Origin of the sequence: Myroides sp. C4067 (assembly GCF_038039665.1) — a bacterium.
Classification (GTDB): Bacteria; Bacteroidota; Bacteroidia; order Flavobacteriales; family Flavobacteriaceae; genus Flavobacterium; species Flavobacterium odoratimimum.
In genome coordinates, this window is record NZ_JBBPHJ010000021.1 from 1 (window position 1) to 57,671 (window position 57,671).

The following is a 57,671-nucleotide window of genomic DNA, read 5'->3' on the forward strand; positions in this document are numbered from 1 at the left end:
CTTGTGTGTCACCCAAACTATGTCACCCCATACAGATTATGGACAGTGGAGATAACACAAGTATAGAGGTTGTTATATGTGTTTTCATACAGTGGGAAGAGACACAATATCTTGTGTGTCACCCAAACTATGTCACCCCATACAGATTATGGACAGTGGAGATAATACAAGTATAGAGCTTGTTGTATGTGTTTTCATACAGAGGGAAGAGATGTAATACCTTGTGTGTTTCCTCTAATCAATGTCACGGATTACGGCATCCGCGACAACATGAATTGAGGCTGTAGGTGAACTGTACAGATGTATTTGTTTTGGTTTAGAAAACAGCTTATTTTTTAAGCTTTTTGTATTCTCTAATTAAACCTTTAAGTTCTCGATTAGATGTTACATCAACGTCTTTATCAGATAAGAAATGTCTGAATGTGAAATGGCTTCTATAGTTCTTTGATACTATTTCTTGATCAATAATAAATAAGTCATTTCTCAATTGTTGTTTTTCAGTTTCGATATTTTCTAAGTCAATAAACTTTTCTTTATAATCTCTTCTAAAAGTAGATGTACTAAAAGGAATAGAATTAAGAATCTGCATTTGTTTTTTAGACTTTAAGTCTAAAGTAGAGATAATCTTGATTGCAAGTGCATCTATTTCTATTTTAGTTAAAGAGTCTATTTTCTCAGGCAAGTAAGATTTTGTTTTTTTAATCGGCTTTACTTTGCTTGACTGTTTAGTTACAGTTTTTTTTGAAGTTGATAAAGGAGCATGACCCGTTCCGAAGCATTTATCACAAAAAGGGTCTAAGCCTTCACAAGAGCAAATTTCTGTTCTCATATTTTTGAATTACATTTTAATTTAAGGAGGCTTGATAGTAGCCTTGTTATTTTACAGTACTGATTTATTATAAAGAAGTAAGTCATGTAGGTCGTAAAATAACTGCGCAAAGATAATTGAATTTTTATAGCCTTAGTGAGGTTAAAATTAGAATGGGCAACAATGGGCTATAACTAAAACAAAAAAAGACTGCTTATTAGGCAGTCTTCTTATAGTATAATGATATTCTTATTTCTTCGTATTGATGGTGTTTTTATAGATTTTACCACCTTTCATGATTAAGATAAAGTTCTTCTCAGGATTAGCTATAAGAGATAAATCTTTTAGAGGATCTCCATCTACAAGTAGTAAGTCTGCATAAGCATTTTCTTCTACTACACCTAATTTGCCAGGGTATGGACTGCGCAATCCTGATAACTGAAGTAACTCTCCGTTATCTTGAGTAACCATTTTTAGGATTTCAGCATTAGTGAACCATTTTTGTAAACGCAGGATATAGTCATTTTGCTCTTTGTTTAATTCTGGTTCGAATAAGAAGTCAGTACCCCAAGCTAGTTTTACTCCTAGTTGTTTGGCTAATGGCCATACTTTGTCTTGTCCTTCTAGTACAGGTTTGCGTTTTTCTTTGCGTTGCGCATCCATATTATCGTTGTTGTCCATTAGGTTCTGTAGACTTAACCAAATGTTCTTCTCAGCCATTATCTTTAGAGTCTCTTCATCTAGCATTTGTCCATGTTCGATAGACTTCACACCAGCTTCTATAGCGCGTTGTACGGCTCTAGGAGTATAAGCGTGTACCATCACATAAGTACCCCAGTCTTCCGCTGCATCTACAGCTGCCTTGATTTCGTCAAAAGTATATTGTGTAACATCGATAGGATCATAAGCAGAAGAGGTTCCTCCACCTGCCATTACTTTGATTTGACTAGCACCGAAGCGTAGGTTCTCTCTAGTAGCAGTAAGTACTTCGTCACGGCCATCTGCTATAAATGTAGCCCCCATTTCTTCTGCACGAGAAGGCTTCCCAAAGAAGCGTCTAGAGCGCTCATTAGGAGTTCTAAAGTCTCCGTGTCCTGCAGTCTGACTAATAGTAGCACCTGAAGGCCAAATACGTGGGCCTGCAGTCTTATCTGCATCAATAGCTGCTTTTAAAGGAAATATAGGGCCACCTGCATCTCTAACGCTAGTGAAACCGCGCATAAGCATGCTGTGCGCTCCTACAGCTACATTTTGCATTAAGCTTTCAGGAGTTGCATTAGGAGACATCATTTGTTCCATAGTCAAAGCTCCGAATACCATGTGTACGTGTACATCGATTAATCCTGGCATAAGTGTTTTTCCATTGCCATTGATTTTAGTTACATCTTTGCCTTTAACAGAAATAGAAGAAGGGCTTATCTTCTCTATTTTTTGATCAGAGACTAAGACATTCATTGGCGCAGTAAGGGCTGCAGTCTTGTGGTCTAGGATTCTTACATTCTCAATAAGGACTTGTTTGGTCTGAGCAAATGTGATAGAAGTACTAACAACAAAAAGTGCTATTATGGATTTTAATTTCATAAAATAAGGAAAATTAGAAGATTGTTCTGTGTACAAATTATATAGCCTCTAAGTTATTATAAAAGTAGCTTTCTGCCTAATAATATTTTATGAAGTAGTTGATTCTACTTTATTGTTAGAAATTAATCTAATGAAATGAAGGTAGAACTTTAGAAAGTTTTTAAGTTTGTAAGTAATAGAATAAAAAAGAACAAAGAGATGAAAGTAGTAATCCAGCGTGTGACAAAGGCTTCTGTGACTGTAGAAGGTAGTGTAGTTGGTAATATAGGACAAGGACTTTTAGTTTTAGTAGGGGTAGAGGATATTGATACAAAACTAGATATAGAATGGTTATCAGGTAAGATTGTGAATTTGCGTATTTTCGAAGATGAGAATGGAGTGATGAATAAGTCTGTAAAAGAAGTAGATGGTGAGGTATTATTAGTAAGTCAATTCACTTTACATGCTTCTACGAAAAAAGGAAATAGACCTTCTTATATTAAGGCGTCTAAGCCAGACTTTGCTATACCTATGTATGAGAAGTTTATAGATAAGTTAGAAAATGATTTAGGTAAACGTATACAAACAGGTAAATTCGGAGCGGATATGAAAGTAGAATTGCTAAATGATGGACCTGTAACAATCGTAATAGATAGTCAAAATAAAGAATAATGAATAGTTTAGTAAAGTTTAGTTTATTCACGGTTATCTATGTGATGATGACGTGGTTCTTAACAGATGAGGTCGGTTGTGCTTTTTCAGGTGATGAGCAGTGTTTAATTAGTTTTGTGGTAAAGTATATTATCTTTATCGCACTGATGTTCGTTTATGACAAATGGGTAAAAGGAAGAATTTTTAAAACAAAAAATAAGTAATTATGAATATTCAAGATGCACAGTTAGCAGTTGATAATTGGATTAAGGAACACGGTGTTCGTTATTTTAACGAATTGACGAATATGGCTCAGCTTACAGAAGAAGTAGGAGAGGTAGCTCGTATCATCGCTAGAAGATATGGAGAGCAATCTGAAAAAGAAAGTGATAAGAACAAAGATTTAGGTGAGGAGCTAGCAGATGTAGTATTCGTAGTGATGTGTCTAGCGAATCAGACTGGTGTGAATCTACAAGAGGCATTTGATAAAAAGATGGACTTGAAAACAAAGAGAGATCACGACCGTCACCACAATAATGAAAAATTAAAATAGAGAATACGTGAATATTAAGCTGTTAAAAAGTAAAGTAGAGCATGACAAGACGCTTGTTATCTCTGGTAGTAAATCCGAAAGCAATAGATTATTAATATTGCAAGAGTTGTTTCCATCTTTAACGATAGGGAATGTATCTGATTCTGATGATGTATGTGCCATGCAAGGTGCATTAGCATCTACGGGTGATGTAGTAGATATACATCACGCGGGGACTACTATGCGATTTTTGACAGCTTATTATTCGTTGTGTAGTACTCGTGAGCTTACTCTGACAGGGAGTAGTCGTATGCAAGAAAGACCTATCGGTGTACTAGTGGAAGCACTAAGACAGTTAGGGGCTGATATCACATATAGTAAGAAAGAGGGATATCCTCCACTTCATATAAAAGGCCAAATCGCAATAGGAGGTAAGGTAGAATTACCTGCGGATGTGAGTAGTCAGTATATCACAGCACTATTATTAGTAGGGACTAGGTTAAAGAATGGAATAGAATTACACTTGGTAGGTAATATTACTTCTCGTCCTTATATAGAGATGACTCTACAGCTATTAAGCCAATTAGGAGTGGAGAGCTCTTTTAATGGGAACATCATTAGTGTAAAACCTTTAGTCAAGGCTAGTACAGAACAGTTTACAGTAGAATCAGATTGGTCATCTGCCTCTTACTTCTATTCTTTTGTAGCACTGTCACCTATAGGAACGACTATGCAACTGAAGAGTTATAAAGAGGATAGCTTACAAGGAGATAGTCAAGTAAGTCAACTGTATACTATACTAGGTGTAGAGACTACATACTTAGAAGACTATACCATAAAATTAGAAAAAGTAAGAGAGACAGACTTTGAGTTTAAAGCAGATTTGATAGAGACTCCTGATTTGGCACAGACTATAGCTGTGACTTGTTTTGGTTTAGGCATTCGTTGTGAAATGACTGGGCTACATACTTTAAAAATAAAAGAGACAGATCGCTTAGTGGCTTTACAGAATGAGCTAACTAAATTAGGTGGTGTGGTTGATATCACAGAAGAATCTATTGTTGTTCACCCTTCTAAAGGGATGAGAGAAGGAATAGAGATTGAAACTTATCAAGACCATAGAATGGCTATGGCTTTTGCTCCATTATCTCTGAAAGGAGAGGTTACTATTTTAGAAGCAGAGGTTGTAACTAAGTCATTTATAAATTACTGGGATTGTTTGGCTGAAATCGGTGTAAATATTGTTAAAAAATAGAGCTGTAAAATTAAATATGGCTAAATACTTGACAACCCCTACTCTGAGGTTGTATATTTGTACTCAATTTGGACATCTATACTCTTAGATTTCCAAATTAGTTTAGTATTATTTTCTAACAAAACACATATTCAATGAAGTTATCAAACTTTAATTTTGATTTGCCTGAAGAATTATTGGCAGAGTTTCCAGCAGAGAACAGAGATGAGGCACGCCTAATGGTAGTAGATCGTAAAACTGGGACGATAGAGCACAAATTATTCAAGGATTTAATTGACTATTTTGACGAGGGAGATGTGATGGTGTTAAATAACACGAAAGTATTTCCTGCACGTTTATACGGTAATAAAGAAAAAACAGGTGCGAGAATTGAAGTATTCTTGTTACGTGAGTTAAATGCTGAACAACGTTTATGGGATGTATTAGTAGACCCAGCTCGTAAAATACGTATCGGTAATAAATTATACTTCGGAGATGATGATTCATTAGTAGCTGAAGTAATTGATAATACAACTTCTAGAGGAAGAACTTTACGTTTCTTATACGATGGTTCTTACGAAGAGTTTAGATTTAAATTACAAGAATTAGGAGAAACTCCGATTCCTAAGTACATTAATCGTGAAGTAGTGCCAGAAGATGCTGAGCGTTACCAAACTATCTATGCTACTGAAGAAGGAGCTGTAGCTGCACCAACAGCAGGATTACACTTCTCTAAACACTTATTAAAACGTTTAGAGATAAAAGGTGTTGAATTTGCTAATGTAACATTACATATCGGTTTAGGTACTTTCAACCCAGTAGAGGTAGAAGATTTATCTAAACACAAGATGGATTCAGAAGAGATGTTTGTGAATCAAGAAGCTTGTGATATTGTAAACGCAGCTAAAGAGAGAAAGAATAGAGTATGTGCTATCGGTACAACAAGTATGCGTGCATTAGAAAGTTCTGTTTCTTCTAGTCAAACGTTAAACCCATTCGTGGGATGGACGAATAAATTTATCTTCCCTCCTTATGATTTCAGTATCGCTGATTGTATGGTGACTAACTTCCACATGCCTAAGTCAACATTATTAATGATGATTTCTGCATTCTGTGGACATGACTTAATGATGAAAGCTTATAAAGAAGCTGTAGAAGAGAAGTATAAATTCTACTCTTACGGAGATGCAATGTTGATTCTGTAATAGATCAATCAAAATAAATTAGAAAGCCTTTGAGATTCTCAAAGGCTTTTTTTATGAATAGCACGAGTGGACTTTTATCTTATGTTTAGGAGTGTATTTGTATAAAAAGAACTAAATTTACAGTTAATACTTAATCAGAAATACTCCTATATAATGAGTTTTGAAAATACACTTGCTTATGCAAAGAGCTTAGATGAAAAAGATCCTTTAGCTAAGTACAGAGATGAGTTTAACTTTCCAGAGGTGAATGGAAAACAGGTTATATATTTTACAGGTAATTCGCTGGGACTACAACCCAAAAGAGCTGTAGAGTATGTCAATGAGGTTATGAATGATTGGGGGGCTTTAGCAGTAGAGGGGCATTTCTACGCAGAGAAACCTTGGTGGGATTACCACGAACGTTTAAGTGAACCATTGAGTAGAATAGTAGGAGCGAAGTCGTCAGAAATTACGGTGATGAATACCTTGACTGTTAATCTTCACTTATTGATGACTACTTTTTATCGTCCTACTGCTAGTAAGTATAAGATTATATGTGAGGAAAAAGCATTTCCGAGTGATCAATATCTGATACAGTCTCAGGTAAGATTACATGGGCTAGATCCTAAAGAGGCTATTATAGAGTTAAAGAAAAGACCAGGAGAACATAACTTTAGACTAGAGGATATATTAGAAAAGATAGATGAAGTAGGAGAAGAGGTTGCTTTAGTGTTAATAGGAGGACTTAACTATTATACAGGTCAAGTGTTCGATATTCAAACTATCACAGCCCATGCGCATCAATATGGAGCTAAGGTAGGTTGGGATTTAGCTCATGCTGCTGGTAATATAGAGTTGAAGTTGCACGAGTGGAATGTAGATTTCGCTGCATGGTGTAGTTATAAATATATGAATGCTGGACCAGGTAGTGCATCAGGCTGTTTCATTCATGAACGTTACCATACAGATAAAGATTTAGTAAGATTAGCTGGATGGTGGGGACATAATAAAGAACGTCGTTTCTTAATGGAGAAAAAATTTGATGCAGTAGAGAGTGCACATGGATGGCAAATTAGTAATCCTTCTATTCTTAGTTTAGCTCCCTATTTAGCATCTATAGAGATGTTCGATGAAGTGGGTATGGAGGCTTTGATAACAAAACAAAGAAAGATTACTGCTTATCTTGAATTTGTAATGGAAGATGTAGCTAAAGCTGTTAATGCTAATTATGAGTTAATTACGCCTAAGGAAGAAAGTGAGAGAGGAAGCCAACTTTCTGTATTTCTTCATGGAAAAGGTAAAGATTTGTTTTCGTATTTAATGAATGAAGGAGTAATCGTAGACTGGAGAGAACCTAATGTAGTTAGGTTAGCACCAGTGCCATTTTATACTTCTTATGAAGGTATATATCGTTTCGGAGAGATTCTAAAAAAGGCAGATAGTCTTTTTTAGATTATTAGTATGATAGATTACTGTATTCGTGTAGTAGAGAAAAATAAGGAATGAATAGTTATTTAATAGAATTTAATTTGCCTGATTTGTCTATCATTTAAATTAAATTACATTTGCAAAAAATAAAATACGATGTCAACTAAACAAAATAAGATAGATAATTTCGATCCATCTCAGCCAGGATTAGCAGATGCGACGATATATGGATTACCTTTTACAGCTGAGGAGAGTGAGATTATAGTGGTACCAGCACCATGGGAAGTAACAGTAAGTTACGGAGCAGGAGCATCAGAAGGACCAGAAGCTATATTAGAAGCCTCTTATCAAGTAGACTTATTACACCAACAATATCCTGATTTATGGAAGCTAGGTATCTATATAGATGAGGCTCCAGAACATTGGGCTGTAGAAAGTGCAAAATATAAAGAAATGGCTCAGCCAATCATTGAAGCACTTGAGAATGGTGAGAATATTGCAGACTTACCAGAATTACAAAAAGATTTAGATACAATTAATGCAGTATGTGATAAGTTTCACAAAGAAGTAGAAGAGAAAGTATCTTACTGGATGGCAAAAGGAAAACGCGTAGTATTATTAGGAGGAGATCACAGTACTCCATTTGGATATTACAATGCTTTAGCAAAACATCACGATGCTTTTGGTATTTTACACTTTGATGCACATATGGATTTAAGAGATGCTTATGAAGGGTTTACTTACTCTCACGCATCTATTATGTTCAATACATTAAAATTACCTCAAGTAAAGACAATTGTGCAAGTAGGTATTCGTGATTTCTGTGAACAAGAAGTTGCAACAGTAGTAGAAGCAGATGGAAGAGTGTTGGTGCATACTGATGCAGATTTGAAGAAAGACGAATTTGAAGGGATGAGTTGGAAAGATAAATGTGATCAAATCATCGCTTCATTACCTGAGAAAGTAGCGATTAGTTTTGATATTGATGCTTTATTAGCTTGGTATTGTCCAAATACAGGAACACCAGTACCAGGAGGATTAACTTATGAGCAAGCAACTTATATGATTACTCGTTTATCAGAATCTAATAAGTTAATTATAGGAATGGATTTAGTAGAGGTAGCGCCAGGAGAAGATGATTGGGATGGAAATGTAGGGGCTAGATTATTGTTCCATATGTGTGGAGCATTTGCAAAATCACAAGGCTTAGCAGTAGGACAAAAAATAGAGTTTAAGAAATAAACAAAAATAAAGAGTCTCACGAGACTCTTTATTTTTTTATAGGTTTGTCACAAAAGAATATATTATACAAAGAAAGTATAGTAGCAGCAAATAGTAATATAGAGACTAAGATATGTTCTATATTAAATACGATGTAAAAGAGATACCACCCTGTTAAAAGAAGTATCACTAGGATCCAAATTAAATCTTTCATAGGGAATCTGTTAGTTGTGTTGTTGCTTAAATGTACAGAGAATATTAGAGTTAAAATATAAGTAATCAAAGGATCTGTATTTTAATTTGTTAAAAATAAATTAGTTAGCGTAATGGTAAAAGATATCTCCATAGTTGGTAGTGGATTGGTTGGTGTAGTGTTGGCAATCAGCTTAAAAAAGAAAGGCTATACGGTTACAGTATACGATAAGAGTGAGGATATTCGAAATATAGACTTTAGAGGAAGATCTATTAATCTAGCTTTATCAGATAGAGGATGGAGGATATTAAAAGAATTGGGTATAGAAGATGAAGTAAGAGAACTTGGTATCCCCATGTCCGAAAGAGCAATTCATACAGAAGAGGGGGATATTAAATACCAGCCTTATAGTATAAAAGGAAACTCTATATGGGCAATATCCAGAGGAGGACTAAATAAGGAGTTGATTTCTATTGCAGAGAAAGAAGGTGTATTATTTAAGTTTGATACTCCGATATGGGATGTTAATTTGAAAAAAGGAATTCTATATACAGCAGAAAAAGAAAGTGATCAGTGGAATGAAATTAAAACGGACTTGATCTTTGGTGCTGATGGAGCGTATTCTAGGGTTAGAGCTAAAATGCAAAAACAAAGTAGATTTGAGTACCAACAATCATATCTACATTTAGGATATAAGGAACTTCGTATAGAGGCAATGCCTAATGGAGAACATCAGTTATCTAAGAACGCATTTCATATTTGGCCAAGAAAAGACTTTATGTTTATTGCTTTGGCGAATGTTGATGGTTCTTTTACTTGCACATTATTTATGCCTTATGATGGAGATGTGTCTTTTGAGACAATCAATTCAGATGCTGAAATAAATCAGTTTTTTACTACTTACTTTAAGGATGTAGATGCTTTGATACCAAATTATTTAGAACAATTTAAAGAGAACCCAGTGAATTCATTGGTAACAATGAAGTGTTATCCTTGGGTATCTGAAGATAAGGTCGCTCTTATTGGTGATGCCGCGCATGCAGTAGTGCCTTTTTATGGGCAAGGATTAAATGCTGGATTAGAAGATGTGTATGTTCTTAACCAAATAATAAGCCAAGGAGAAAATGATAGTTGGCTGGGTATCTTGAAAAAATATCAAGAAGAAAGAAAACCTAATGGAGATGCTATAGCAGAACTGTCTTATCGAAATTTTAAGGAGATGAGTGAAGATACAGCAGATGATATGTTCTTGTTACGTAAGAAAATTGAAGGCAAGTTTGCTGAGGTATACCCTGAGTTATGGTTGCCTTTATATGATAGAGTAACTTTTAGTACAGAAAGCTATGTTTCTGCTTTAGCAGAAGGAGATAGGCAAACTCATATAATGGATCAAGTGATGTTGATGGACAATATCGAAGATAAATGGGATAGTGATGAAGTAATGAATAAGATAAAGTCTCTTCTATAATATAAAGAAGAAGGGTATATACAATTGCATATACCCTTTTTTATTTATTTGCGTTTACCCTTAGAGTTTCCTCCAGATAATATTTTATTTAAGATACCAAAAGCGCCTCTTATAAAAGTAGCACTAGTTACAACTTTAATAATTCCTTTTGTAACATCACTATTTCCTTGTTGTGTTTTAGTAGTACTTGTTTTTGTTTCTTTTACTTTTTGCTCTTCTTGTTTTAGAGCCTCTAGTTTAGCAGTTAGTATCTCATAAGCACTTTCTCTATCAAAATACTCATTGTACTTTTTAGCAAGAGAAGATTTGGTTATGAGGTCATTTATTTCTTGATCAGATAAGATATCCATTCTACTCATAGGTGCACGCATAGTACATACTGCAAGTGGGGTGGGGATACCTTTTTCGTTTAGAGCAGTTACTAAAGCTTCTCCTGTTCCCATAGAAGTAATAATCTCATCCGTCTTATAATATTCTGTAGAAGGGAAGTTTTCTGCAGCAGTTTTTATTGCTTTGCGATCTTTTTCTGTGAATGCGCGTAGTGCATGTTGTATTTTTAGACCTAGTTGTGCTAGTACACCATTCGGAATATCAGTAGGATTCTGTGTGATAAAGTAAATTCCTATTCCTTTAGAACGAATTAACTTAACGATGGTTTCAATCTGATTTAATAGTGTTTTACTTGCTTCGTTAAATATTAAGTGCGCTTCATCTATGAAGATTACTAGTTCTGGTTGTCCACTATCCCCTTGTTCTGGCATCTGAGAATAGACTTGCGCCAGTAGGTTTAGCATAAAAGTAGAGAAAAGTTTAGGCTTATCTTGTATGTCTGTTAGACGAAGAATGTTTACATATCCATACCCATTCTCGTCAATACGCATTAAATCCTGTATATCAAAAGAAGGTTCTGCAAAGAATATATCTGCTCCTTGCTGTTCTAATTCTATTATCTTTCGAATAATAGCCCCAGTTGAAGCTGCAGAAATACGACCATATTCTGCTTCTATTTCTTCTTTTCCTTCGTTAGTTAAGTATTGAAGTGTCTTTTTAAAGTCTTTTAAATCAAGTAAAGGAAGTTGTTTGTCATCACAGTATTTAAACACAAGAGAGACGATACCAGACTGAGTTTCATTTAAATCTAGTATTCTACTGAATAAGATTGGACCAAATTCAGTTATGGTAGCTCTAAGTCTTACGCCATTTTGTTGCGAAATTGATAATAGCTCCACAGGGAATCCAGAAGGTGTAAAAGGCAAGTTCATCTTAGAATGTCTGTCTTTTATAAAGTCATTTTCTACACCGCTCATTGCTATACCACTAAAGTCTCCTTTAATGTCCATCATTAAAACGGGGATACCTTTAGCAGAAAGTTGTTCAGATAATACTTGTATTGTTTTTGTTTTACCAGTACCCGTTGCCCCCGCTATAAGTCCATGTCTATTAATGGTTTTGAGCGGAATATTGATAAAGTGATCGGCTAGAATCTCACCTTCTAATTTTGCTGCACCTATCGTTATATAATCTCCTTTAAAAGAATAGCCTTGTTGGAGATTAGTGCTGAAGTTATCTTTATTCATAGTTGTCATTTTGTAAAAAACATCTTTAAACTTTAACAAAGATAATGTATTCGCAAAATAAATTATATATAAATTTGAAATGTTAAATTTGAAGGTAATGTAAAAAATGCTTTAGTTTATTTCATTTAGAGTTGTTATCTTTACCTTAGCTTAACATTTCCTTTTAATACGGGGTGTTAAATTTCCTCTGTGTTAAATCAAGAAAGAAAGAGTTGAAAAAAATCATTATAAATTTTTTTATTTGATCTAAAAACATAAATTTGCGACTCTCATTAGTTTTAAAAGAGAAAATAAGTAATAAGTAATAATTGAAAAAAAAAGAATTAAATTTTTAAAAAGATGACAAAAGTATCAAACGAATCAGTTGAGAAAAAAGGATCTAGTTCAGGAGCAAGCAGAGTAATTGCATCACTAGCAGTAGTATTTTGTATTGTATTTGGTTACATTATCTGGAAATTTGTAATGGGTAACCCAGCTAACTTTGAAAACGGTGATCCAGAAAACGGACATCCACTACCAGGAAACTTCATGGGAATGGTTTATAAAGGAGGAATTGTAGTAGCGGCGTTAATTGGATTATTAACAATGACTGTAGTTTTCTCAATCGAGAGATTCTTTGTAATTTCTAAAGCATCAGGAAAAGGTAATGTAGGTAAATTCGTACAAGACTTACAAGGAAACATCAATGCTGGAAGAATCAGCGAGGCTATGGATGCATGTGACGCTCAACAAGGGTCAGTAGCTAACGTAGTAAAAGCTGGATTAATCAAGTATGAAGAAATGAAAAAAGAAGGATTCAATAGCGAAGAAGCTACTGAAGCAATTCAAAAAGAAATCGAAGAGGCTACTACATTAGAGATGCCAATGTTAGAAAGAAACATGATCGTATTAGCTACATTAGTATCTATTGGTACGTTAGTAGGATTATTAGGTACAGTAACAGGGATGATTAAAGCGTTCTCAGCTTTAGCAACTTCTGGTACTCCTGACTCAGCAGCATTAGCAACAGGTATTTCTGAGGCGTTAGTATGTACTGCAACAGGTATTGGTACTTCTACATTAGCTATTGTTATGTATAACTCATTTACAACTAAAATTGATAGATTAACTTATTCAATTGACGAAGCAGGATTTGCTATTACTCAATCTTACAGAAGATTCAAAGGTTTAGTAAAGTAATTAGAATAAGTAAATAATAATAATACTAAGCCTGTGTAGACTTAGAATCAATACAGGTTTAGTTTATAAAAAACACTATCAATGGCAAAAGGTAAAATGAAAAAGAAAAGTATGAGAGTGGATATGACCGCAATGTGTGACGTGTCATTCTTACTTTTGACTTTCTTCGTATTGACTTCTACTGCTAAAATGCCAGAACCATTACCTGTGGATACTCCATCTTCAACAGTACAAACTAAATTACCAGAGGTGAATTTAGCTACAGTTACTATCGGAGGTGAAGAAGGATCAGAAAAGGTTTTCTTTGGGGTTTTAGGTAGAGAGGATCGTATCGCAACTCTTGAAAAAATGGGAGAGCGCTACAATATAGAATTTAATGATGAAGAGAAAAAGACTTTTTCATTCTTAGAAGGTGTTGGTACACCAATGCAAGATTTGAAAAGTTTCTTAAATCTTCCGCCAGATGTTAGAAATAAAGTTACTTCAAACCAACCTGGGATTCCTACAGATTCTGTAAATAACCAATTAAAGGATTGGGTTCAGACAGCTCGTGTTGTAGCTAAAGACTTGAACAATAAAGTTCTTGAAGTAGCGATTAAAGCAGATGCAACTGTAAACTATCCAAAAGTGAAAAGTGTTATGGATGTTATGCAGGAGCAACGTCTAAACAAATTCTACTTGGTGACAGGTCTAAGAAATGAGGATTTTTAATCATTAAACAAACTGTAAATGGCTGAATTAAATACAGGTGGAGGCGACAAGGATAAAAAAGTAAGAAGTAAAAAGCAGAATGCTGGAGTGGATTTAACTGCGATGGTGGATCTTGCTTTCTTATTGATTACTTTCTTTATGTTGACTACATCAATGAATAAACCGCAGTCGATGAACTTAGCTATGCCAGACAAGTCTGAAGAAGCAAAGAAAGAAGATAAAACGAAAGTAGATGAGAATCGTACGATGACTGTCTTAATCGGTGCGGATAATAAAATAAAATGGTATATGGGAATGCCTCATGAACCATTAGTGGGACCTACAGATAGTTCATACGGTCAAAACGGGATAAGAAAAGTAATTATGGAGAATACCAAAAAAGCTTTGGCTTATTCTCAAAATCCTGAAGATGGCTTAATTGTAATTATCAAAGCTAGTGAGAAATCAAATTATCGTAATCTAGTAGATATCTTAGACGAAATGGCAATTACAGGTACAAAAACTTATGCTATCGTTGATATCTCTGATAAGGATTTAGAGTTCTTAGGTGAGAAATAGTTAACGTCTAAATAATAAAAGAAATGTCAAAATTAAATATCTTTAAAAAAGATTGGATTGATATTGTTTTCGAAGGACGTAACAAATCTTACGGAGCTTATCAATTAAGATCAGAAAACCCAAAGGTTACTACAGTAGCTTTGTTTGCTGGTATGGCTCTTTTTGGAATAGCAATAGCTTCTCCAATGTTGATAGACATGGCAAAAGGTACTTTTGGAGTTAAAAATGTGGAGAAATACGATGTGCCTTTAGAAATTAAAGAGATCGATCTTCCACCGCCGGTAGAGGAATTACCTCCACCACCAGAAGATGTTCCACCACCACCTCCACCACCAGTAGAGGAAGTGAAGAACGTGAATGATACTAAAAAATTCGTTGAACCAGAAGTAGCGAAGAAAGAGGAAGTAACAGAAAAGTTAACTACTCAAGAAGATCTTAAGGATGCAGATCCTGGAGTGAAAGACGCTAAAGGGGATAAGGAAAAAGGAGAAATCAAAACGGGAGAAGGTACAGGTGAAGCTGATAAAGATAAAAAGCAAGAAGTATCTGGAGATGGAGACCCTAATAAGGTATTCGTAGCAGTACAAGTTAGAGCAGAATATCCTGGTGGTATGGCAGCTTTCAACAAGCAATTTATCAGTAGATTCAGAACACCAGATATCGACTCAGGAGTGAAGAGAATCCAGGTTATCGTTCAGTTTATTGTTGAGATAGATGGTTCATTAACAGATATTAAAGTTGCTCGTGACCCAGGTTACGGTGCTGGTAAAGAAGCAGTACGTGTACTTAAATCTATGCCAAAATGGAAACCTGCTATTCAAAACAATAGAAGTGTTAGATCACAATTTACATTACCAATTACTATCCAAGTACAATAGGTATGTTTAAAAATAAATTTCAACAGAAATCGCTAGTACAGCGATTTCTGTTTGTTTTCGGACTATGCTTCTTTTTACTTTATTTAGGATTAGGTTGCATGTTTTTGTTTTGGGATAATATGCCTATAGCCCTTGAATACACACATAGAATGCTTTTCGGAGGACTATTAATTGTGTATGGAGTATTTAGATTTATAAGACTTTGGAATCAGGATTGATTCTTAAAATATGAAGCCGCTTTTAGCGGCTTTCTTTTTTTGTTCAAATCTTAACAATTGAAGTTATTTGTTTTTTCTATCTTTATAAAATAAGATTTTTAGATACTACTTATTAAATGATAAAAAGAGGTTTTAGAGTTTTAAGCTATGTTTTGGCTTTTACTGCATTTTCAGTTGTTTTCATACAATGTAAAAAGAAAGAAGTACAATCTACTCAGAGTAATGTGGAGATAGATTATAAAGCATTAGATGAAACGCCAGTTTCTGGTTATACACGAATTCTTGTTGATGAATCAGTTTATCCAATAGTGAATGAGGTGAATGAAGTATTTATGTATGAGTATAACAGAGTAAAGGTTGATTTGGTTAAGAAATCTGAAGGAGAAGTGTTGAATATGCTAATGAATGATTCGATTCGTGTAGCAGTGTTACCTCGTAAACTTACAGATCTAGAAGTAGAACATTTTAAAGGTAGGGTAAAGCCTAAGATGACTCACTTTGCAACTGATGCAATTGTCTTTGTAACAAGTAAGGTTTTTAATGATAGTGTTGTTGATTATCAAGGGATTATGAATAATTTAAAAAGTAGTTCTGCAGATAAAGCAAATAAGAAGATCTTAGTTTTTGATAATATTAACTCTAGTATAGTGTCTTCTTTCAAAGAAAAAGCTGGTGTTAGTGAATTCACAAAGGATTATGCCTATTTTGCTGGTGATACTGAAAGTGTGATTAATTATGTTAGTAAGAATTCTGATGCGATAGGTGTTATTGGTTTGAATTGGCTTACTCAACCAACTGTAGAATTAGAAGAGAAAGTAGCTCAATTAAAAGTACTATCAGTTAAGAATGCTAAGGATGGTAAGTATTATAAGCCATCACAAAATAATATCGCGGAAGGTACCTATCCATTAATTAGGGATCTTTATGTGGTAGATATTCAAGGGAAGTCTGGTTTGGGTGTTGGATATGCTTCTTATATCGCTGGGTATAAAGGACAGAGAATTGTTTTAAAATCAAATCTAGTACCATTTAAAGTTCCTCCTAGAGAATTAAACGTGAGAAAAGAAATATAAGAAAAATCGTTAAATCAAATTATATATCTAGATTATGAATAAAAGAAATCTAAAATCATTACTTGCAATAGCTCTAATTAGTGCGACTAGCTTTGCTCAAGATTTAGAAACGGCAAAGAAGGCTATTCAGGATGAACAATATGATAAAGCAAAGGCTATTTTAAAGTCTTTAGTTGAAAGTAAACCTAATGATGGTAAGAACTACTATTATCTAGGGGATGTGTTCTTACTAGAAGATGAAGTAGAATCTGCTCGCTCTTATTTTGAGAAGGGTATAGCAATTAAGAGTAAAGGTTTTCTTAATTACATTGGATTAGGACAGTTAGCCTTGGAAGAAAATAATGTATCCTTAGCTAAGGAGAATTTTGATAAAGCTTTAAGTAGTATTCGAAAAAAGGATTATGATGAAAAATTATTAGTTGCTTCAGCTTATATTTCTTCAGAGAATAAATTACCAAAGGAAGCGATAGCAATAGCTCAAGATGTTATTAATGCTGATTATACTAATGCAAATGCTTACAATATCTTAGGTAAGGCTTATTTGGCTGAAAATAATTTTAATGAGGCTTTTTCTGCATTTAGAAACGCAATATCTTATGATGAGTCACTGCTAGATGCTAAATTACAATTGGCTATCATAACTAAGAGAGGACGTGGTTTTGCTGAGGCTATTAAAGCTTGCGAAGAGATTCTAGCTGTTAATCCAAAGTATGCTCCTGCATTAAGAGAAATTGCTGATAGTTACTATTTATGGTCTGTTCAGGATAGCTCTAAAAAAGAGGAAAATATGGTCAAAGCTGAAGAGTATTTTCAAAAGTATATCAGTGCATCAGATAACTCTCTTGAGGCAAGAATGAAGTATGCTGATTTTCTTTTGGTAACTGGAGAGTATACAAAATTAGAAAGCTTAGCTAATTCTCTTAAAAATGAAGAAGGAGTAAATAACCGTATTTTTAGATACTTAGGTTATGCTGGATACCATAATACTAATTATGCTTTAGCTGTAGAAGGTTTAGAAAAGTATATTTCAAAAGCGAAAAAAACTATTGGTAGAGATCATCTATATTTAGGTGTTAGTTACTTGAATATCGCTAAGGAGAACAATGGATATTATGCTAAAGGTATAGAAAGTTTAAAACAAGCTATCAAAGTAGATCCAGAAGTAGCAGAAGAATTCCATGCATTAAGCCTAGAATTATTCAGAAAGAATAACCTAAAAGAAGCTATTGATGTATTTGTGATTTCAGGAGGTATTAAAGGACAAAGTAACTATGTGTACGATAATTATTACGCAGGATATTGTTATTATGTATTAGGAAGAGATGATGAGAGTGGGAATAATGAACAATCTTTGAAAGAAGCTGATAAATATTTTGCAATAGCTATTGAAGGTGATGCAAAGCTAGCGGAGGCTTATTTCTTTAAAGCTAGAACTAACCGTCTTATTAAAGGCGATGAGGCTTATAAAAAAGTATATGAAGCGTATTCTGGTTTTATAAAACAGCTTACAGAAGCAGGTGATTTAGATAAAGCTGATAATAAAGACAGAGTAATTGAAGCTTATACTTCTTTAGCTACTTATCATGCAAATCAAGAAGAAAATGCTGAGTCTATTAAGTTCTTTAATAAAGTATTAGAGTTGGATCCTCAAAATGAGTTTGCAAAGAATACTATTAAAGCATTACAATAAATAGAATATTAAATATCAAGAAAACTCAATTGTGATTTTACAGTTGAGTTTTTTTTGTTATTGCTTATTAGAATGTTATTATCGTTTATCTTTGTTGTCTTAATGTAAAAAGTAAAATGACGAAAGATTACGATAAAGAAGCATTAGATGAAGGGAGAATATTACCTCTAATGGAAGAGTTTTATACTATTCAGGGTGAAGGATTTTATTCTGGTCATGCAGCGTATTTTATTAGATTAGGTGGATGTGATGTTGGATGTCATTGGTGTGATGTAAAAGAGAGTTGGGACGCTGAATTACATCCTTTAACTGATGTTCAACAGATAGTGTCACGTGCAGGTAAAGAAGCTAATTTAGCTGTTATAACAGGAGGAGAGCCTTTGATGTATAACTTAGATGTAATTACAGCTGAACTTAAGAAAGCAGGGCTACAAACGAATATTGAAACGTCTGGTGCTTATGAATTAACAGGTGATTTCGATTGGATATGTTTATCTCCTAAAAAGAATAAATTACCAACTCAAAGTGTGTATGACGCAGCAAATGAATTAAAAGTAGTGATATACAATAAGCATGACTTCATTTTTGCAGAAGAGCAAGCAGCAAGAGTTAATAAAGATGCACTGTTGTTATTACAAGTGGAGTGGAGTAAACGCGCTGAGATGAATCCTCTTATTGTTGATTATGTAAAGAAAAACCCTAAGTGGAAAATTTCTGTACAGACACATAAATATTTGGATATTCCTTAAATAGCTTTAAATTTACAAGAAGGTTTAAAAATAAAAACTATGAGAAAAATAATACTTGCTTTTGCAATGGTATTAGTAGCTCAGTTTTCTTTTGCACAAGATGCATTTAAAGCTGATACTAAAAAGTATATGGATTTGAGCGGACAATTAAAGACGTTTGAATTGTTAACTAAAGAATTGTCATTAAATGTAGAGGAAACTAAACGTGCAGATTTTGAAAAAGAATTAAAAGCAAGCATGGTTGTTTTAGTTGATAAGATGGCAGAGATGTATATGACAGAATTTAGTCATGAAGATGTTAAGCAACTTATACAGTTTTATGAATCTCCTGTAGGTAAAAAACTTAGTGATAAGAGTGAAGTGCTTTTTGAAAAAGGTCAAAAAGTTGGTGAGGAGTGGGCAGTAGGACTACAAGGTATTATGATGAAGTATATGCAAGAATAATAAAAAAAGCTCTGTGTGAAAACATAGAGCTTTTTTTATTGTTCGATTTATTGAATACTTAGTCTTGCTAGATAATCATAGTTATCACCTTCTGTAATAAGTTCGCATTCTAGTCCATTGCTATGAGCAGCGTTTTGGAGTGTGTTGTAATCAAGATACAGCCATTCAAGGGGATCATCAACTTCTCCTTTGTATTCAACAGTAAAGGTTAATTCACCATAATAATCTTTGTTCTCCATTGGTATCCATTTACCTCCATCTTCGTCTTCATCAAACATATAGATTAAATCAGAACTATCAATTAGTATTTGCCCACCAGGGTTTAATAAAGATTTTAAGTGCTGTAGATACTTAGTTGTATTTATTAATTTTCCGAAGATACCTGTACCGTTCATTAATAGCAGAATAGTATCAAACTTTTCGTGTGATAAATGTAGTAGGTTTTGAACAGATACATTTTTGATTCCTCTTAGTTTACAAGCTTCTATAGAGTTAGGAGAAATATCTATAGCTTTTACATCAGCTCCTTTTTCTTGTAGATAAAAAGAGTGAGTACCAGCCCCACATCCTACGTCAAGTATTCTTCCTTTAGCTAGATTAAGAGCCTTCTGTTCGATCTTTGGCATCTCTTTATAACTTCTAAATAGATAAGCAATATCCATTTCTTCTGCTTCAGAGATATCTGTTTCGGTGATTACATTCTGTGGATGATTATTTGTCTGAAAATCTAAAATAGCTTTTCCTAAAAGGTCTTTCATTATTTAATCTTTCTTTTAAAATTAAAGTAGAGTTGTTGTAATTTTGTATCCAAAAGAATACAAATGGATAAAACACTTTCACAACTTCCCAAGTTGGCCAAAGATAAGCATAATGAAAATAAAAAGTATTTTGATAAACTAAAAAAGAAAGCACCTAAAGATCTAGATTATCAAATGCAAGAAATACATGACAATGTGTTTAAGAAAACAGATTGTTTGAGTTGTGCTAATTGTTGTAAAACAACTGGACCTCTTTTTACGAATGCGGATATAGAACGTATCGCTAAGCATTTAAAAATGAAACCTCAGCAATTTATAGATAAATACCTATATATCGATGAGGATCGTGATTATGTCTTACAGAGTCTCCCTTGTACATTTTTAGATAATGAAAATTACTGTATGATATATGAAGTTCGACCTAAAGCATGTCGTGAATATCCTCACACAGATAGAAAGAAGTTTAATCAGATATCTAATCTTACACTTAAAAATGTAGCGATATGTCCTGCTGCTTATGAAGTAGTAGAGGAGATGAAGAGACGAATTATATTAAAATAAGTATTAGATGAAGAAGTGCTCTTCTTCTAATGCTTTCAAGTTTTCTTCTGTGATGTCTTCTACTTGTTCAGTAAAATACTCTAGAAGTTCTAAGATTTTGTTTTTTAGTTTTTCAAAAAAAGCTACAGCATTTTCTAAATAACCTTTTATAGCGTTAAACATATCTAATATCGTATCAACAAAGTTGATTAAGCGCTCACCTAAATCCATATTTTTTTAGTTTATGTTATTGTGTTATCTCAAATATAACAATTATAAGTACTGAGTTATCTTAAAAGTATTAGAAAATTTAGCCTTTATAATAATGAGTGTATGAATAATTAACTCAACCAAGTTTTAAGATCTAGTATTTGGTTTTTACTTACTAAAATAGGAGACTCATCTTCAGGGTTTGGAGTAATCTTAAGTTCTATTTTTTGACTATTATGTTTAATAATATCAGCTACTGATTTTATATTAATGATATACTTTCTATTTATTTTAAAGAAGGTTTTACTATCTAGTTTGCTAATGATATCTTTTATGGTATCGTCATAGATGTATGAATTGTTGTCAAAAGTATATAGGAATAAATGTTTACCAGAAGCAACAAAGTACGCTATTTGATCCTTTTCTATGGACTTTAGTTTATGTCCATTATTTACTAAAAAACGTTCTTTGATTGAAGAATCATTCCCATTTTCTATTTTAGCTAAACTGTCTAAGGTAGGAGCAATCTCAAATTGTTTGCTAATCTCTTTAAACTTAATCAGAGCATCATCTAATTCTTCACTAGTAAACGGTTTCAGTATGTAGTCAATCGTGAACTGCTTAAACACTTGTATAGCATAAGAATCATAAGCAGTAATAAAGATAATAGGTGTTTTTATCTCTATATGTTCAAATATTTCTAAACTCTTTCCATCACCTAAATGGATATCCATGAAAATCAAATCAACTTTATTTGCTAAAAAGAAGGCAGTAGCTTCCTTTACAGATGATAAGATAACTATATCATCTATAGAAAGGTGCTCTTGTTTTAAAAGCAAAGAATGTAAGTAATTTGAAGCTAAGCTTTCGTCTTCTACTATAGCAATTTTCATGTGGTGATAAATTTGTACAAAAGTATAAAATATAATTTATACTTAGCAAGTAGAGCTTTAGGCTATAAGAACGGATGGAGGATATTAAAAAAGCCACTCATATCGAGTGGCTTTTTTGGTTATGAGTCTGGCGAAGACTATAGATTTGGGTTGTTTTCTCTTGCTTCTAATGGGAAAGGCAACGTATATCTCAAATCATTTTCAGTTAAAATAAACGTGTCTTCTCCAAATTTATGAATGATTTGCTTTTGATGTAAACGTCTTAAGTCAAACCATCTGTGACCTTCTAAAGCGAACTCTTTATTTCTTTCTTCAAGTATAAAAGAGATAAAGCCTTTTTGATCTAAACCAGAAAGTTGCTGTATTACCTTTGCAGCAGCTTCTGGCTTATATCTACTAACTATCAATTTCTCAATTGCGCTTTTCGCTTCAGATAATCTATTTAAATGACCTAATGCTTCAGCTTTAATCATATATAATTCAGCAGTACGGAATGAAGCTTTCATTTCAGCTGTCCCCGTTTTTTTGCTAATGTAAGATCCTTTTGCAAGTTCGAAAGAAGCATTAAAGCGAAGATCATTTTCTCTATCAAAAAGATTGTAAAGCTCATCAGAAAGTAATGCTGTAGGCTTTAATTCAGAATCAAGGCCTTCTTCTAAAGCTAATATTGATTCTACTGATTTAAAACTAGCAACAGACGTTTTAGGATCTTTATTTAAGTCCTCTAATGTACTTTTGTATTGTAAAGCTTTATCTACACTTATAAGAGCTGCTTCGTATTCTTTTTGATATAGATTTACTTTTGCTTCTAAAGCGTATATTGCAGCTACTGTGAAACGATAATTTTGCCCTGCTTCATAAATAGTTACTTTTAGATGCTTTTTAGCATTGTCAATATCTGAATGAATCTGAGCATAAACTTCTGCCATAGTCGATTTCTTTTTGCGCTCTTCAATATCATGTTCAAGATATATTACGATTGCCAAATCCGTTGAAGCAGTAGCTTTGTTATATGGTTTTGCATATAAATTTACAAGGTCAAAATATGCTAAAGCTCTTAACCCGTAAGCTTCTCCTAACAACTGTTCTTTTTGATCTCCAGCTTGCATGGTATTTACTCCATTATTAATCAAATCATTTGTATAGAAGATTGATTTATAAAACTGTGAGTAACCAAAGCTCTTAGTTTGTTTATGAGGATTAACATCTTGGAATGAGTAGATGTCTTTTACAGAAATAAAGTTTGTTGATCCCTCATCCATAACTATCCTTACTTCATCAGTACGGAAATTACTAGTTGATTTATGTTTAGGATAGTTGAAGTATGCTGTAGTCATCAGCTTTCTGTAATCCTCAGTTGTCTTAGGTATGATTTTTCCTTCTGGTTCTATATCTAAAAAGCTATCACAACTAACAGTTGTTAACCCAAAGAATAAACTACTAAGTATTAATATTAATTTTTTCATGATTAGTCTGTTTTTAGAAAGTAACGTTTAACCCTAAAGTGAACGACTTTTGAATAGGTTGAGTATAAATATTACCATAAGTCTCTGGATCGAAATAGCCATTGTAATTCGTTCCAAATACAAATAAGTTACGTCCTTCAACTGTAAAACGTACATTGTCTATTCTCATCTTTTTTAATAGATCCTTTGGTAGAGTATATCCTAAACGAATACTACTGATTCGGATATAACTAATTTCTTTAGTCCAAATGTCTAAATGTTTATATGAACTTCCATGATCACCTCCATCAAACCATTTTGCTAACATCCAGTTGTCATTATCTGTGTAGTTCCCATTATAATCATTTCCAATAATTCCAGGTAATGTTGCATTAGGGTTATTAGGGGTCCAGGTATTTAATAGATCAGTAGTATAATTTCTTCCTGGGTCTACTTTAGCCATATTGTATGAAGGTGTTGCTTGCACAGTTTGTTTTAAGTTAAAGGCAGCAGACACTGTTAGATCAAAATTTTTGATTCTTACTGTGTTGATAAGACCTCCAGTAAATTTAGGATCTCTATCACCAGCATAAGTGAATAAGTCTCTATATTCTTCATTTGTTAAACTTGATTGAACCATATAACCTGGCATAAAGTCAGCCATAGGGTCACTTAATTTAAAGAACTCAGTTCCGCTTACTTTAGCACCATCTTTCCAGAATAATAAGTTCCCTTTATCATCAAAACCAGCTGTTTTAATAACGAAAGCAGAGTTAACAGGTAATCCTTCTCTTGATGGTAACGTTTCAGTATCGAATACTTGTATTTTGTCTACTTTACTCTTGTTACGAGCGAAGTTGAATGTAGTTGTCCAAGAGAAGTCTGGTGTAGAGATATTTCTAGTTGTAATAGCAATCTCATATCCTTTATTTGTTACTTGAGCCCAGTTCATATTTGTCCACTCAAATCCAGTCTCTAAAGGAAGTGCTCTTAAACCGATTAAGTCTGTACTTTTTCTGTTATAAGCATCTACAGCTATCGATATTCTATTGTTGAATAACCCTAAATCAAAACCAAAGTTTGTATTCGTTGTTTTCTCCCAACGCAATGTTCCATTTGGAGCTGAACTAATTTGAATTGTGCTTTCTGGATAACCAGGTAAGATAGTAGATGTACTATAGTCTCCAATTAAGAAAGGAGAAGTAGTTCTATCAATATTACCTTGTAGTCCATATGATGCACGTAAACGTAGATTACTTACGAAATCTAAGTTTTCCATAAACTTCTCTCTAGTCACATCCCAAGATCCAGATACAGCCCATAGTGGAACATATCTATATTTAGGGTCAACACCGAATAAGTTAGATCCATCAGCACGTACACTTCCGAACACTGTATATTTTCTATTGTATGTATATGAAGCAGTAGCAAAGAAAGAAGCATATGCATTTTCATTTCTTGTTTTTTTGTACGTTTCATATAACTTTTGTGTAGCATCAACGTTTCCTTCTGGGAAGATAATAGGTTTAGTGGTTAAGGTATGAGCATCATATCCAAATCCTTTAGATCTAATAATTGTATTATCTGTTTTTCTGATTTCCATACCAGCCATTACATCTACTTCATGCATATCGTTGAAGATTGCATTATAAGTAGCCTGTGTTTTCCAGTTGTATTGGAAACTATCATCATTAAAGTTCTCTATAATACCTCCATCAGGTAAGAAGTATTTAAATTCCTTAGCATTACTATCCCAATACCTAGTTCCTTCTCTGAATTTACGCGTAGAGTATGTTTCTTTACCTAAATATTTTTCAGTATCGTTTTTATCTAATTGAAGACCTAATTGAGATGTTAATTTTAAGTCATTTAATATTTGATACTCTAAATCAAATACTGCTTTAAATGATTTATTTATTAATTCATAACTTGTATTTGCTCTTTCTTCTGCAAAGTTAAAAGGTACATATCTATCACTGAACCCACTGATATCTTTATCATACATATAACTTCCATCTTCGTTATATGGAGATAAGTATGGATTAGCATTTCTAGAATAATTTACAGGATTGATACTTGAATCAATATCTGTTACGAAGTTTTTCTTTTTAGATTGTGTACCGAATAAACCAACACCAACTTTAAGTTTATCACTTACTTGGTAATTGTTTTTCAAAGTAATATTATAACGTTCAAAACCTGTACCTATAGTTGTCCCTTCTTCGTTAAAGTATCCAAGAGAAAAGTAATAATCAGATACATCACTACCACCAGATAAGCTTAAACCATACTGTTGGTTGAATGTAGGGCGAAATACTTCTTTTCCCCAATCTGTGTTAGTTTTTCTAAGATTATTTATAGAAGCTTGTGTTGCAGATGATAAAGCATCGAAACCACCATTTCTATATAAATCTAGTTCATTGCTCCCATTCAAGATACGCATTACTTCACCTTGATTAGATCGATCATTATAGATATCAGATCTACCTGCTAACATTAATTCAAAGCCAACTTTTTGATCTGAGTTCATTAAATTAAGTTTCTTAAAATCTGGTCTCTCATTCACAAAGGTATTAGCAGTGAAGTTTACCTTCATATCACCTTTTTTACCTTTTTTAGTAGTGATTAATATTACTCCATTAGCAGCTCTAGCACCATAGATGGCAGTAGCAGAAGCATCTTTTAGAATTGTAATGTCTTGTATATCGTCTGGGTTTAATCCTGCAATAGAGAAATTTTGAAGTTGATCGATATTATCTTTATCATTAAAGTTAGGTACGTCATTACCTTCTAGTGGCATACCATCTAGTACCCATAGTGGATCTTGTGGTCCATTTAATGAAGCAGTACCACGTATTCTAATCTTAGCAGGAGCTCCAGGAGACCCTGTTTGATTTACTACTGACATACCAGCTACTTGTCCAGCTAACATCTGATCCACACTAGCTACACCATTTTGGTTGATTTCAGCCATACTCACTTGAGCCACTGATGATGTAAGCTTTCTTTTTTCGATTGTTTGGTATCCTGTGATAACCACTTCGTTTAAAATATCAGGATCAGCACCTAAAGTCACTACATAATGACCCTTAGTATTTAAAGTGATTAATTTAGATTCATATCCGATAAAACTGATACGAATGCTTTTAGTATCCTGTGGTACTTCTAAGGTAAAGTTACCATCAAAATCAGTCATAGTACCAATACTAGTACTTTCTACGATACCAGCTTGTGATGTAGCATTAGACACTGTCTGTGTCTCTACAATTACTGAGGCACCAGGCAACCCTAGTTTGTCCACGCTATCTTGGACAAGACCAGTGATCACTCTTTTCTCTTGCGCGAAGGCAAGAGAAATAGTAAGGAGTGAGAAAAGGAGAAAAAGTTTTTTCATGTTTCCTTTAATAAAATTGGGGTTAGTTTATTTCTATAGATTTAAAGCTTCGTTTATTCTATTGATTAGATCAGCATAGTGTGCACGAGTAGCTTTATCTCCGTTGTTTTTCTTTTTATTCAGAATGTTTTTGATGTTCATTAATTCACTTTTCTTGTAAGAAGTAACTTCTGATACTCGCTTCATTACAGTGTAATTAATGTTTCTCAACTTGTTATCCTCTTCTACATGATTACATAGAGTAGGGAACTGAAGAGAGTGCGCAGTTAGTAAACCTTTTTTACTAGTCTTTTCGAATAGCTTGTTTACATCTATGATTAGAGCATCCACATAGTTCTTTTGAGTCATACGCTCTAGGATAGATAAACTCTTTCCTTTTTTTGTGGGTGCAAAAATCTCACTATTAAGCATTGAAAACAAATCATTTATCGTAAAGTTTTTCTCTTTACCTAATTCTACTTGTTGTACTTCATTTTCTAATAGACGCAATAAACGCTCATCCATTAGGGTGTAGTACAGAGTAGAATATTGTAGTTCTCTAGCTAACGAATATGGTGAGTATTCGAATGGACCTACAGGAGAGTCTTTTAAGCTATATGTGTTTTCTACTATTTCATTAAAGAACAACCATGTTGGAATCTGTAAAGCATTTTTAGCCAAATACTCTACTGCTCTTTTTTGTTTCTCGTAAGGGACAGGCTCGTATGCTTTTTTGTTGTTTCCGTATACTGCATGGTTTAAATAAACCCCTCCGATATTGTTTAACACATGTTGATTATACATTTGCCATTGTCCTATAGCTCCCATGTATAATTTACCAGCTTCATAGTAATCCTCTCCTTCTTCGTATGTCCAAGGAATAATATTATCTACTACTATTTTTAAATTCTTTAATCCGTATTCACTAGCTTTCATAGCATCATCTCCTAGATCTTCTGATTGAGAACGAGGATCTACGATGTTTAGTGAACTTTGTTGCTCTCCATAGAAATACATAGGATCATCCTGATGATCTTCTATCATTGTGCGAAGTGCAGTTTTTTCTTCTTCTTGATTTGGATACCAACGGTAACCCCACTCGATAGCATATTTGTCATATAGGCCGATCTGCGGAGTGATAGCAGTTACACCATCCTCTGGTTGCGCTACATAGTTATAACGAGCATAATCCATAATAGATGGAGCAGTACCTCCCATTTTATCAGTGAATTCTTTTGAACGTAGAGAATCTACTGGGAATGCATAAGAAGAACCCATATTGTGTTTTAGACCAAAAGTGTGTCCTACCTCATGAGATGATACGAAGCGTATAGCTTCTCCCATATGTTCATCAGTGAACTTATTTGCTCTAGCCTTAGGATCAATAGGACCTGTCTGTATACGCATCCAGCTATGTACAGAAGTCATTACATTATGCCACCAGATGATATCTGATTCGATAATCTCTCCACTACGAGGATCTATTACAGATGGTCCCATAGCATTAGATTTAGGAGATGCAGCATACGTTATTACAGAATAGCGTACATCATCGATATCAAAATCTTTATCTTCTTCAGTAGGTTCTTTAGCAATAATTGCATTCTTAAAACCAGCTTTTTCGAATGCTACTTGCCAATCGTGTACCCCTGCTATAATTTTAGCTCTCCATTGGGGTGGAGTAGCAGGGTCTATATAGTATACGATTGGTTTTTTAGGCTCTACTAGTTCACCTCTTAAATATTTTTCTACATCTTCTTCTTTTGGTTCCATGCGCCACTTCGTGATGAACTCTTGTTCTTTCATTTTGTGTTGCGCATCACTGAAGAACCAATGTTTCTCTGTGAAGTAACCTACTCTTTTATCAGCTATACGTGGTTGCATCGGTTTCTCTGATAGTAATACGATATTACTCGTTACTCCTAGAGAGACAGGTAAGTCTCCAGAACCTTCATTAACACTTGTTGTTAATAGAGATTTAACTACGATATTCTCAGGGAATGTCTTTACTCCCTCTATATAAGATAAGTTTGTTTTAATAGACGTAGGAAGACCTAGTCCATTTAATACATCATTAAAACTCTTTTGATTTCCGTCAAAAACTTTATTTACTTTAATTACAGTAGCTGTAGAGTCTGGACTTTGAGCTTCAATGTCGAATACTTCTAGTACTGATTCTATAAAGTTTGTTTTTACTGATTTAGTAATTGCATCATCAGCTGGAGAAGAAACTCTTGGGGTGATTGTTTTAACCCATACTTTTTTTGCAATCGTATCTTTGTGAAACGTAATCAGTTTATTCTCATAGTTCATACCAGTATTTGCACCAGCATCATTCACTTCTAAAGGAACCTGAGATAATTTATTAACAATTAAAAATTGACGGTTTAGTAAGCTGTCTGGGATTTCAAAATAGATATCAGTTTTTACCTGAATCGTATTAAACATCCCTTTAGTATAGACTCCCTTTTTGATTAGGTCAGCATAGTTATTTTTTTTACTATCTGTTGAGTCTTTTTCTGTGGTTACTGTTTTTTCAGTTTTTGGGGTGTTCTTTTTCTTAGCAGCATAGGCTGGTGGTACCTGTGCCAGGCAGTAAGAAAATATTAAAGCACTGATACTTAGTTTAACCGTGTTTTTATCCATTGTTATGTTAAGTTATTATTAAGTCACTATAAAACTAACTGACTTACCTCTATGCTTAAAATTTTTGGGAGTGAATGGATGGAATAGGGGAGTGAGTGGATAACTTTAACATTTGATCAAAGGCAAAATGCAAATAAATTTACCTTCTTCACATTTTGTCTCGTATCCGATAACGTTATAATAGTTATAGATTGAATCTAAGTATTTTAGACCAAAAAGCTCACTCTCTGAAGTAGTCTTTTTAGGTTGATAATTATTCGTGATAATTACTTCATCATCATGGATTAATATCTCTATAAATAAAGGATGTTCTGTAGTAGCTATATTGTGTTTAAGCGCATTTTCTACACAGATTTGTAATCCTAAAAACGGGATTTTTTGATGTAATTTCTCTGTTCTTTGATCGAGTAAATCAAAGTGTAATTCTTTCGTAAATCTAGTTTTCTGTAGCGTGATATACTTTTCTATAAACTCTACTTCATTCTCTATGTCTACAATGTTTTCTGCAGGAGGTGTTATTAAGTAACGGTAAGTTTTACTTAAATTTAATGTAAACTTCTGTGCTGTTTTAGGCTCTAGCTCTATGAGCATATAGAGAGAGTTCAGCGAATTAAATAAGAAATGAGGATTGATCTGATTCTTTAATTGTTGCAATTGAATTAAAGCTTTCTCTTTGCTAATCTTTTCATTTTCTACAGCTAATAACTCTTTCTCTAGATAGGCTTTCTTATTCGCCATACTGAAGATATAAAACAGAGAGAATAGAATAGTTACAGTTGTCAGAAAGATAAGAATCGTATTGCGTCTGATCGGTTTGATATTATCATCTACGTTAAACTTTGGAAAGTTGACTGTAATATAACCAGAGAAGTTTTCGGATTTAAAAGGACTGATAAATCGGAATACTTCTAAGTTTAAGTACTCAGAGTTAACGATAGGAGGATCAGCAGGATCTGTTTTTCGGACGGTATCTTGAGCAGAGAAGTTACTAAGCTCAAATACATTTTTACCCATCAGACTATCTTCTGGATGGTAAATACACAACCCGTCTTTAGTGAATATATAAGCGTAGTTCGGTGTCGTCACATCTATATTCGTTAGGTATTTATGGTATAGTGCCATATCTACTACGATACCGTAGATGAGTCGTTCGTTATTGGCGATAGGCGTACTGTGATACATCAGCCAGTATTGGAAACCATTTTGTTCTACAAAAGTGTTTTTATGAGAATGATCAGGGTTCGCTAAGATTATTTTATTGAATATATTATCCTTATCTATCTCTCTATCCCTTCCTATATGAGCCTCTATAATCTCATTGTTCTGATTTACTCTGAAGTACCAGTTTAGAGAGACTACACCATCTAGGTTATACATCTGATTAAGCGTCTCATACTTTAGAGAAAGTTGACCTACTGGAGTGTTTTTAGTGATATAGTCTAGAGAGTTTAGATGGCGATCTATTTTATTAAACTCTAGTTCTAACGAACGTAACTTCTGATAAAAGTTTTTAGAAGTGATATACTTATAAGTGTCTTCATTGCTCTGATTAATAGAAGAACTCAACATATATATAGCACCTATCGTAATCATTAGAATAACGATTCCGATTGCCATAAAGGTTTTGCGCGATATAAATATTTTGTTCTTCAATGTTTTTGTTGAAGTTTATAAGTTAGTTGTGATATAGTAAATAAGGCTGACGTGTAATCTTAAATCTGTCTAGCCCACTTTGCCATGATTGACGAATTTCTTTCTCTGTTTTACCAGCTGTGATTTGCGCTTTTAAGTCAGCAGTACCCGCTAGTTTTATAAAGAAGTTAGTAAAGAATTTATCTTTATTCGTAGAGCTATTGTATGCTTTTAACAACCATTTTAGTTCTATTTTAGACACCTTATGCTCTTTAGACAAATTCTCTCCATAGCACAGCTTACCATTGTTCATAGGGTCTTTAGCACCAGCGTTAGGCTTAGGAGTGAATTGGTAAGGCATTTTCGTTAAGAAAGGTGAACCATATACCTGAAACTGTAAGTCTGTCCCTCTACCAGAGCTAACATTAGTCCCCTCGAAGAAGCATAAACTAGCATATAGATTTATAGCCTGATCATTAGGTAGATTAGGTGAAGGTGCTACGGGTAGTGAGTAGCTCATCTGTCTAGTATAGTTATCTACAGAGATTACAGTCAGGTCACACTGTACTCCATTCGCTAACCATTTCTCTCCATTGATCATTTTAGCATATTCTCCTATTGTCATTCCATGCATCGCAGGAATAGGGTGCATCCCTACGAAGCTTTTATTCTTCATATCTAGTGTAGGGCCATCTATAATCGCGATATTAGGATTAGGTCTGTCTAATACGATAACTGGGATATTCTGTTCTGCACACGCTTCCATTAGATAGTGTAGAGAAGAAATATAAGTATAGAATCTCGCTCCTACATCCTGTAAATCAAATAACATAATGTCAATGTTTTTTAATTGATCAGCAGAAGGCTTTTTATTATTTCCATATAGAGAAATGATAGGTAAGCCTGTCTTCGTATCCTTGCCATCTTTTACTAGTTCACCAGCATCAGCTGTACCTCTAAAGCCGTGCTCAGGAGCATAGATTTTCTTTACATTCACTTTGTTTTCTAATAAGAAGTCCACTGTAGAGGTATAAGAACCATCAGCATTCTTAATCACTCCTGTTTGGTTAGTCAGTACTCCTACATTTTTGCCTTTTACTAATTCAAAATAAGCAGATAATCGTTCGGCTCCTACTGAGATAGTATTTTTATTATCATGTGTATTAGAGGTGTTTTTTGCATAAGTATTAAAATTAACACTTAGTGCTAATAGACAGACTAAGAATAATAATGTATTTTTGAAACTTGAATTCGATATCATATTTATTTTGAAATTAGAATATTTTATAACTAAACGACTTGTTACTACTAAGAACTATAAAAGTAGTGTATCCGCACCAATTATTAAAATTGCAATTACAGCTATTGCATTAGGCATGATTATGATGCTTATCTCTGTTGCAACAGGTTTAGGATTGAAATACAAAATTAGAGATAAAATTTCAGCTTTTAGCGGTCATATCGTAATAACTAATTATGATAGTAATGTTACAGATATTACACTTAAGCCGATAGATGTAAGTGTAGTACAGTCTGATGATATTAAGAATATAGAAGGAGTAAAGAAAATACAGTCTTATGCCTCTAAGGCTGGTATTATAAGAACAGAGGATTCTTTTGAGGGAATTATTTATAAAGGAGTAGATTCTCTTTATGATTTAAACGAGATCAAGGATTATCTAGTAGAAGGAAGATTGCCGAAGTCAGCTGATGGAATGAGTAATGAAGTACTGCTATCTCAATATATAGCAGATAGAATGCACTTTAAAGTAGGAGATAAAATCACGACTTACTTTATGAAAGAATGGGGAAATAAGATTCCAAATGTCCGCCAGTTTGAGATCGTAGGGATATATAATTCGGCATTACAGCAGTTCGATGCGAATATTGTAATAGGAGATATAAAGCATGTACAGCGCCTGAATAGATGGAAGGCAAATGAGGTAGGAGGATTTGAGGTAGTGCTAAATAGCTTTGATCAGATTGAACAAAAAGGGCAAGAGTTCTATGTGAATTTACCTTCTACTGTAGACAGTAAGACTATTGTAGACAAGTATAGCAATGTATTTGGTTGGATAGATATGTTTGACTTTAATATAAAGATTATCATTATTATTATGATTGCGGTAGCGTCTATTAATATGATAGTAGCTTTATTAGTACTAATACTAGAGCGTACACAGATGATCGGAATATTAAAAGCCATGGGTGCTGATAACTGGACGATTAGAAAAGTGTTTTTATACAATGCGACTTACCTAATAGTAAAAGGATTACTTTATGGTAATCTTATAGGATTAGGATTATTGTATATACAACAGTATTTTGGTTTGATTAAGTTAGACTCTACAGCATATTATGTGAGAGAAGCCCCTGTATTGATTCGATTTAGCGATGTGCTTTTATTAAATTTAGGAGTAGTAGTCATTGCATTTTTAGTATTGCTTATTCCATCCTATATGATTACTAAGATTAGCCCTATAAAAGCGATTCGTTACGATTAATAATAAGGATTTTTAAAATATATAAATAGCCTCTAGTACTTCTATTTCAGAAGTATTAGAGGCTATTTTACTTTTGGAGTGAGTGTGTTTTGTTTCGGGGTAAGTCCGTAGTGAGTCCGTTATGAGTCCGTAGTGAGTCCGTTCTTTTGACTAAAATAACGGAGTTACTATGGATATATTAAGGAAGTACACTAATCTTATCTCAAAAAAGACTGAACAAATGTTCTATATTAATTGTAGCAAAGAATCATTCAGCGGTATACCATTTCTCTAACTGATCAAGTATAGGGAGTAAGCTTTTTCCTTTTTCTGTCAGCATATATTCTACTCTAGGAGGTACTTCAGCGTATACTTCTCTATGTAATAGACCATCTTGTTCTAATTCTCTTAGTACAGTAGTCAGTGTGCCTTGGGCTACATTATCTAACTCTTTCTTTAATATTCCGAATCTCTTAGGGCATTGGGCAGCTATGGTTTTGACGATAGATGTTTTCCATTTACCAGAGATAGTTTTTAGAGCCTGTTGTATAACACCGTTATTTTCAAAATAGTTTAAATTATTTTCTAATGTATTCGGCTCATTTTCAGTATTAGTATTGTTTTTCATACTTAGTCTTTAATTTTTACCTACTTGACTGTAAGTGATATATCTGTCACTTTTGCAAAGATAATTATAAAAAATAGTAAGTAATCAATGCAAAATATTTCAACAGTCAAAAAGAGAATTATGTTATTCTTGATATCGATGTCTATCTTCTTAAGTGTGTTAGATTTGTTTATTGTTAATGTTGCTATTCCTAAGATTAGAGTAGCTATGCACGCTAGTGTAGCTGATATCCAATTGATCATTGTTTACTATGTAATAGGCTATGGAGCATTCTTGATCACATCGGGTAAAGTTGGGTTAAAATATGGGCATAAGAAAATATTCATCCTTTCAATGTTTAGTTTTGGTGTGTTTTCGTTATTATGTGGTTTAGCTTGGGATATACATTCGTTGAATATTTTTAGATTGTTTCAAGGAATAAGTGGGGCATTTATGATACCTCAGGGAGTGACTTTACTGTCTAGTATCTTTGTAATAGAGGATGAGAGACGTAGAGCGTATTCTATCTATGGTGCGATAGCAGGGATATCTTCTGTATTAGGACAAATATTAGGAGGAATACTCCCAGATCTTGATTTTGCATTTGGAGGATGGAGACTAATATTTTTAATCAATGTACCAATTGCATTTATAATTGGGGTGCTATCATGGGGTGTATTAGTAGAGATAGACCGCAAAAGAGACTTGAAGATACAACCTCTATCTCAACTTGTGATGGTGTGTTTATTGGTACTTCTGATGTATAGTTTAGTGACTGGAGCAGATTATGGCTGGACGACTACTTTATTGTTAGTATTAGTGAGTGCTATCATAGGCATTGTATTATTTTTAGTGATTCAGTTTAAAAATTATAAGAAATCTATCAATGTGCTTATAGATTTTAAACCTTTTACCTATAGGACATTTGCAGTAGCCTTGATTGCCTTAGTTTTTTACTCCTTAGTACAGGATTCATACTTCTTTATTTATGCGAATCATTTTCAGTTAAAACTTGACTATACAGCTACACAGACAGGATTATTGTTTGCTTTTCAAGGTGTAGGATATGTTATCGCTTCCTTTCTATCATTAAGATTTTTGTCTAAGTACCAAGAGCGATTTATGCTTTTTGGTTTACTGTTAATGATAGGTGGATTAGTAGGACACTACTGGTTATTAAGTAGAGAGTATATTCTCTTTTATGAAGTAGCTTTATTATTATTTGAGTACGGTATGGGGTGTGGTGTTGTTCTTCCTTCTATGTTCACTTATGCTCTGAGTAGTTTACCTACAGACATTACATCTATTGGTTCAAGTTTATACCTTACTTTACAACAATTAAGCATCGCTTTGGGAGTAAGCATTGTTGGTCAATCTTATTTTGGGAGTATAGACGGTCATTTTAATTCGACTGTTATCATGATTGTTTTATTGATCATGACTGGATTCGTTTTCTTGATAAGGTATAAAAGGCGACTTAGTAATTAAGTCGCCTTTTGGTTTTATGATTTGTATTCAAATAACTGGGCGATGGTTTGTCCCATTTCTTCACCAAGCTGTTTACTGACTAAATATAGAGCACCATCTATACCTGCTGTGATACCTGCAGTAGTCAATACAGTATCTTGATCTACATAGCGTACACCCGTTATTACTTTAGCTTTAGGGGTAGCTTGTTTAAGAGTCTCTAGTGCCATAAAGTGAGTCGTTATCTCTAAGCCATCGAATACATCCGTATTACTCATCAGTAGACTACCTGTACAGACTGTAAATAACATTGCACCTTGCTGATGTTGATTTATGATCCAAGATGTATAGGTATTCTGAAAATACTCGTCTTGTAGATAGTTCATGACAATGTCAGGGTTAGCTCCTGGTAACACTATGATATCAGGTGTAGGACAATCTTCAAAACTGTATTGTGGTACTATTTGCGTAGTATTCGCTTCTGTTTTGACTACTTCTTTTGTAACAGAGACTAAGTAGTGATTATAACTGTTGGGTTTAAGTACATTCGCTTTGACGAATACATCTAATGGACCATTTAGATCAAGTACTTCTACTTGATCAAAAATGATAAAGGCTACATTAAGGGGGCGGTTTGTTGTTGTCATATTTTATTGTTGATAAAAGACAATAGGAGATCTGTCGAAGTTTGGCTTCGATATCGGTATTGTCTTAGGTTATTCGTGATTATTTAGTTGGGTAACTAAATGCTAAAGGTTAATTCTCGTAGATTGGAACACACTTCTATAATGAGTAGGAGTGACTTTGACTAGTTTGACAAATGCTTTCCTAAATACATGATCAGAAGTATATCCTACTTGAGTAGCTATTTCTACTATAGAGTAAGTTGTAGATTCTAATAGACGCTTAGCATATTCTATTCTCACACAGTCATTAAAAGCACCTGGAGTCATTCCTGTTTCTTTCTTAAATACCCTAGAAAAATTGCGTTCACTCATATAGACATGATCTGCAAGTTCTGCAATAGTCACTGCTTGCTGAGTTAGATGATCTGTGATATACTGTTTTACTTTTCTAACTAATGGAGTGAGGTCTATATCAGCGGGTATTAATGTACTATAAAGCTCTTGTGTGTTTGTTCTTTTTAGATTCACTACTAGATATCGTGATACATCAGAGGCTAGTGTATATCCATTGTCCTCTTCTATTAAGGCTAGCGCTAAGTCTATACCAGAAGTAATTCCTCCAGAAGTATAGATATTGTCATCTTTGATATAAAAGTGATCATAAGTTAGTCGGATAGAAGGGTAAGTCTCCTGAAGTACTTTAGCATATTGCCAGTGTGTAGTTACTTTTTTATTGGTTACTAACCCTGTTTTGGCTAGTAAAAAAGCTCCTATACAGATAGAACCTATGCGCTTTACAGTAGGTTGTATTCCCTTTATCCAATGCAACACAGCTGAATCATACTCATGCGTTAGGTCTGCCTTAGACCCAGCGATGAGTAACGTATCTAAAGGAATATGCTGGTCATAAATGGTATAATCACACTGTACACTAATGCCAGCACTAGTAAGTACACTTTTGTCTACTGTTCCAGAGATTAAGTGGATTTGATATTGAGTAAGTGCGGATGTAGCTGTGCGGATCATGAGTTGATTAGCAGTATTGAATACATCACTCGGCCCTGCGAAGTCCAGTAGCTGTACTTGAGGTAATAATAGAAATCCGATATGATGTAGTGGGGTATTCATACTGCTATCTTGTTTTATGATAAGACAAAGGTAAGAAGGCTTTATGATGTATAAATGACACATAACGTACTTTTTCTGCCATAATTGAAGATATATTAAGGAATGAGTCATTGTTTTATTTAGATTGATTTGAGTTTAAATGTTAATTTTTGTCAGTTAAAAGCTTGTTTGACTGTATTTTGAGTTTTGTTATTTAAATTACTTCTAAATAATATTGTTTAGAATGATTTTAGATTATACATTTGTCCCATAAAACATAATACAGTCGTGATGCTCAAACACTTTACTATTATCACACGACCAACCCAACTAACTATTATTATCTTATCGTTATTCATTCACTTTCTCAGTTATGGGCAGAATACTCGTTCTCCTATCTCTATCAAAGTGCAGAATGAGTATGGAATGGCTATTCCTACAGCGGTGGTGATGCTAAAAAGTGATAAGGAGTCTGTCTTAGAACTTACCAATGAGGCAGGTGAAGTAACTTTTAAACTAGTACCTGATAACTATCTTTTAGAAGTACAGCACATCAGTTATTCTTTTTATAGTCAAAAGCTAAATACCTTAACGCACAATAACCTTACAGTTGTCTTAAAAGCTGAAACGAATCAATTAGAAGAAGTCGTGATTACAGCTAAGGAAGGAACGGGACTTACGAGTACTTCTGTGATTAATAGAAGAGCTATGCAACATCTACAGCCTTCTAGTTTTGCTGACTTAATGGAATTAGTACCAGGGGGTAGAGCACAAGATCCGTACCTAGGCGGTGTCAATAAAATACAGCTGAGAGAAGTAGGTAGAGTAAGCTCTAATATAGGGGGTGTTGGAAATAAACAATATGACACTTCTTCTCTTGGGACTTTATTTGTAGTAGATGGAGCACAATTGAACTCGGGTGCAAACCTTCAGTATACTTATGGCTATATGGATAATGTTTCGTCAGGTGTTAATAAGAATATCAATATTAGCTCAGGTGTTGATATGCGTACAATATCAACAGACCAAATAGAGAAAGTAGAAATCATAAGAGGAATCCCTTCTGTAGAATATGGTAACCTTACTTCTGGTGTAGTAAAGATCACGAAGAAGAGTGGGTATTCTAAATGGCAAGCACGTTTTAAAGCAGATGGATATAGTAAACTATTTGCGGTTAATAAAGGTTTTGAATCTAAGGATAGTAGCTTTAAGGTAAATGTAGGGTTAGATTATCTAAATGCTAAACCAGAACCTCGCAATGATTTAGAGAGTTATAAGCGTGTGACAGGTACTGTACGTGTGAGTAAAGATAAGAATTTAAACAATGGAGGATTGTTCTCTTGGGTATCCAACCTAAGTTATACAGGGTCTATAGATGACGCTAAGTCTGATCCAGATATTGACCTGACAGGTGCGAATAAATATAAAGTGGATAATCAGTTCTATAGTCTGAGTAATATAGTGACTTATGAGAGTAGAAATGAATCTTTCTTTAGAAGTATAGAATTACAGACTACGTTTAATCAACGTTTCGATAAGATTAACCAGACAAAGTTTGTACAGCTAGAGGCAGCTACAGCACTACCACTTTCTACTGTGGATGGTGAGTACGATGGTTTTTTTCCTACGGCTAATTATATTGCAGAGAGTGTAGTAGATGGTAAGCCACTAGATATCTTCGCTAAGGTAGTGAGTGCATTTCGTTATAAGATGTCTGCTATTTCTACAGATATACGTGCTGGTATTGATTGGCAGTATAGTAAGAATAACGGTAGAGGTCAGGTCTATGATATCTATAAGCCTTTAGATCCTAAATCTACTTATAGAAATAGAGCATATAAGGATATTCCTGCTTATGTAACGACGGCTTTGTTTGCAGAGCATATTTCTTCTGCGAAATTTGGACAACACGGTCTAACATTAGCATTAGGTGCGAGAGGATCTATTATGCAAAACTTGTCTAATGATTTCACTATGAGTGGAAATATGTATATCGATCCACGTGTGAATGTACAATGGACATTGCCCTCTTTTGTAGTAGCGAATAAGGAAGCAAAAGTAGACTTAACGTTAGGATGGGGACAGCAGAGATTATTCCCTGACCTAAATCTTCTTTATCCTGAGAAATATTATAGAGACGTTCAGCAGTTAAACTATTTTCACAGTAATCCTGATTATCGTACAGTTAATTATAAAACGAGCGTTTTTGACCCACAGAACAAAGCATTGACTCCTGCCTTAAACAATAAGCTAGAGGCTAGGTTAGATTTGAATTGGGGTTTTCATCAGCTGACTTTTACGGTGTTTAAAGAAAGAATGAGCAACGGGTTTAGAACGATGAACCAGTATGGAATCTTTGATTATAAGAGATATGATACTTCTAGTATAGATCATGATCATATCACAAGTGTACCGAATAAAGAGGATCTTCCTTATGAACAATTTAATGAAAACTTCTTATACAATTTCTCTCGTAATGGTAGTAGAACAGATAAGGAAGGAATAGAGTTTCAGTATAGTTCTAATAGAATTCCTGTTATTAATACTCGTGTTACAATTAATGGGGCATGGTTTAGAACTAAACAGGGCAATAGTTTGCCAACTTATAGACGTGGTAACTCTAATGCAAATGTGAATGGTAAGCCTTATCCGTACCTAGGACTATACGATGAAATGGAACCTAAGAGCAAATACGAACAGCTAAATAGTAATCTATTATTAGATACCTATATCCCTAAACTAGATTTACAATTCTCTACTTCATTTCAGTTTAACTGGTACTACTTAGCAAAGAATGAACCGATGAATGGAATGCCTAGCTACTATGTAGGAGTAGATGGAGAATTACGACCTTATGATGCAGAAGAGGCAAAGGGAACATTATTAGAACAATTAGTAATCCCACAACATAGCAATGCTGATAAATCTAGGAGAACACCTATGCTGATGGATGTGAACTTAAAGCTATCTAAGAGTTTTAGAAACAAGCAGATCACAGTGTCTATGTTCGCTAATAAGTTATTTACCTACTATGCTCCATATTCTGTGAATGGGACTAAGGTAAATAGAAAGGGACTAAGAGACCCTTACTTCGGAATGGAAATAAATTTTAATCTATAAATACTTATAAAAATGATAAAACGACTTTTACAATCATTATGCCTACTATTGGTAGTATTAGGTTTTAATGCTTGTTCTTCTGATGACAATAGTAATATGACAGGGGATGAGCAGACTTTCGTAACATTCTGGATTAATGATCCTCAAGATGCGAAGATAGAAGAGATAAAACAGATGACTATCAAGTTGACAGAACTAAACTCTAATAAGAAAACAGAGTTAGTATATGAAGGAGATAAGAAAATACAGAAAGCACTTCCTACAGGTACTTATGATATCACAGTAGAAGGTGTAATCACACATAAAGTAAATGGTGTAGTAGAGGAGAGTAAAGTAGGTAACTTTATTAAAGGGGTAGTGATCTCGGGTAGAGAAATGACTAAGGCTATCGATATCGTATTTAAAACGAGTAGTACAGGTTTTGTAATAGAAGAGGTTTTCTTCGCAGGGACTAAGACACCACAAGGGCTTCAGTATACAGATGACCAATACTTCAAAATAACAAATAACTCTGATGAGGTATTGTATTTAGACGGAATGTTATTTGTACAATCTAAGTTTATGACAAACGATAAGCAAGATTATACACCTAATATTATGAGTGAGGCATTGTCTGCTGGAGCTATTTTACAGTTCCCAGGAAAAGGAAAAGACCACCCAGTAGAGCCAGGTAAATCAGTAATCTTTGCAGAGAATGCTATTAACCATAAAGAATTTAACAGCAATTCAATTGATTTGACTAACGCAGAGTTTCAGAATTTTAGAGATGGTGTACATGATGTAGTAGGATTAAAAGCTGCTAAAATGATTACGATTCACGATGAATTAGTGATTAATATTCAAGGAAGTTATGCTTATGCTTTAGTAAAAATGCCTGAGGGAATGACAACGGAGAAGTTAGTAGTAGATAATATATATGATTATGAGTACGAAATGATATTCGGAGGAGAAGTATATCCAAGTGTAGATTCTGCTATTAAAATTCCAAACTCATGGATAGTAGATGCTGTAAACTTAGGTATTGCAGATGAGTATATGTGGAATGTGACATCTCCATCAGTAGATATGGGATATACTTATATCACACAACATGTAGGAGATGAAGGAAGATATGGTAAGGCTGTAAGAAGACATGTAATAGGTAAAAATGCAGCAGGGAACAATGTTCTAAAAGATACTAATAATTCGACAGTTGACTTTGCACCAGCAGTAAGACCGTCATTATTTAAATATTAATTAGTGTAGTATGAAGCACTTTCATTTTGGGTTATGTCTGTTGTCATTGTTGAGTACTGTATGGGGATATGGACAGCAGTCAGATTCATTGGCAATAAAAGTAAAGGAGAAGCAAGATGTAATACGTCATTTTGAAGAACCTATTTATGTCAATCCATCTCACTATTTAGACTATAGAAAGTACAGTTTAACTTCTTTCGAAATCGCAAAGCAGAATAGTAAGAATGAAACAACTTTAGCTCAAGAGGGCAAAAACAGAGATGATTTGTCTTTTCAAGCGAATGCTTACCATAAATTAGATAAGCATAGTGCTGTGTGGGGCAGTGCTACTTATCAACAGGGTAAGCGTAGAGATGTAATGTGGAATGAGAGTGCAGATTACGACTTAATATTTCCGTATGTGGTAGCTGATAGCGTAGGAGGAGATATTAAGTATGAAGATTATCATATCGCTGGTGGTTATGCCCAACGATTAGGAAAGTACAATATCGGTATCTCTGGTTTTTATAAAGCGAAGATGGAATACCGTAATATAGATCCTAGACCTAAGAATCTCTCTGCTCGATTAGGAGGGAATATAGGGGTGAGTAGAGTATTTGAGGAGCTCTTTACTATAGGGGTAAATACCTCAATAGAGAAATATACACAGAAACACAAGATGGACTTTTATAGTCCTACTGGATTTCCTGTGATATATGAGATGAGTGGAATGGGAAACTTCAATAATCTATTGAAAGGAAAAAGAAGAGAGGCTTATTATGATGGTTGGAGGTATGGCGGTTCTCTACAAGTATATGATACTTATCAGAAGAAGTGGTTTGCTACAGTAGGAATGAATATGTTTAGCTTTGAGAAGTTATTGTCTGATTTTGATGATTTGCAAGCTTCTAAAGTTAAAGATATAGAACATTTCTTCTCTGTAGGGAAGTTATTTGATATACAGGCTACTCAGTTAGGTGTTCGCTTAGATGGGAACATGAAGACGAGAAAGGGTACAGAGAATTTGTTTGTCAATGTGAGTGCTACAAACTATTTAAAGATAGGACAAGAAGAACAATATAAATACGAGAATAAGAATCTTAGATTAAGTGGAGTATTTAAGTATGAAACTTTAAATAGTGTGTATAGTATCTTACCTTATATAGGAATAACTCAAGAGGTAGAACGCTATAAAAAACCTTATTCTAAAACAGATATTCAGTATACCTATATAGGGGCAGATTTACAATGGATGTACACATTTAAAGATAGAAGTCTATTGACAGTAGCGTCTAATTGGAAGGTAAGACAAACTGCTAAAGAAAAGGCTGCTTTTAATTATGGAAATAGCAATGCTATAAATCAAATGCTGTTGAATAATTATGCTGTTCAGATAGCAGAGTATTGGGAAGGAAGCTTTAAGGTTCGTTATGATTTTGCTTTGCCGAAAGTAATAGATGTATTTGTAGGTGGAGAGTATTATTTCCAAAACTATAAGCAGTTTCAAAACAACAGTAGTGTGATGATGAGTTTAGGGATTACGTTTTAAAAGAGAGAGAAGATAGATGAAAAAAAAGGTAGGTGTTATTATTGGGGCGGTATTACTATTCATAGGATACACTAATTTCGAAGTAAGATCAGTTTCTGAATACACAGAGATTACGGATCAATATAAAAGACCTATAAGCTATTGGCCTAGTCCGATAATAGATAAGAGTGTAGAATGGAAAGAGTTTGGGGCAATAGAGGTAGATACATTATACTATGAGACACAAGATTTGCCAGAAGTGGTATTAGGTAAGGCACTGTTCTTTGACCCTAAGTTATCAAAGTCTAATCAGATATCTTGTAGCTCTTGTCACGATCCTGAAATGGGATGGACAGACCATAGACAGGTATCACTGGGGAATGATCATTTATTAGGAGCTAGGAATACTCCTTCTTTATACAATATTGCTGAGCGTAGTTCTTTCTTTTGGGATGGTAGAGCATTAACGTTAGAAGAGCAAGCGATGGGACCTTTATCTGCTCATCACGAAATGGATATGGATGTCAAATCACTACCTGCGAAGTTAAGCAAGTATAAAGAGTACAACCCCTTGTTTAAAGAAACTTACGGAGATGATAAAGTGACTTATGAAAGAATAGTGGGTGCAATAGCTACTTTTCAAAAGACAATCAAAAGTCAGCCTAGTCGTTTCGATAAGTTTATACAAGGGGAGTATCAGTACCTAACAGAACAAGAGATATATGGAATGCACTTATTTAGAACTAAGGCAGGATGTATGAATTGTCATCATGGGAAATATCTTACTGATGAGTCTTTTCACAATATAGGGTTGACATATTATAAGAGAGAGTACGAAGATTTAGGACTGTACTTACATACCAAAAAAGCAGAAGATGTAGGGAAATTTAAAACTCCTTCTTTAAGAGACCTATTAGTGACTAAGCCATGGATGCATAATGGGTTAATGGATGACTTAGAAGGAATAGTGAATCTGTATAATAGTGGGATGCACATGATAGATCCTACAGAGGAAGAGAAAGCATTAGATCCGCTCTTTCCTCTAACAGATCCACTGATGAAACCATTAAAATTAAATGAAAAAGAAATAAAAGCTATTGTAGCATTTTTAGAATCAATGTCAGGAAGTTACTATAAAATGGAACGTCCTATATTTCCAACGAAGTAACGCTTATTTACTTTAATTAAATGTAAAAGGCTTCTTTAGAGTTAGTTCTAAAGAAGCCTTTTTATATTATTAGTAGTATAAAGTATACTATTTATATCGAAGTAACTTATAATGTGCTGATGAATTGTATGTAATATTATGTTTTATTTGATGATTGTGTTTAATTATTGTATAAAATAAAGATTTAAACTTATTTACATTCATTCTTAAATAGATATATAGAATTAATTTGAATCAAGTCTAAATAACTTGGAAGATATAGGTTTTGTTGACTACTTTTGGCATCCGATTAATTAAGTTATTCAATGACACGCTTATATCAAGTTATTCAAGTTCTACTTGTTACTTTCACAGTCTTGTTCTGTTCTTCTGTTTTTGCACAATCTTCTAAGTTGCAATTGAAGATCGTATTGCAAGATGCTCAAAATAAAAATATTAATAATGCTAGTATTCAGGTAACTGGAACAAAAGAGTCACAGTTAAAAGTTAGTGATGATCAAGGTATTGCTATTTTTGATTTGAAAGCTGATACTTATACTGTTGAGGTCTTTCATATTGGTTATGGAAGTTCTTCTACTGTAGTTAATTTACTTCAAAGTCAGACATTACCTATTACATTGACAGCTACTTCTAATATATTAGAAGAAATGGTCATTACTGCTACAGAGAGTAAAGGGCTTACTTCTACTTCTGTGATTAATCGTCAAGCGATGGAGCATTTACAACCATCAAGCTTTGCTGATTTAATGGAATTATTACCAGGAGGGCAAGCAAAGGATCCTAAACTTACGGTAGCAAATGCTGCTTTAATTAGAGAGAATAATCCAGGAGAGAAATACGCTACTGGAGCTCTAGGGGTACAGTTTATGGTAGATGATAATATTATTAATACTAATGCGGATATGCAGGTATCTGTAGGAGGAGCTAAGACTTCTCATATAGGAGTGGATATGCGTAGTTTGGCAACTAATGATATCGAAAGTGTTGAGGTTATTCGCGGTATACCTACGGCTGCCTATGGAGATTTGAGTTCAGGTCTGATTAAGATAAATAGAAAGATAGGGTATACACCACTACAAGCTCGTTTTAAAGTAGATGGTTTTAGCAAACTGTATTATGTAGGGAAAGGAATAGATACTAAGACAGGATGGAAACTGAATGCAAGTGTAGATTTCTTGGATGCTAAGAACGATCCTACAGATGTCCTTCAGAACTATAAGAGAGTATCATCATCATTGAGATCAGATAGAACATTTGTAGTAGGAGGATATGATCTGAGTTGGAAAGCAAATTTTGATTATAGTGGTACTGTTGATAACGATAAGTTTGATCCAGATACAGGTTATGATAGAACAGATAGTTATAAGAATAAAAAGCAGTACTTTTCATTAGGTAACAATCTAAAACTTGACTTTGGCAAAGAAGCTTTATTCAAGAATATAACCTTGAATGCTTATGTATCTCAAGGAATAGAAGATATTAAGGAGACTATCTTTATACAGCAGAATGGACGTGTAGCTATTCCTGTTGGAAATGAAACAGGAGAAAACGAAGGTGTATTTTTACCAACATCATACATAGCAACATCTAAGACAGAAGGCCGTCCTTTAAATATCAACACAAAGTTACAGTCAGAATTAGGTTTTTCTACTTTTGGGATTAAACATCATGGAGAAGTAGGGATGGACTTTAGATACTCAAAGAACAACGGTAGAGGAGAGTTATTCGATCCTTTATTACCTCCTTCTGTAGGGACTATGAAACGTCCTCGTCCTTTTAACGAAGTACCAGCTTCTCAGATATTAGCTGCTTATATAGGTGATCGTATGGAATATGACTTAGGTCAACATCACTTACAATTATATGCAGGAGTTAGAATGTCTAAATTATTAGGTGTTGGAAAAGAGTTTAGCATTAGTGATAGGGTATTTGCAGAGCCACGTGTCAACTTCCAATGGGGACTTCCTAAGCTAAAGATGGGACAGGAATATCTAAAGACTGATATTACAGTAGGATATGGAGAACTGTATAAACAACCTACTTTAGCTCTTCTATATCCACAAGATCGTTACTTCGATATGGTGCAAGTAAGTTACCTAGATCCTAAGACAGATAATGCATACGCACAGTTCTATACTTACAGAATGCCTTTGGCTAACCATAGTTTGATAGGCGCGAAGAATACGAAGAAAGAGATTCGTTTAGATTTAGAATATAAAAAACACAAGTTTTATATCACTTACTTCGATGAGAAGATGACAACAGGGTTTAGAGATATGACTCAGTTTATGGGGTTTGAGTATAAGCGATACGAGTCTAAAGATATAGTGTGGAATGATGAGTTAGGCAAGCCAGATTTAGATCAATCGCCATATTCATACAGACAGGACATGATGCAGTATACACATACTGAAAATGGAAGCTCAACATTAAAAGAAGGAATAGAGTTTGGATATTCTTCACCTCGTTTTGAAGGGATTAATACTCGTATTACTTTAAATGGAGCATGGTTTAAAACGACATATTCTAATAGCGCTTCTATTCTTTGGAGACCGGGTATCTCTGTAAATGGACAACAGTATTTATACACAGGTATTTATGCAGATGACAATGGGAATAGAAGATCATCTCTAGTGTACAATGTGGTTGTAGATACTTATTTGCCTAGCTTAGATATGAATATATCTGCCTCTTTACAGGGAGATGTGTTTAGAAGAAACCTAAATCTAAATAGAGTTGCTGCTCCTTATGCATATATGGGAATAGATAATGTAGTTCATCCTTATACGGAAGAAAGTGCAAATGATCCATTACTACAACATCTAGTTAGACCTGTTTCTAAGACAGATGGTATGGAGGAGAGAAGACCATTTACATTTAATGCTAATTTTAAAATATCAAAGAGAATATATAAATCAGTAAAGGCATCGATGTTCGTTAATCGATTATTCACACACTATTCTTCATATACATATAATGGAGTGAATGTAAATAGAAAAGATGATAGCGGACCTTACTTTGGAATGGAAATAAACTTCAATATTTAAGATAATGAGATTAAAGCATATATTTTTATACGGATTGATGATGACAATGAGCTTGTTAATGAGCTCGTGTTTGACAGATGATAATGCGCTTGGAAGTAATCAGAATTCGACTGTTTCTATGGCATTTAAAGTAGAAGGTATTAAAGAAATAAAAGAATTAGAAGTAGAGTTTGTTGAAGTTAATACAGGTTTAAGAATAGTGGAGAAAGCAGTAGGTTCTCCTTATTTCTCTGTAGCTCTACCTGTGGGGGCTTATAGAATGTCAGCAGAAGGAATAGGTGTATTAGAAGATAAAGAAGAAGTAGGACTAGGAAGTAAAAGCGAAATGCTAGATGTGACAGATCAGATAGTAAATATGACAATTAATTTATTTGTCAAACAACTTAACGATGACTTTATCTTTGAAGAAATATTCTTTGCTGGATTACAAACGACAGAATTAAAAGCATACCAAACAGGTAAATACTTTAAACTAGTTAATAATACTGATAGAGTACTTTATGCAGATGGATTATTGATCGCTCAATCTGAGTTTTTGACGACTAGAGATAACAAAGAAACACCAGATGTATTAAACGAAGCTTTCGTTTTACAATCTGTAATGATGTTACCAGGTAACGGTACACAGTACCCAGTAGAGCCAGGAGACTTTATTGTAATAGCAGATAATGCTCAGAATCATAACTTAGCCAATGTACCAGGGGCTGATTTATCTAATGCTGATTTTGAATTTCCTATTACTGAAAACCCTAAGAATGTACAACCAGATAATCCTAATGTACCTAATGTGATGATGATCTATACGAAGTTAAACTTTAGTATGTTCGCTATGCATGACCGTGGACAGACAGGATATATCGTAGCTCGTTTTCCTGAAGGAGAGAATGCAGATACTTGGTTAGCCAATTATAAGTTTGATTATAGTTATTTGACAGCTGCAGGGAAAGAACAGAAGTTCAGCAGATATAAAATGCCTAATACGTGGGTTATTGATGCTGTTAATGGAAGTATTCCTGATAAGTTTGAACGTCTAGTGACTGCTCCTTCTTTAGATAGCGGCTATTCATACTGTGCAACATCAGAATCTGATAAAGCGCGTTATGGAAAGACTATCAGAAGAAAAGTCTTAGGACCTAATGAGCAAGGTCGCAATGTGTATAAGGATACTAATAATTCTTCAGTTGATTTTGTTCCTCAGTCAGAGATGTCTCTAAAAGACGGAATACATCATAAATAAAATAAGAGTACATTGAAAAATACATATATAAATATAGTTGCGATAATTAGTGTATTATTTTGTGTTGAGGTTCAAGCTCAGGATAGAACAGATTCTAATTTATACGAAAGTAGACTAGCTCAACGGGATATGAATATCGTATTCGGACAAGACTTTTTTGCTAATCGTGCTTTCATGACATCGTATAGTCCTTTGTCTTTTTCTGAATTAAGTCTGAATTATCTATCAGACAGTAAGGATGCTTATTTGGTACAGGATGGAGATGGCTTAGATGCCTTTAAGGTTAATACCTCTTCTTATCAACGATTAAAGAATAATACTGTCCTATGGGGAAGCGCTTCTTATAATACTCAGAAGCAAAAGAATATGAAGTGGAATGAGAATCTTGACAGACATATCCTAGGACCTTATGTGTTAGGTGATTCTATAGGAGGTACCATGAAGCAAGAAATTTATCAGTTTGCAGGGGGGATGGCTAGACAATTTGATAAGTGGACAGTAGGAGGAGAAGTTAGTTATCAGGCCAAAAGTGGTTATAGAGAAATAGATCCAAGACCTAAGAATACCTCTTCAGATTTAAATTTGCGCATTGGAGTAAACTATAATGTTTATAAGGACTACGAATTAGGAGTGTATGCAAATTGGAATAAATATACTCAGAATAGTACAATTAAGTTTGTCAGTCTATTAGGGAAGCCCATAGCGTATCACCTGACAGGTTTAGGAGCTTATAATTATTACTTTAGTTCTGCTGTAGATATGAAGATGATTTATGAGGGAACAGGATATGAGGTAGGAGGAACTATAGCTAAGAATAAAGGTAAGGACTTTTTGATACAAGGTTCGTTTGGGCAGTTTGATATTGAGAAGAACTTTGGAAGTAGTCCTTCAAAAGAAATGTCTGTACTTAAAACTAAAAAATATACAATAGGAGGAATTAAATATATTGATCTAGATGAACATCGTTTAGGAGCAAAAGTTAATTACTTACTAAGTGAATCAAGAGGAATTGAGTCTTTTTATTCTAAAACAGAAAAGTTAGAGAGAAAGATAGGAGAGCAAGATCTGTATAAGTTTGTAAGAAGTGATGTGTATACGTCTTTATTTTATCAATATAGTACAGATGTTAGTAGATTAGTAGTTTCACCTTCTTTCACAGTAGAACAGACAGAAGAAAAGAGAAGAGATACTCAGGCTAGACAGCGATTCACATATTTACATTATGGATTAGAAGTTGATTATATGCGACAATTGAATCAATCTAATATCATAACAGTAAGCCCTTATTTTAGAGTGCGTAATCTTAAGGAGGATACTGTGAATTTGGTAACATCGTATAAGAGCCCTGCTATGACAGAATGGGTACAACATGATTTAGCGATTCAGACTGCTAATTATCAGACTTATGGTATTACAGCCAGATATGATGTGAAGGTTAGTAATATACCAGCCATGTTTGCTCAGATTCAGTATGAACAGACAAAGTATAATATAAACAAAACAAATAACTATATAGGAATGTCTCTAGGAGTTATTTTCTAAGCAGTTATTAACTAACAACAAATAAACAATGAAAAAGGTAGTTATTTTATTATCTGGATTCTTAGCTTTTGGATTATTTAGTTTTAGTCCAAAGTTTGTAGGATTCTTAGGAAGCGACAACCCTGAGTATCAAAAAATAATAGAAAGCTATAAGCAGCCTATTTCACAATGGCCGGCACCAACTATAGATGAAGGTGTGGAATGGAGTGAGATGGGAAGTATTAAACGTGATAACGACTATTTTACAGAACAAGCGAAACCTGAAGTAATTTTAGGTCGTATGTTATTCTTTGATCCTAAATTGTCAAAGTCTAATCAGATATCGTGTAGTTCATGTCATGATCCTGAATTAGGATGGACAGATAGACGTATGGTGGGACTTGGACATGATCACTTAAAAGGAGCACGTAATACCCCTTCGTTATATAATACTGCAGAGCGTACTTCTTATTTTTGGGACGGTAGAGCTAATAGTTTAGAAGAACAGGCTAATGGACCATTATCTGCTCATAACGAAATGGCAATGGACGTAGTAGATTTACCCGCCAAATTGAGTAAAGTACAAGGGTATAAACCTTATTTTAAAGAAGCTTTCGGTGATGAGAAGATTACCTATGACCGTATTGTAGGTGCTATAGCTACGTTTCAAAAGACAATTAAGAGTCAGCCTAGCCGAGTAGATGCTTTTATAGACGGTAAATATAAAGCGCTTAATGACCAAGAAATTTATGGTATGCATTTGTTTAGAACGAAAGGGAGATGTATGAATTGTCATCATGGGCAGTACTTGACAGATGAGTCTTTTCACAATATTGGATTGACTTACTATAAACGCAAGTTTGAAGATCTAGGTAGATATGAAGTAACGAAAGATCCTAATGATGTAGGGAAGTTTAAAACTCCTGGTTTAAGAGATCTTTTAAACACTAGACCTTGGATGCATAATGGATTATTTGACGATCTAGAAGGAATCGTAAATATGTATAATAGTGGTATGCACATGATAGATCCTACAGCAGAACAAAAAGCGAAAGATCCTTTATATCCTGTAACAGATCCTTTAATGAAACCTTTAGAGTTAACGAAAGAAGAAACAAAAGCGATAGTAGCATTCTTAGAATCTCTATCAGGAAGTAGATTTAAGATGAGAAGACCTGAGTTTCCAACAGAATAATATATTTATAAACGACTATTTAGAAATAAATAGTCGTTTATTTTTTGAATGATATCTTATGACATTCTCTAGGTCTATTTTTGCAATAGAATAATGAAGATGAAGAGGGAGTTTTTCATAATTTAAATGTAAATGTTATAGAAGGATAAGCTATTTTTAGTTTATCCTTTTTTAATTGTAGAATATAGAGTAGAGTTGAGGTAAAAGGCGTAATTTAGATGTTCATCAAAAAAATGTAGAGTCATGGCTTTAAAGATTTATCCGGAGTACCCTCTAGATGAGCTCGAGCAACTTTTTATAAATGGGAACAAGGTTCCTTATGGAGAGTTTTTAATATATGGAGATATTGTAGAATCCCTGTCTAAAAGCCCTCATGATTGGTATGTATGGTATAGTATGAAACTTCCTTTTCATGATAACTCTAAGATAAAAAGGGCTAAAGCGGACGCTGAGCTTGACTTTATCATTGTTTCTAAATTTGGAATTATTGTCTTAGAAGTAAAAGGGGGGAATATTTTTGTTGACCAAGGACGTTTCTGTTTTAAGGATGGTAAGCGTAAGAAGTGGCTAAACCAAAACCCTTTTGAACAAGTGAAGGGATATAAATACACTTTGATGAATAAAGTGTTCCCTAGCTTTAAGCATATATTATTCTGTGAAGCAGTGGCCTTTCCAACTACTAAAATTGCTATTGAGAATACTATTTATGATAAGAATCTTATATTTAGTGACTACACTCGACGCAATAGATATAAGAATATAGAGAAATTTCTATTACATATCTATGATTATTCTAAGCAGAAATTAGAGAATACACACCCTATTAGATTTAATAATCTATCGAAAGCAGAATTGGATAATATTGTGAATACATTCAGTCCAATGATTCAGGATACCAATGTCTTCCAATCTAGAAATTCGTTAGAATGGCTAAAAGAACGAAACTTAGAGATACTGTACTCTCTTTCTGAAAACCCGCGTTTAATGATAGAAGGAGCGCCAGGTACAGGTAAGACTACTATGGCGATGGCGTATAGTGAGATGCAGGTGGGAAGACACGGTATTTATTTGTGCTGGAACTCTTTGTTATGTGCTTATAATGCACAGAGGTTTAAGGCGAGTAATGTTCGTATAGACTGCATTACATTCACACAGTTTGTGATGAAGTATTTACCTGGTGTTACTGAGCGTGATCTTTTATATATAGAACCAGAGAAATTTGCAGACTATATTAGAAAGACGATTACTCATTTAGAAGAAATAGATAAGCTTCCTAATTATGATTATATGATTGTAGACGAAGCACAAGATTTGTTTGATCGTAATCTTCACTTAATGATGCATAAGTTATGTGGTAATCATAATGGAATGAAACAAGGGAATATTATGCTTCTTTATGATCTAGACCAAAGCTTCTCTCTTTTTGGACGTGATGTTTCTGATTATGCTTATTTCTTGAAAGAGTATTTTACTCATTTTAAATTACACAAAATACGACGAAGTGCACAGAAGTCACAGATTCGTCAGATTTCAGAACATATTCAAACGCATCCTGATGATTGGGATGAGGTGAGTGTGCATCAGAAAGAGTATGATGAAATTGAATTGCGTTCATTCTATGACCAAGTGACGATTAAAGAAGCAATGGAAGAAGTGATACGCAGTATTAATGACCCTAGTTCTTCATTAAACGCTGAGGATGTAATTGTGTTGGTACAAAGTAAAGTGTGGCAGAGACGTAATAACGTTGCTGATTTAATTCTAGAATTAGGAATGGAGGAGCTTACAGTTGAGAATCTTACATTAAAGCCTAAGAAACTCCAGTATACTACAGCAGTTAAGTTTAAAGGATTAGAACGTAAGAATGTTATTCTTGTAGTGGATAAACCGAATAAACTAACTCCTTATGAATGGTATGTGGGATGTACACGTGCTATGGATAACCTTAGTATTTGGCAATTACATACTTATAAAGAGCATGAAGGATAGAAATTATCTATTATTTTTGCAGGTAAGTTTAAAATAGAGTAATACTTATGAGTGTCGCAGAGTTATTAAAAAAAAGGAAAGAGCAGTTAGAACAGAAGAATAAAGAAGAAGGAGCTAAGTATTTAGAAGAATATGTAAAGAAGGACGGAGTGATCTTATTGCCCTCAGGTGTAGCTTATGAGATTATAGCATTAGGTGAAGGGGACAAAGTAGAACTTTCTGATCGCATAGAATGTCATTATCATGGTACTAATATCAATGGAGAAGTTTTTGATAGTTCTATTGCTAGAGGGAAGACCGCTTCTTTCAACCTGAGCAAATTAATTCTAGCCTATCAACAGGTTGTTCCATTATTGCCAATAGGCACTAAGTTTAGAATGGTCACACCTCCAGAATACGCTTATAGAGAAGAGCATATTAGTAAAGAGATTGGTCCCTATAGCACTCTTGTATTTGAAGTAGAATTAGTAAATAAACTTTAATAGTGACAAAACAAAAAGCCACCTTCTAAAAGGTGGCTTTTTTAACAATAAAAAAGATTTAGGGCTACTATTCTTCATTTTTTTAGCTTGAAGATAAGCAATGTGTTTTTGCAGTTTTCTGCAATTGTAATTTTTAGTAAAGTTGTTTTCTATGTTCTTCCACAAAGTTAAGTTGAGTTATTCAATTGATTGTAAAACAATTCAAACATCTTTGTATCATTATTTAATTTTTGCGATATTGATTAGGAGTAAGTAAAGTATATTTCTTAAAAAAGCTAGAAAAATACGTTGGGTATTCAAATCCTAAACAATAGCCTATTTCAGCTACACTCCATGGTTTAGACTTTAGTAATTTTTGTGACTCTATTAATAGTCTCTCTTGGATACAGTCACTAGTACATTTTCCTATTGTTTTCTTTAAAGTATGATTGAGATGATTTACGTGTACATTCAGCACTTTTGCAAAATCATTAGGCGTTTTCAATTTGATTACTGTATTTGTTTTTTCAATCGGAAATTGCTTTTCTAATAATTCTAAGAATTTTGAACACAATCTTTGTGGTGCATTTACACTCTGGTCTACAGTATAAGTAGCATTTAGTTTATTGCTTTGATGTATTATGATTTCAATATAGTTACGCATTAATTCGTATTTCTGCGCATACTTTTGATTGTTTTCTTCTTCAATTCTCTTAAATACATAAGAAATAAACTCATCTTGTTGTGGCGTTAAAAGGTAAATAGGATTCTCGTGTAAGTGGGCAAGAATGCTTTTTAATAAGTGACTTTTATAGCCTAAGAAGCTGCTGTTAAATAAACAGTAGTATCCTTCCGGTTTTTCTGATACTGGTTCGAATGTATAATGAGATACCGGGTTAGAAAAGAATAATGATGGACCTTCTAACTCAATCACTTTATTTCCATCAAAGAATTTACTCTTTGATTTTAAATAAGAAAGTTTGTAATAACTCCTTTTGTTATATGGAGATATTTTCTTTGTTTCGTCCCCTTGTTGAAAAATGATAAAATCATCTTTAGGTGGATTCTTAAATTCCACTATTTTAGTTGGAATTACGATCTTTGATGCTGTGCTTGTCATGATGTAGGTGATTTTTAATACGCAAACTCGGTTGGGGAGTGTGAGTTTTGTGTATTAGGTTTATACTAAGTCGTGTTTTTTAAATGGCTAATCATATTTAAATTTTATGTTAATAATATGTTGATGTTTTGTTAGTGTAAAATTAATAATATGAAATATATCAATGTTGTGTAAAAAGTGTTTTTTATTGTCTTTTTTACTTAAAATGAATTGATTATTATATTTATTGTGTTTTAAAATTGTTATTTATTCATTTGATTTATATATATGAGTATTTTATTTTTACGATTTATTACATATGATTGATTATAATTTAATATTTGAAACATATTATTTTGTAATTTATATGATAAAATAATAAAGCAAAAAATGAGACTTTTTTGACCATTTGCTTAGTCTGAAATGAGAAATTGTTGGAAGTGATGTTATATTTTAATATTCTGTAGTATTAAAAGAATATCAATTACACTAGTTTTTCCATTATAAAGGGAATTGTGTAGCTTTGTAACTAAATAAATATGAATTATGGTTAACAACGATGAGAAAACTACTAAGTGCCCAGCAGAAGAACTAATAAAAACGCTTGGTGGCAAATGGAAAGTTCATATCATTCATATTACAGAAGAGCAGCCTAGGAGGTTTAGAGATTATATGCGTTTATTAGAAGGTGCTAATAAACAATCTGTCTCTGTAGCTTTAAAAGAGTTGGAAGAGGATGGCTTCTTAATTAAGAGTATAATTAATCAAAAGCCATTGCATATTGAGTACTCTCTTACAGAGAGAGCTAGACTAGTGATACCAGTATTTGATAATTTGTATCATGCCCTACAGAGTAGATAAGATTTCTTTCTGGTAGAGTAACTTGTAGGTGTTGTTATCCAGTTCTTGTCTATCTATAAGTGAATAATTCATTTTTTCTAATAGCTTACGTGAGGATATATTACTCTCATAGAGTTGCGCGATAAGGATTTTCGAAGCATATTTTTGTTGAATGAAGAGTTCTATACCATGTAGTAATTCTGTACCATAACCTTTTTGCCAATAATCCTTATATATAATGTACCCTATCTCTATTTTTTCTTCTTGGTCTGTGTATTTAAGGAGGAGTATTTCTCCTATTATATTAGTTCGTGAGTTATGAGTTAAAGAAATTTTATAGATTCCTAATCCTTGAGAATAGAGGAGATCGTTTTTTGCATATTTATTTCTTAAAGCATCAGAATCCCAGTGATTTGCCCTAGATGGAATCCATTTCATTGTGTCAGGACAGTTATGAATCTTTAATAGGTCATTTAAGTCTTCTCCTAATTGAATTGTTTCTATTTTTAAGTTATTGGTAGTAAAAAGAATCATTTTTTAGTTTTTTTTGTTTCTAATTCGGTTATTGGTGTTGTTTTTTTTAACATATTCTAGAAGGTGTTAAATTATCACTGAATCTAAATGAATATGGTGTAAAATATTGGTATGTATATATCTAAGCCGATTATTATTTTATATATTGTGCTCCTCTTAAGTAAAACTAAAGATATTGAATGTTATTTTTAAGTACAAATTTTAAGAAATTTTACTGATTTTACTATAGAATAAAACAAATGTTAACTACCTAAAATTTAATGAATGAATAAAAAATCCATCTTTGATGCAGTAACTATTGGTTTTGCATTGTTTGCCATGTTTTTTGGTGCTGGAAATATAATTTTGCCTCCTATTATTGGATTGTTTACAGAAGGTTCTTGGACCTCGGCTGTTACAGGGTTTTCTATCACCGCAATACTAGCACCCTTTTTAGGAATTGTTGCTGTATTGATTTCTGGAGACGAATTTACAGACTTAGGTAAACGGATCAATAGTACATTAGGATGGGTATTAGCTACAGCTATTATTCTTAGTATAGGACCATTGGTTGCTATTCCTCGTACAGCAGCAACAACCTTTGAGATAGGGGTATTATCTGTCTTTCCTGATTTTAGTGCAGTATGGTCTTCTGTTATTTTCTTTGGGATTACGTTGTTACTTTCGATATCTCCGTCTAAGGTAGTTAATATTATAGGTAAGTATTTGACACCTATGTTGTTAGTTCTTTTGGTAGCGATGGTAGTGATTGGTATAGTCAATCCTTTAGATACTTCTAAGTTAGTTAATACTTCTTATCCAGATCCATTTAGACTTGGATTTGCTGAGGGATATCAGACTATGGATGTATTAGCATCAGTGATTTATGCTGGTATTATCATCTCTGCAGTGAAGGCTGCTGGCTATGTGAGTTCTAAAGAGAAAACAAAGGTTACTTATATGTCAGGTGTTGTTGCTATCTCATGTTTATTATTCATATATGGTGGATTAGTATACTTAGGAGCAACCTCAGGTTACCCTATTACAGATGATTTAAAGAGAACAGAGTTATTGTTGCATATCTCTAATGGAGTATTAGGTAGTCAAGGGACTCTGGCATTATCATTATGTATAGCTTTAGCTTGTTTGACCACTGCGATTGCGTTAGTGTGTGCTACTGGTACCTTCTTCAGCCAATTAACGAAAGGAAAACTTAGTTATCAGTTTGTGGTTGTAGTTACTTGTATTTCTTCTGCAGTATTAGCAGTCAAAGGAGTGGATAGTATTATTGATTATGCAGCCCCATTTTTAGGAATCATATATCCTATTACATTGACATTGATCATTTATATGGTGGCTTTTGGTAAATCTGTGACTAGAAAAGCTCCTTTCGTTGGAGCAATCTTAACTACTACAGTTGTAGCATTGATTCAGTTTAGCTCTTTTATTGCTTTTAAATATGACTTTATAGAGTATTCTCAGTCATCTGCAGAATTTATTAAGTCATTGCCATTGAGTAGTTATGACGTACCTTGGTTGATTCCATCGTTAGTAGCATTCTTTCTTGTGTTTATTGTAGACAAGATGTTCTTTAA

General features: G+C 33.8%; 47 protein-coding genes (1 of these 47 running past the window's edge). 31 read left to right on the forward strand and 16 right to left on the reverse strand.

What is annotated here, in order from left to right:
• Window positions 1-328: 328 nt before the first annotated feature.
• Window positions 329-829, reverse strand: coding sequence for a hypothetical protein (locus AABL87_RS13540; protein ID WP_006257223.1), 501 nt, complete (start codon window positions 827-829; stop codon window positions 329-331).
• Window positions 830-1,057: 228 nt separating this feature from the next.
• A complete protein-coding gene (locus AABL87_RS13545; RefSeq protein ID WP_006266380.1) occupies window positions 1,058-2,389 on the reverse strand; it encodes a metal-dependent hydrolase family protein in 1,332 nt (443 codons plus the stop codon).
• Between the two features lie 198 nt (window positions 2,390-2,587).
• On the opposite strand from AABL87_RS13545, the gene dtd reads away from it, so the two are divergent.
• The 8 genes from dtd (at window position 2,588) to AABL87_RS13585 (ending at window position 10,279) form a co-directional block, all read left to right on the forward strand.
• Window positions 2,588-3,040: a D-aminoacyl-tRNA deacylase gene (gene dtd, locus AABL87_RS13550; protein ID WP_006257221.1), complete on the forward strand. Its 453-nt coding sequence runs from the start codon at window positions 2,588-2,590 to the stop codon at window positions 3,038-3,040.
• Window positions 3,040-3,243 carry a hypothetical protein gene (locus AABL87_RS13555; RefSeq protein ID WP_006257220.1) on the forward strand — a complete coding sequence of 68 codons (204 nt, stop codon included), beginning with the start codon at window positions 3,040-3,042 and terminating at the stop codon, window positions 3,241-3,243. The genes dtd and AABL87_RS13555 overlap by 1 nt, the downstream gene beginning before the upstream one ends.
• Before the next feature lie 2 nt (window positions 3,244-3,245).
• The gene (locus tag AABL87_RS13560; protein WP_006257219.1) at window positions 3,246-3,572 is read left to right on the forward strand and encodes a nucleotide pyrophosphohydrolase; all 327 of its coding nucleotides are present in this window, start codon (window positions 3,246-3,248) and stop codon (window positions 3,570-3,572) included.
• 7 nt (window positions 3,573-3,579) lie between these two features.
• Complete coding sequence (locus tag AABL87_RS13565) at window positions 3,580-4,806, forward strand: 3-phosphoshikimate 1-carboxyvinyltransferase (RefSeq protein WP_006257218.1); 1,227 nt, start codon at window positions 3,580-3,582, stop codon at window positions 4,804-4,806.
• A 134-nt stretch (window positions 4,807-4,940) separates the two neighbouring features.
• The gene (gene queA, locus AABL87_RS13570) at window positions 4,941-5,990 is read left to right on the forward strand and encodes a tRNA preQ1(34) S-adenosylmethionine ribosyltransferase-isomerase QueA (protein ID WP_006257217.1); all 1,050 of its coding nucleotides are present in this window, start codon (window positions 4,941-4,943) and stop codon (window positions 5,988-5,990) included.
• Window positions 5,991-6,143: 153 nt separating this feature from the next.
• Window positions 6,144-7,421, forward strand: coding sequence for a kynureninase (gene kynU / locus AABL87_RS13575; RefSeq protein WP_016650219.1), 1,278 nt, complete (start codon window positions 6,144-6,146; stop codon window positions 7,419-7,421).
• A 132-nt stretch (window positions 7,422-7,553) separates the two neighbouring features.
• Entirely contained in the window at window positions 7,554-8,639 is a 1,086-nt protein-coding gene (locus AABL87_RS13580; RefSeq protein ID WP_006257215.1) for an agmatinase family protein, read from the forward strand.
• A 305-nt stretch (window positions 8,640-8,944) separates the two neighbouring features.
• Window positions 8,945-10,279, forward strand: a complete 1,335-nt coding sequence (locus AABL87_RS13585; protein ID WP_016650220.1) for an FAD-dependent oxidoreductase — start codon at window positions 8,945-8,947, stop codon at window positions 10,277-10,279.
• A gap of 44 nt (window positions 10,280-10,323) precedes the next feature.
• On the opposite strand, the gene AABL87_RS13590 is transcribed toward AABL87_RS13585, so the two are convergent.
• A complete protein-coding gene (locus AABL87_RS13590) occupies window positions 10,324-11,856 on the reverse strand; it encodes a helicase HerA-like domain-containing protein (protein WP_006262877.1) in 1,533 nt (510 codons plus the stop codon).
• A 339-nt stretch (window positions 11,857-12,195) separates the two neighbouring features.
• Between AABL87_RS13590 and AABL87_RS13595 the strand changes: the two genes are divergently transcribed.
• The 8 genes from AABL87_RS13595 (at window position 12,196) to AABL87_RS13630 (ending at window position 19,356) form a co-directional block, all read left to right on the forward strand.
• Window positions 12,196-13,035: a MotA/TolQ/ExbB proton channel family protein gene (locus AABL87_RS13595; protein ID WP_006257212.1), complete on the forward strand. Its 840-nt coding sequence runs from the start codon at window positions 12,196-12,198 to the stop codon at window positions 13,033-13,035.
• A gap of 81 nt (window positions 13,036-13,116) precedes the next feature.
• Window positions 13,117-13,746 (forward strand): ExbD/TolR family protein, encoded by a 630-nt coding sequence (locus AABL87_RS13600; protein ID WP_006257211.1) that lies wholly within the window; start codon window positions 13,117-13,119, stop codon window positions 13,744-13,746.
• Window positions 13,747-13,764: 18 nt separating this feature from the next.
• Entirely contained in the window at window positions 13,765-14,304 is a 540-nt protein-coding gene (locus AABL87_RS13605; RefSeq protein ID WP_006257210.1) for an ExbD/TolR family protein, read from the forward strand.
• 23 nt (window positions 14,305-14,327) lie between these two features.
• The gene (locus tag AABL87_RS13610; RefSeq protein ID WP_006257209.1) at window positions 14,328-15,182 is read left to right on the forward strand and encodes an energy transducer TonB; all 855 of its coding nucleotides are present in this window, start codon (window positions 14,328-14,330) and stop codon (window positions 15,180-15,182) included.
• A gap of 334 nt (window positions 15,183-15,516) precedes the next feature.
• A complete protein-coding gene (locus AABL87_RS13615; RefSeq protein ID WP_071307219.1) occupies window positions 15,517-16,473 on the forward strand; it encodes a PstS family phosphate ABC transporter substrate-binding protein in 957 nt (318 codons plus the stop codon).
• 34 nt (window positions 16,474-16,507) lie between these two features.
• Window positions 16,508-18,163 (forward strand): tetratricopeptide repeat protein, encoded by a 1,656-nt coding sequence (locus tag AABL87_RS13620; protein ID WP_286383926.1) that lies wholly within the window; start codon window positions 16,508-16,510, stop codon window positions 18,161-18,163.
• 116 nt (window positions 18,164-18,279) lie between these two features.
• A complete protein-coding gene (locus tag AABL87_RS13625; protein WP_071307220.1) occupies window positions 18,280-18,912 on the forward strand; it encodes a 7-carboxy-7-deazaguanine synthase QueE in 633 nt (210 codons plus the stop codon).
• A gap of 39 nt (window positions 18,913-18,951) precedes the next feature.
• Window positions 18,952-19,356 carry a DUF2059 domain-containing protein gene (locus tag AABL87_RS13630; RefSeq protein WP_006257205.1) on the forward strand — a complete coding sequence of 135 codons (405 nt, stop codon included), beginning with the start codon at window positions 18,952-18,954 and terminating at the stop codon, window positions 19,354-19,356.
• Between the two features lie 47 nt (window positions 19,357-19,403).
• Here the strand turns inward: AABL87_RS13630 and AABL87_RS13635 are convergent, their stop codons facing one another.
• Window positions 19,404-20,114, reverse strand: a complete 711-nt coding sequence (locus AABL87_RS13635; protein WP_071307221.1) for a class I SAM-dependent methyltransferase — start codon at window positions 20,112-20,114, stop codon at window positions 19,404-19,406.
• Window positions 20,115-20,177: 63 nt separating this feature from the next.
• On the opposite strand from AABL87_RS13635, the gene AABL87_RS13640 reads away from it, so the two are divergent.
• Window positions 20,178-20,675, forward strand: a complete 498-nt coding sequence (locus tag AABL87_RS13640) for a YkgJ family cysteine cluster protein (RefSeq protein ID WP_006257203.1) — start codon at window positions 20,178-20,180, stop codon at window positions 20,673-20,675.
• A gap of 3 nt (window positions 20,676-20,678) precedes the next feature.
• Here the strand turns inward: AABL87_RS13640 and AABL87_RS13645 are convergent, their stop codons facing one another.
• The 7 genes from AABL87_RS13645 to AABL87_RS13675 form a co-directional block, all read right to left on the reverse strand.
• Window positions 20,679-20,885, reverse strand: coding sequence for a hypothetical protein (locus AABL87_RS13645; RefSeq protein ID WP_006257202.1), 207 nt, complete (start codon window positions 20,883-20,885; stop codon window positions 20,679-20,681).
• Between the two features lie 110 nt (window positions 20,886-20,995).
• Window positions 20,996-21,757 (reverse strand): LytR/AlgR family response regulator transcription factor, encoded by a 762-nt coding sequence (locus AABL87_RS13650; RefSeq protein ID WP_006260572.1) that lies wholly within the window; start codon window positions 21,755-21,757, stop codon window positions 20,996-20,998.
• A 137-nt stretch (window positions 21,758-21,894) separates the two neighbouring features.
• Complete coding sequence (locus AABL87_RS13655) at window positions 21,895-23,223, reverse strand: RagB/SusD family nutrient uptake outer membrane protein (protein WP_006260573.1); 1,329 nt, start codon at window positions 23,221-23,223, stop codon at window positions 21,895-21,897.
• A gap of 13 nt (window positions 23,224-23,236) precedes the next feature.
• Window positions 23,237-26,596 (reverse strand): SusC/RagA family TonB-linked outer membrane protein, encoded by a 3,360-nt coding sequence (locus AABL87_RS13660; RefSeq protein ID WP_341277491.1) that lies wholly within the window; start codon window positions 26,594-26,596, stop codon window positions 23,237-23,239.
• Window positions 26,597-26,629: 33 nt separating this feature from the next.
• Entirely contained in the window at window positions 26,630-29,221 is a 2,592-nt protein-coding gene (locus tag AABL87_RS13665; protein WP_341277492.1) for a zinc-dependent metalloprotease, read from the reverse strand.
• Between the two features lie 105 nt (window positions 29,222-29,326).
• On the reverse strand, window positions 29,327-30,838 hold the full coding sequence (locus AABL87_RS13670) for a histidine kinase (RefSeq protein ID WP_341277493.1): 1,512 nt from the start codon (window positions 30,836-30,838) through the stop codon (window positions 29,327-29,329).
• A 58-nt stretch (window positions 30,839-30,896) separates the two neighbouring features.
• On the reverse strand, window positions 30,897-32,114 hold the full coding sequence (locus AABL87_RS13675) for an exo-beta-N-acetylmuramidase NamZ family protein (RefSeq protein WP_341277494.1): 1,218 nt from the start codon (window positions 32,112-32,114) through the stop codon (window positions 30,897-30,899).
• Window positions 32,115-32,121: 7 nt separating this feature from the next.
• Here AABL87_RS13675 and AABL87_RS13680 point away from each other — a divergent pair, with 7 nt between their 5' ends.
• Entirely contained in the window at window positions 32,122-33,357 is a 1,236-nt protein-coding gene (locus tag AABL87_RS13680; RefSeq protein ID WP_016650225.1) for an ABC transporter permease, read from the forward strand.
• 247 nt (window positions 33,358-33,604) lie between these two features.
• Here AABL87_RS13680 and AABL87_RS13685 read toward each other — a convergent pair whose 3' ends face one another.
• On the reverse strand, window positions 33,605-33,964 hold the full coding sequence (locus AABL87_RS13685) for a winged helix-turn-helix transcriptional regulator (protein ID WP_341277495.1): 360 nt from the start codon (window positions 33,962-33,964) through the stop codon (window positions 33,605-33,607).
• 87 nt (window positions 33,965-34,051) lie between these two features.
• Here AABL87_RS13685 and AABL87_RS13690 point away from each other — a divergent pair, with 87 nt between their 5' ends.
• The gene (locus tag AABL87_RS13690) at window positions 34,052-35,431 is read left to right on the forward strand and encodes an MFS transporter (protein WP_341277496.1); all 1,380 of its coding nucleotides are present in this window, start codon (window positions 34,052-34,054) and stop codon (window positions 35,429-35,431) included.
• A 14-nt stretch (window positions 35,432-35,445) separates the two neighbouring features.
• Here AABL87_RS13690 and AABL87_RS13695 read toward each other — a convergent pair whose 3' ends face one another.
• Window positions 35,446-36,057: a DJ-1/PfpI family protein gene (locus AABL87_RS13695; protein WP_341277497.1), complete on the reverse strand. Its 612-nt coding sequence runs from the start codon at window positions 36,055-36,057 to the stop codon at window positions 35,446-35,448.
• A 102-nt stretch (window positions 36,058-36,159) separates the two neighbouring features.
• Window positions 36,160-37,164, reverse strand: a complete 1,005-nt coding sequence (locus tag AABL87_RS13700) for a GlxA family transcriptional regulator (protein ID WP_341277498.1) — start codon at window positions 37,162-37,164, stop codon at window positions 36,160-36,162.
• A 270-nt stretch (window positions 37,165-37,434) separates the two neighbouring features.
• On the opposite strand from AABL87_RS13700, the gene AABL87_RS13705 reads away from it, so the two are divergent.
• The 10 genes from AABL87_RS13705 to AABL87_RS13750 all read left to right on the forward strand — a co-directional run bounded on the left by AABL87_RS13705 (window position 37,435) and on the right by AABL87_RS13750 (window position 53,645).
• Window positions 37,435-40,263, forward strand: a complete 2,829-nt coding sequence (locus AABL87_RS13705) for a TonB-dependent receptor (RefSeq protein ID WP_341277499.1) — start codon at window positions 37,435-37,437, stop codon at window positions 40,261-40,263.
• A 12-nt stretch (window positions 40,264-40,275) separates the two neighbouring features.
• Complete coding sequence (locus AABL87_RS13710; protein WP_341277500.1) at window positions 40,276-41,499, forward strand: DUF4876 domain-containing protein; 1,224 nt, start codon at window positions 40,276-40,278, stop codon at window positions 41,497-41,499.
• Window positions 41,500-41,509: 10 nt separating this feature from the next.
• The gene (locus AABL87_RS13715; protein WP_006257188.1) at window positions 41,510-43,027 is read left to right on the forward strand and encodes a DUF6850 family outer membrane beta-barrel protein; all 1,518 of its coding nucleotides are present in this window, start codon (window positions 41,510-41,512) and stop codon (window positions 43,025-43,027) included.
• Window positions 43,028-43,043: 16 nt separating this feature from the next.
• A complete protein-coding gene (locus AABL87_RS13720) occupies window positions 43,044-44,174 on the forward strand; it encodes a cytochrome-c peroxidase (RefSeq protein ID WP_006257187.1) in 1,131 nt (376 codons plus the stop codon).
• 305 nt (window positions 44,175-44,479) lie between these two features.
• A complete protein-coding gene (locus AABL87_RS13725) occupies window positions 44,480-47,221 on the forward strand; it encodes a TonB-dependent receptor (protein ID WP_058699315.1) in 2,742 nt (913 codons plus the stop codon).
• 4 nt (window positions 47,222-47,225) lie between these two features.
• Window positions 47,226-48,458: a DUF4876 domain-containing protein gene (locus AABL87_RS13730; protein ID WP_341277501.1), complete on the forward strand. Its 1,233-nt coding sequence runs from the start codon at window positions 47,226-47,228 to the stop codon at window positions 48,456-48,458.
• A gap of 12 nt (window positions 48,459-48,470) precedes the next feature.
• Window positions 48,471-50,000, forward strand: a complete 1,530-nt coding sequence (locus tag AABL87_RS13735; protein WP_006257184.1) for a DUF6850 family outer membrane beta-barrel protein — start codon at window positions 48,471-48,473, stop codon at window positions 49,998-50,000.
• A 28-nt stretch (window positions 50,001-50,028) separates the two neighbouring features.
• Window positions 50,029-51,174: a cytochrome-c peroxidase gene (locus tag AABL87_RS13740; protein WP_006257183.1), complete on the forward strand. Its 1,146-nt coding sequence runs from the start codon at window positions 50,029-50,031 to the stop codon at window positions 51,172-51,174.
• A 243-nt stretch (window positions 51,175-51,417) separates the two neighbouring features.
• Window positions 51,418-53,163, forward strand: coding sequence for a nuclease-related domain-containing DEAD/DEAH box helicase (locus AABL87_RS13745; protein ID WP_006257182.1), 1,746 nt, complete (start codon window positions 51,418-51,420; stop codon window positions 53,161-53,163).
• Window positions 53,164-53,210: 47 nt separating this feature from the next.
• On the forward strand, window positions 53,211-53,645 hold the full coding sequence (locus tag AABL87_RS13750) for an FKBP-type peptidyl-prolyl cis-trans isomerase (protein ID WP_006262895.1): 435 nt from the start codon (window positions 53,211-53,213) through the stop codon (window positions 53,643-53,645).
• 223 nt (window positions 53,646-53,868) lie between these two features.
• Here the strand turns inward: AABL87_RS13750 and AABL87_RS13755 are convergent, their stop codons facing one another.
• Complete coding sequence (locus tag AABL87_RS13755; RefSeq protein WP_006257180.1) at window positions 53,869-54,744, reverse strand: helix-turn-helix domain-containing protein; 876 nt, start codon at window positions 54,742-54,744, stop codon at window positions 53,869-53,871.
• A 525-nt stretch (window positions 54,745-55,269) separates the two neighbouring features.
• Here AABL87_RS13755 and AABL87_RS13760 point away from each other — a divergent pair.
• Window positions 55,270-55,584 (forward strand): winged helix-turn-helix transcriptional regulator, encoded by a 315-nt coding sequence (locus AABL87_RS13760; RefSeq protein WP_006257179.1) that lies wholly within the window; start codon window positions 55,270-55,272, stop codon window positions 55,582-55,584.
• On the opposite strand, the gene AABL87_RS13765 is transcribed toward AABL87_RS13760, so the two are convergent.
• Complete coding sequence (locus AABL87_RS13765; protein WP_006257178.1) at window positions 55,570-56,097, reverse strand: GNAT family N-acetyltransferase; 528 nt, start codon at window positions 56,095-56,097, stop codon at window positions 55,570-55,572. The two genes, AABL87_RS13760 and AABL87_RS13765, sit on opposite strands and share 15 nt — an antisense overlap.
• A 264-nt stretch (window positions 56,098-56,361) precedes the next feature.
• Here AABL87_RS13765 and brnQ point away from each other — a divergent pair, with 264 nt between their 5' ends.
• Window positions 56,362-57,671, forward strand: partial view of a branched-chain amino acid transport system II carrier protein gene (gene brnQ / locus AABL87_RS13770; RefSeq protein ID WP_006257177.1) — the 5' portion only. It continues 16 nt past the right edge of the window; 1,310 of the gene's 1,326 nt are visible here — the first part of the coding sequence; it begins with the start codon at window positions 56,362-56,364; its stop codon lies beyond the right edge, outside the window.

Bases quoted from the DNA above. Each gene is read 5' to 3' on its own strand.
- AABL87_RS13755 (WP_006257180.1), bottom strand. From the start codon at position 54,744: ATGACAAGCACAGCATCAAAGATCGTAATTCCAACTAAAATAGTGGAA.
- AABL87_RS13730 (WP_341277501.1), top strand. From the start codon at position 47,226: ATGAGATTAAAGCATATATTTTTATACGGATTGATGATGACAATGAGC.
- AABL87_RS13625 (WP_071307220.1), top strand. From the start codon at position 18,280: ATGACGAAAGATTACGATAAAGAAGCATTAGATGAAGGGAGAATATTA.
- AABL87_RS13630 (WP_006257205.1), top strand. From the start codon at position 18,952: ATGAGAAAAATAATACTTGCTTTTGCAATGGTATTAGTAGCTCAGTTT.
- AABL87_RS13600 (WP_006257211.1), top strand. From the start codon at position 13,117: ATGGCAAAAGGTAAAATGAAAAAGAAAAGTATGAGAGTGGATATGACC.
- AABL87_RS13675 (WP_341277494.1), bottom strand. From the start codon at position 32,114: ATGATATCGAATTCAAGTTTCAAAAATACATTATTATTCTTAGTCTGT.
- AABL87_RS13685 (WP_341277495.1), bottom strand. From the start codon at position 33,964: ATGAAAAACAATACTAATACTGAAAATGAGCCGAATACATTAGAAAAT.
- AABL87_RS13540 (WP_006257223.1), bottom strand. From the start codon at position 829: ATGAGAACAGAAATTTGCTCTTGTGAAGGCTTAGACCCTTTTTGTGAT.
- AABL87_RS13560 (WP_006257219.1), top strand. From the start codon at position 3,246: ATGAATATTCAAGATGCACAGTTAGCAGTTGATAATTGGATTAAGGAA.
- AABL87_RS13620 (WP_286383926.1), top strand. From the start codon at position 16,508: ATGAATAAAAGAAATCTAAAATCATTACTTGCAATAGCTCTAATTAGT.
- AABL87_RS13725 (WP_058699315.1), top strand. From the start codon at position 44,480: ATGACACGCTTATATCAAGTTATTCAAGTTCTACTTGTTACTTTCACA.
- AABL87_RS13635 (WP_071307221.1), bottom strand. From the start codon at position 20,114: ATGAAAGACCTTTTAGGAAAAGCTATTTTAGATTTTCAGACAAATAAT.
- AABL87_RS13555 (WP_006257220.1), top strand. From the start codon at position 3,040: ATGAATAGTTTAGTAAAGTTTAGTTTATTCACGGTTATCTATGTGATG.
- AABL87_RS13715 (WP_006257188.1), top strand. From the start codon at position 41,510: ATGAAGCACTTTCATTTTGGGTTATGTCTGTTGTCATTGTTGAGTACT.
- AABL87_RS13655 (WP_006260573.1), bottom strand. From the start codon at position 23,223: ATGAAAAAATTAATATTAATACTTAGTAGTTTATTCTTTGGGTTAACA.
- AABL87_RS13750 (WP_006262895.1), top strand. From the start codon at position 53,211: ATGAGTGTCGCAGAGTTATTAAAAAAAAGGAAAGAGCAGTTAGAACAG.
- AABL87_RS13605 (WP_006257210.1), top strand. From the start codon at position 13,765: ATGGCTGAATTAAATACAGGTGGAGGCGACAAGGATAAAAAAGTAAGA.
- kynU (WP_016650219.1), top strand. From the start codon at position 6,144: ATGAGTTTTGAAAATACACTTGCTTATGCAAAGAGCTTAGATGAAAAA.
- AABL87_RS13660 (WP_341277491.1), bottom strand. From the start codon at position 26,596: ATGAAAAAACTTTTTCTCCTTTTCTCACTCCTTACTATTTCTCTTGCC.
- AABL87_RS13610 (WP_006257209.1), top strand. From the start codon at position 14,328: ATGTCAAAATTAAATATCTTTAAAAAAGATTGGATTGATATTGTTTTC.
- AABL87_RS13745 (WP_006257182.1), top strand. From the start codon at position 51,418: ATGGCTTTAAAGATTTATCCGGAGTACCCTCTAGATGAGCTCGAGCAA.
- AABL87_RS13710 (WP_341277500.1), top strand. From the start codon at position 40,276: ATGATAAAACGACTTTTACAATCATTATGCCTACTATTGGTAGTATTA.
- AABL87_RS13615 (WP_071307219.1), top strand. From the start codon at position 15,517: ATGATAAAAAGAGGTTTTAGAGTTTTAAGCTATGTTTTGGCTTTTACT.
- AABL87_RS13665 (WP_341277492.1), bottom strand. From the start codon at position 29,221: ATGGATAAAAACACGGTTAAACTAAGTATCAGTGCTTTAATATTTTCT.
- dtd (WP_006257221.1), top strand. From the start codon at position 2,588: ATGAAAGTAGTAATCCAGCGTGTGACAAAGGCTTCTGTGACTGTAGAA.
- AABL87_RS13700 (WP_341277498.1), bottom strand. From the start codon at position 37,164: ATGAATACCCCACTACATCATATCGGATTTCTATTATTACCTCAAGTA.
- queA (WP_006257217.1), top strand. From the start codon at position 4,941: ATGAAGTTATCAAACTTTAATTTTGATTTGCCTGAAGAATTATTGGCA.
- AABL87_RS13590 (WP_006262877.1), bottom strand. From the start codon at position 11,856: ATGAATAAAGATAACTTCAGCACTAATCTCCAACAAGGCTATTCTTTT.
- AABL87_RS13580 (WP_006257215.1), top strand. From the start codon at position 7,554: ATGTCAACTAAACAAAATAAGATAGATAATTTCGATCCATCTCAGCCA.
- AABL87_RS13650 (WP_006260572.1), bottom strand. From the start codon at position 21,757: ATGAAAATTGCTATAGTAGAAGACGAAAGCTTAGCTTCAAATTACTTA.
- AABL87_RS13645 (WP_006257202.1), bottom strand. From the start codon at position 20,885: ATGGATTTAGGTGAGCGCTTAATCAACTTTGTTGATACGATATTAGAT.
- AABL87_RS13720 (WP_006257187.1), top strand. From the start codon at position 43,044: ATGAAAAAAAAGGTAGGTGTTATTATTGGGGCGGTATTACTATTCATA.
- AABL87_RS13760 (WP_006257179.1), top strand. From the start codon at position 55,270: ATGGTTAACAACGATGAGAAAACTACTAAGTGCCCAGCAGAAGAACTA.
- AABL87_RS13640 (WP_006257203.1), top strand. From the start codon at position 20,178: ATGGATAAAACACTTTCACAACTTCCCAAGTTGGCCAAAGATAAGCAT.
- AABL87_RS13585 (WP_016650220.1), top strand. From the start codon at position 8,945: ATGGTAAAAGATATCTCCATAGTTGGTAGTGGATTGGTTGGTGTAGTG.
- AABL87_RS13690 (WP_341277496.1), top strand. From the start codon at position 34,052: ATGCAAAATATTTCAACAGTCAAAAAGAGAATTATGTTATTCTTGATA.
- AABL87_RS13695 (WP_341277497.1), bottom strand. From the start codon at position 36,057: ATGACAACAACAAACCGCCCCCTTAATGTAGCCTTTATCATTTTTGAT.
- AABL87_RS13595 (WP_006257212.1), top strand. From the start codon at position 12,196: ATGACAAAAGTATCAAACGAATCAGTTGAGAAAAAAGGATCTAGTTCA.
- AABL87_RS13765 (WP_006257178.1), bottom strand. From the start codon at position 56,097: ATGATTCTTTTTACTACCAATAACTTAAAAATAGAAACAATTCAATTA.
- AABL87_RS13740 (WP_006257183.1), top strand. From the start codon at position 50,029: ATGAAAAAGGTAGTTATTTTATTATCTGGATTCTTAGCTTTTGGATTA.
- AABL87_RS13545 (WP_006266380.1), bottom strand. From the start codon at position 2,389: ATGAAATTAAAATCCATAATAGCACTTTTTGTTGTTAGTACTTCTATC.
- AABL87_RS13705 (WP_341277499.1), top strand. From the start codon at position 37,435: ATGCTCAAACACTTTACTATTATCACACGACCAACCCAACTAACTATT.
- AABL87_RS13670 (WP_341277493.1), bottom strand. From the start codon at position 30,838: ATGGCAATCGGAATCGTTATTCTAATGATTACGATAGGTGCTATATAT.